The sequence below is a fragment of the Lacrimispora sp. BS-2 genome, assembly GCF_040207125.1.
Lineage (GTDB): Bacteria > Bacillota > Clostridia > Lachnospirales > Lachnospiraceae > Lacrimispora.
Genome location: NZ_CP157940.1, coordinates 3,398,802 through 3,456,472 on the forward strand (window position 1 = coordinate 3,398,802; position 57,671 = coordinate 3,456,472).

Genomic DNA, 57,671 nt, shown 5'->3' on the forward strand with positions numbered 1-57,671 from the left:
TGTCTTACCAGTCTGTCTGGCACCTTTTAATTCCAGGACCTTACCGCTGTCACGCTGCTTCCAACGAAGCAGATCATTGTAAATATTTCGCTTCAGCTCCACCAGAGTCATCCTCCCTTTTCCAATATTTCTACTGTAACACACCATAACCCTAATTCAAATTCTTTTCAGTAAAATATATTCCTGAAATCCTTATCTTTCATTATAGCTGCTCCCTTTATCATAACTTTAAAATTACTTTTAAAGCCCTGGCTCCATCTTTCATACCGGCAAGATACAGATAGCGGCTTTCTTCTGCCGACTGTATAACCCATTCATCCCAAAACTGCTCCATAGCAACTTTTGATTCCTCATCCAACCGTTCAAGAATATCTTTCATCTTGTGGTTTAGCTCCCTTTCCTCATGAAGGGTTTCATCAGAACGTGCATTTAACAGCATCTCAATACGGTCACAAATGATCTGTTCCAGTAAATCTTCCACATTCATATCATCACCTTTTCCTTCTTTTTTGCAACAAAAAAAGCCCCCGCAGTCCCACACCGCAAGGGCTAATCCTATTGTACTTGTTGAAACCAATCCGGCTCATTATGAGAAACGCGGACCGGAAGCCCATCTTTATAGATGGCAATTCTTCTAAATTCCTTAGTATTATCATACAGAGAAGCCAGATTACACATAGGAAGAACAATCGTCAAGTTCTGGAATGTTTCCAAATACCGTTTTTCCACATCCTTATCCGGTATTCCATGCCCACCTTTTGATACACGGTAGGCAATCCTCTGTTTTGCCAATTCTACAGAATCAATTCCTACATAATAAAGTTCAATGTAATATCCCTGATTCCTGGCCTTTTCTATTGTTCTAAAAATAGTCTTTCCACAGAGCGTTGTTTCCTGATAAAAGGAACTTCCGATAGATAGGCATTGATTCAATTCCTGAACAGCCCGTTTTCCACTTTCATAACATCACTGGTTATTTTCCAGTCCCCAAATGTTTTAAGAATTTCATCTATATTAATTCTAGGCATCTGATGATACTTGAGAAAAGTCTGATACAGCGTAGACTTCCCAGCCCCATTCACTCCTGCAAAAATAACATATCGTTTCATCAAAACCGATTCTCCTCAATGACCTTTCGCTGTCTCTGCTGAAGGACAAGGTCACTGATCATGGAATAAAATTCCTGCTCTTCTTCCGTCTCCGCCCCAAGGATTAACTGCGTAGTCTCATCAGGATCTAATTTCATGCACTCTTTGTACAACATTTTCAAGGTTTCATTCGTTGACATATCATCACTCCTTCCTTGTAAGTAAGTCCATTATATCATAGGAACATAATGAAATACAATGAGCACTCGAACATTTGTATCGACTTATGCCAGATACCCGATCATTTATGCCAGTACATTTTTTGCCACGTGCTCTGTAAATCAGCCTTCCATTTCATTCTGCTTCTGCTCCTTACTCAAGTCCACAAAGAGTTCCTCCTAATGTTCTTGTCCATAAATACTTAAAAATATTTCCTCCGCTATCTCTTTCTGTCCCAGGCTCAGTTTAAGAAAATCCTCTCCGGTATACCGCCGCCCGACAAGCTCTAGAATATAGCAAACTCCGAATAAAGAATGATAAAATGCCTCCCGGTTCTTATAAATCTCTCTCTTGGAAAAACATTTCTTTTGAAGTTGACTAAAGCTATTGCATCTTGAAAAATACGCCTATCACTCTGACTTACCTTTATCATGCCACCTCACCGCTTTCCAATGTTTCCGGCAAACACTCATTCCGTATCTCGCTCATATCAATGGAAAGCTGTGTTTTCACAGTTTCATCCAAGGTGATGGCTTTCTGAAAATCCGACTTAATCGGTGCATATTTTAACAGCTGCTTAATCACCGTCTTTTTGGCCATCCCCTCATAATTACTCTTCCACGGGCTAAAATCCGAAGTAAACGCTTTTGAATATTTGGTGGCATAAGCATCTACATAGCTTTTGCTCATAACTTCAAAGCGAAAGCCACCATTATCCAGCCGGAAGATTGCGTAAAAAGCCCTGATTTCTCCCGGCTCATCAAAAGATGGCCGATGAGTCAAAGATGGATGAAGGCCCAATTCATAAGAAAATTCATCATTTTCATACACCACCTGAGCCTCAATGCTCTGCATCCTGTCATTGCGATATGCTAAATCAATCAGTCCCCGATATCCCAGCTGAAACTGACACTCCAATATTCCTTTGTTTTTATAAGGGATTAAATATGCTTGTCCTAAGGGTGTATTCGGTTCCAGACCTAATTGTGCTGCGTTCATCAAAGCTGCAATAAAACTCATAGGCGTACACTCTGCCAACTTTGGTGTATTATTAATTGCAGACAGCGCCATTCTTGTAAATCGTTCCGGCGTAAGAATACTTGGAAGCGCCCGTTTGATTTCCGGTTCAAGGGCCTTAACCATATCAACGATTGTCATATTTTTTGTCAGCCTGACGGATTGACTTTGACCTCCGCCGCCTGCTGCCCTCTTCTCTAATTCCTGTTTTACATCTGACATTTTCTCATCCCTTTCATTTTAGTTCATTTAATTAATTTGGAAAGGACCATCCTGTATCCAGCAAGACGGTCCCTCTCCTCAATACTCAAAGTATCAAATTAACATAATTACGTCTGAAATTAACGACTGAATATATAATTTTGTATGATTCCTCTCTCTCATCTCATAAAAAACCAAATCATTTACCTGACTGTCCGCCTTTATATTATATTACATCACAGGTCGTGAGACCTCCCCACTAAAAGATTTTTGCGGATATCCGAAAATGTATCCTCTATAGAAGCAGTTCTTTCATTTTCCACATCATCCTGAGCTTCCGCCAACATTTTCCACAATTCCAATTCGGTTTTCATTTTTTCATACTGTACATGGCTCATCAAAACGGTATCCTCCCGACCATTTACAGTAATAAAAACTGGTTCTTGGGATTGCCGTGTTAAGGCTGATATCTCCAAATACTTATTTTGTAAATCAGATGAAGGTATGATTGCTTCCATTATGTGGCCTCCTCGTCATGATTTTATGGCATTATTATAACGTGATAACGATACATGTACAATCTGCATTTTTTCATTAAGCAAAACAAGCATCCTGTGAAGTGTTAAACTTGAGCCTTTACATCTTTAAACCTCAAACCATTACGCCGCCTTAACAGTAAATCGTCTTGACTGGCTGCATTTGGCAAAATCCCGGTAAAGATCTGGCCGTTCCTCCTTTAATCGCTTGCTGTCAATACGGACTGTATCCACATTGCTCCAGGAAACTCTATAGCGCTCATTAAATGCCATTTCATATTCGCCCATATAAAGCTTAAGCTGCTGTTCAATCTGATTCTGCTCCTGTGTCAACTTCTTTGCCAGAAGAATGATTTCTTCCCTCCTTTTTAACTGCTCATTTAAATGAGATGGAAGAGGAATCGTCTTTTTATAGGCCGTTGGAAAATACCGGTGAATCACTTCATTTGAAATATCACTGCCGTCCGGGTCCGGCATATTTCCTGACAAAACATGGCCCTCCCAGAATTCCTTTTCTATGACAATCAAATTTTGAATCAGCTCCTCATCACGTTCAATCTTCTTATACTTAAATTCCCTTCCCAAAATCACAACAGCCAGATACCAGGCCCTCGCCCCGGTCACCGCCATATAATGATGACATTGGATTTCATAATGGGCAGGGACAGACTCTCCGGTCCATTTATCTGCATTATAGGCACTGGCCGTTTTGCATTCAAGTCCCATGTTTTCCCCTGAAATAAGGCGGTCAACATTTGCTAGCATAAAGGGATATTCTTCGCTCTGATACATAACATTGGACCGTCGTACCTTTAAGCCTGTCTCTTCCATAAAGCGCCGGGCCACATATTCTTCTAGGTCTCGCCCCTGTCTCATGGATTCATTATCATGATCTTCTACTTCTAAGCTTGTTTTTTCATAGAAAATACTCATAGGGCTGACATAGGGATTAAGACCACAGATTGCACCTGCATCAGACCCACCGATTCCCTGCTTTCTGTATTTCAGCCAATCTTCATGAGATAAGCCGTTTGTTGAAATTAACTTTTTCATTCATGCCACACCTCCAATACCAAAAGGTTCAATCCTTTCTTCCCGGAAGCTTACATATCTGCCCTCCGAACCAATCACAATATGGTCAAGCAATTCGATTCCCAGCAATACTCCGGCTTCCTTAATCCGACCTGTAATGAGAGAATCCTCTCGACTTGGCATCGGCTCTCCAGAAGGATGATTGTGAAAGCAAATGATTTTTGAAGCATTTGAAAGAATCGCATGTTTAAATAAATCCCTTGGATCTATCCCACATGAGCTCAAGCCTCCCACTGCGACGATTTCCAAAGCGATCGGCGTCATTGCTGAATCCAATGACATTACCATCATCATCTCACGATCTGAATATTCAAAGAGATGCCTCACCATATCCGCTGCCTCTTTTGCTTCATGAAAACGTTCAGTTCCATAAACAGCAGTTCCTTCCCGAATCATTTTAAGCTTTATGATCCCTACTCTCTTCTTAGGAATAGGCCGCTTCATCATACCTATTACCTTTTCTTCCTGTGTTGCATTCTTCATAAATAATCGCGCCTCCTTGCAAAAACGGAGGCCTCCAGCATTTAAGAAAGAGACTCCCGTTTTCTATATAATTATTTTATTTTCAATTACATGCACAAAATACTCTCTTCTCATCAAGATTCCCATACTACCCTTTCACAACATAAGAGAGTATTATATTAACGAACTTTCCGGAACAGCATTCCTTAGAAAAGAGGGAATGCACTTCAATGCTAAAAACAAATTCATTTTTACAGCGCTTCCCACTCACCGATTTCCATCAACAGCATCTCAATATCAATGAGTCCCTCATACCAGCATACGCTTCTTGGAACTTCATTCAAATAACATTCTGTTAGCTCACCCATATTCAGATATTCCTTAATCTGCACTTCAAATAAATCAAGTATGTCCGGATTCGCATTCTGAACCAAGAATGGAAAATCTCTGCAATTACTTAAAGCTTCCCACCTCTCCTCACCCCCTCCTTCCGGCTCAACTGGGATACCTTTTTTCTGGCTCTGCTTTTTCACCTTGCCCTCACCAGCTCATAAGCTTTATCAATCATGGCGTTCCCTTCTACTGTGCGCGCAAAAAGACTTTCCTTATAATTTGCCCGTTCTCTTAAAGGTTTCGCATGAGTGGCAAAATCCGATACAGCATTCAGGAATCGCCAGCCATGCTTTCCAGCAAATTTTAAATCCGGCGCTTCAAAATACCTCATCTTCAAATCCTCTTTCAGTCTCATCAGATTCTTCTGCTGCTGTTCCGTAGGGTTATCAAGCAAAGGAAACAATGCATCAATATATTCATACACCTGATGGTCTGTCATCTTAATTCTGCTTAGTTCATCAATAGCCTTACCAAGCTCTCCCATGTACCTGTTGGCATAAAGGAGCGTATTTCTTGCATCTTCCATCTTTCCCTCTATATTTCCGGTATGGTTTGCAGACCAGGATCTCTTTGCTGTCGCCAGGGCCAGGTTTAAAGTATTCTGGCAAACCACCCGAATAGGTGTCACTGCAGCCTTTATACCGCCTGTTCCATCGTGAGAATTCATAAACACAAGGTAAGGTTCGATTTCATCTCCGCTTATAATATAATGCTGAGGAAGCTTTGCAAGTAGCCAGGTCTTTCGCCCTTCCTGAAGAGAACCCGCCGTTTCATAGGTAACACCTTCGCCAAGTAATTCATCTGTAAAAGCAAAAGCTTCCTCATTCTGAACCACTTTGTAGCGATCGGAAACAACTCCCAGAACCTTTTCATCCATGTCCCGAATATTTGCCTTGAAGCCGTTAATTGGTATACCATCCTCCGTTTCTATAGACTTCTGAATTACCTGCCAGTCCAACCCTGCTAAAGCCAGGGCTTCTGCAGATGCAGGTGCCTCCATCACCATTGTTCCCAGCCCGTGCCAGGGCTTTTCTCTTGTGTAAAACATTGACTCCACGTTCGCTGACATAATTAACCTCCTTTAATTGTTGATTTTTATTCTAAGAAATAATATATATTTGTTTTATATTTACATTGCAGAACACCTACATAACGCTTATAGCTCACCCCTTATAATCCGCTTTTAACCACTTATAGTTTATACATGTAGTTACTTTATTTTCATCACAGCTATAAACGCATTATCTGAAGCGTTAATATACTCGGATTTTAAAACACAAAAAAACCAGAACGAAAACGCTCTGGCTTATATCATATTAACCTGCAGGGGCTGCTTCAATAAGCTGTCCGGCAATGTATACAACTCCATTTTTATCAATATCAATGACGGTTCCATATACTGTTACATAGCTATCAGCGTATACGTTAGAATTGTATGCTGATAAAACTATATACTGTCCTTCGCCCCAAGCATCACTGATGTAATAGGCATCAAGATTTTTCATAGTAGCACTATCATACCATTGCTCCATACTAACAGAGTTTCCAGTACCAGCATAGGTAAACAAACCAGTTATATTTACTTTGCTGCCAATAAATCCATTATTTTTAATCATCTCAACGCCTGCTGTAAAGTAATCCTGATTGTATCTTATATCATCTGGATTTGTATTGTATCCAAAGTCATACTTTGCCTCTGTCGGACGACTGGAAGATTCATCAAAAGATTCCATATCATTTATTTCTGATGCCATAACATCATTGCCGCTATTGCCCCCGGGTGAAACCACTGCATCCGTTCCATCAACCACAGCTTCTTCATCCGTAAAAAATTCAGCCCAGATTATAACATCGCCTTTTGAATTTACACCAACCGGATAACCATATATCATCTTCCATTCATTCGTATAAGGCGATGAATCCTTAGAAATCACAATATAACCACCAGGAGAGTCACCACCACTGCTCATACAAGAATATGCATAATAAGTATCCAACAGGCCACTCCACTCATTTGCATCATAAGCCAGTTCTGTAACCCCTTCCATATAATCCTCTGGAATCGATTTTCCTATGATCAATCCCTTTACTTTAATTCCAATTCCACTGTAATCATAAATATTGTTACGAAGATCCTTAAACTCGGGAGTAACAGCATTCTGCATAAAACTATTTCTATCTACGGCTTTTGTTGTATAAGATTCAGGACCCCCAATACCATCACCATTTTGTGAAACTTCCGCAGATCCGGTATCCGTAGAAGGTGATTCCGCATTAATTTCTGATACAGCTATTGAATTTCTAACAAACATGCCTGCCAGTACAGTAATACTAAATATAATTCCTACTGCAATCAACAGCCCTTTACCAAAACATGAACGTTTCTTTGGTTTGCTTACATTCTGAGACTCTGATACCTTTTGAGCTGCTGTCTTAGGGTTGTTCCTCTGACCTAAATCTTCTTTATATAATGACTGCCCACATACAACACAAAACTTCTGTCCTGGTTCAAATTTTGTCCCGCATTTAGGGCAGGTATTAATAACCTCTACTTTTTCACCACACACACTGCAAAACTTCTGGTTCTCCTGAAGGTTGTTTCCACATTTCTTACAATTCACGATTTATTCCCCTCTTTCTTAAACCGATATCGCTTTATAAACGATATCAGCTTCTTCTTGTTCCATATAATAAGCTTTAATACTTGTTCCACTTTTCAATGAAATTATCATTGTCTTTTTTCTGCTTGTAAAGACGATCAAAGCAATCGCTGCTGGACCCACAATCAAAAGCGGTGGTATTACGAATCCTAAAAGAGTGGTAACAGAAAGTCCCGCTATTTGCACCTTTTCAAGCTTAGTGAGAAGCGAAGTCTTTTTATAAACAACGCTTCCTATCTCTTGCTTATTAAAAATCAAGGAACTAACTGGAGATGCCTTTGTGGTTTTCCTGTACGATGTTGCAGTCACCTCATTTCCAGTGACCTCAAAGACAGTTGTCAACTGTCTTTCTCCGTTTATAGCAAGCGCACCTGCTGTTAATTTATAAACCAAAGTATTTACCTGTTCACTCTGTGGTATAAAAACGCTATCTTCTTCAATCATTTTGCTTTGATCACCAGTCTGAGCTGGTGTCCCGCAATCAGGGCAAAAACTTCCATCATATTTTTTTCCACAATTACTGCAATACATATATTACCCTCCTGTTTTGGCAGCTACGCCATTTTTTATAAGTTTACGATTTCTATCCTCTGTTCCCATTTTTGAAACAACCCTGTACAACATTTACTATTTTACCTGTACCCCTGCTTTTTCCAGTTCCTCAAAAAATTTTTTTGTGCTGCTCACATTGGTCCTCCCGATATGTGTCATTTATTTAATTAATCTTTTTCTTTCTCTTGCTCCGCAGTCATATTCCGTCCGGCTTCAAGTCCCGCTATAAAAATTAATACTTTGGATACTTGCTCCGGTTCTAATTCCATAATCTTTTTTATTACAATATCTTTTTCTGTCAGTTCCATATTCCCCTCCATTTTGACCACATTAATCTAAATTGAATTTAGTTTATCATGATTGAATTTAGTTGTCAATATTACATTCTTGACTGAATTTAGTTACTATGATATTATTTTGGACAAAGGCGGTGAGCAATTTTGAATCTAAGCGAAAGAATTAGATTATTACTTGAGGAAAACAATTTAAAGCAAAAAGATTTAGCCAAAGAAATCGGGGTAACAGAGAGCTACATATCTGCCCTCTTAAACGGTAGAAACTCCAACATATCCCAGGCGCTTGCTACATTAATTGAGGAAAAATACGGGTACAGTAATTCCTGGATTCTGTACGGAACAGAACCCAAGCTAAAAATGGTAGGGAAAAACAAGACTTTATCAGACATCCATAAGAAAGCAATTTTACAAATAGAGAAATTGAACCCGGGACAAATAAAAGCCGTACTGGCCTTTGTAAAGGCATTGGAAGAAATAGAAAACGACTTCAGAGAACATCCTTAAGACCCGTAATATGTACCCACAGCTTGCCATGCATAGATGTACACCAATATGAAGCTAACATCCAGGACAGAGGATGCCTGAAAAATGAGTTACGGCTCATATGAGGCAGCCTCTCTTTACTTGCGTTTTTCCCTGCCTCAATTTTTTCATTTTATGGCAGTAAATCCTCGCTCCGATTTGAGGACACTAAGATTTTTTTGAAATATCGCTCCGTATATCCAAGCTCCTTTGCCAAAACCTTCCCATTTGTTCCGTCATAGCGTTCTTTTATCTGCTTCTCAATATATGACTTGCTGTATAGTTTTACTGGAAATGTAATCTGTAATCCATGCAGATGCTCATAGATACGGATTGTCGTCTCCACTCCCAATTGCTCTGCCAAATCTCGGTAAATACCGTAAAAATCCTTTGCATCCATGAATCTTCCTCCTTTGCCTTCCTATTATAAGGGTTTCATGAATACTATTTCTTCTGTCATTATCCTTATTTTTTCTCTTATAATTTTTCATATTACATTTCTACGAACCTCCCTATCCATAAATTTAACTTCTGGCATCAACTATCAGCATTACTTCAATAATATATAATTGGCCGTAGTCAACTTTACATAATAGTAGTAATGAAAAATCATTGCCAAATTTAATAATTAATAGCATAAAAGGTGCCATAGCTTCTGTACGCTATGGCTTTCTACGTTCCTATGTTCCCCTCATACAGCCATGCTGCAGATTAACATGGATATAATATATATCTGAAAATAAAAAAAAGACTTTTTTATCTTACTAAGTTATATATGAGAGCCCACTATTTATAACCATCATATCCAACACCACAGTTTTGCCTGCACTTACATTAAAAGCATATAGAACAACCTATACCCCGTTTTTCGCTCTCTAAATAATATGATCGGCCTTTTAAAATCAAGACCGGTCACCCCAAACTATATGCTGTATTTTACTATTCTTATTAAATTTAAATTAAAAAGAGCAAGGTACTATAATACGGTGCGTAAACACCTTATTTTCATATACCTCACTGCTCAATCTTTTTTATATATTCTTCCTGCACCAACTCAGCCTGTTCACATGGAAAATCTGAAAACAAGTAAACTGTACTAGGAAACCTTAGTAGTCTGGCACGTCCGATACTCTGCTCTAGTTCACTTTTTATAAAATAGAGCTGTATTTCTCGTAACATCGGGTTATTGTATGTGGTAAACCCAAATTTATATCCTCCATATTCTATTATTTGCCAATGCAATGCATCAGAAGCATGAACTCCTAAATGGAATGCAATTAACTTATAAACTGTTTCTGCATTATGTGGAGTGCCTACTACAGCAATATTCCTACCTGTAAAAGCATTTATTCCCTCAGTATTTCCAAAATGAAGTCCATATTCATTATAACCCTCTCCCATTCCTTTGAATGTTATTATTGGAATATCGCCACAAATATCCTTAATTGAATCGATTACCTTGCCACCTCTCTTAGAAATATCCTTCCGGCTCATGGAATAAGCTGAATATTGTATCAAACGCCCTAAATAGCAAGCCTCCTTCTTGGGATACTCCTTAACATACCAGCCAAGGAAATATTGTCTGTACAGTGCCGGTGATAATGAGGCTGATAAAATAATGTATTTTGATTTAGGCAACATCTTCGGGTAGAAGTACTGTACCCCACCATCTTTCTCTTTATAATAGACGGAGGCCTTTACTAAATCATTAACGTTTTCCGATATGCCATATTTATAGAGATCTTCTTCTGATATTACATCTTCTTCTGACATCGGCGTCACTTTTTTATATACATTATCCTTTGTATCTTTAATCTGTGACAATAATGTCTTTAACGCCAAAGGGCAATGATCCAAGCTCAGTACTTTTTCTACAGATTTTAAACTGACCTTCTTTATATTTTTAAATAAATATAATAAAATATCTTCATCAATAATAACGGTATAACCCTTTAATTCAGCCTCTGATAAGGTAAGTAACCTAGCATGAGTCGTAACAATATATTCAAATTTTGTTATATTCGAATAAAAACTTAAATACTCTTTGCATTTTTGAACTGCCAAGATTATTTCTGGGCTTCTTTCCTTCTCATGATCAATAATAAATTTTCTCAGAACCTTAGCTGCCATTCTGCTTATTCCAATATCATAATAATATTTAACCTCATCGACCAGTTCCCCGGGCACCTTCATTTCCTCAATAGAGGGGGTAACTACAGCATTGATTTCTCGTATATGTAATTCTTCTGCAACTTGTTGCTTTAATAAGTTTGTAGGAACTGCAATTATAATCTTCTCATTTTTTAGAGATTGTACCAGATTACAATATGCCTGGGTCTTACCGGAGGCAGTCTGGGCTGGAATTAGATATAGCCCATCCCTAATCTCACTTATAGCATCTTTTAGACAGCTTTCTATATGGGCATACACCTTTTCCACGCTAACATATTCCTTAGAATCATCTAACCTCTGAATCTTTTCTCTTTCTGCTATTGTCAGCACCATATTTGCTTTATGATTACAATAGTTGCAATACTTACAACCATTCTCACAAAACTGCGGTTTATATCCCATGGATTTAGCATATCCAAAATAAAAACTCCAATCTTCTAGATCCTCCCCCCGGTTTTTAATATATGAAAGGAATTTACTCCTTCCCCCTCTTATATTAACAAAATTGGTCAACAGAAAGAATTTTTCATTATGTTCAAGCTCCCCACCATTTAGAAACTCCCTATATAACGCACATTTTTTTTCGTTCTCTGACCATTTAACCCTAATTTGATTATTTAATACCTTATCATCGCGCTTATCAGTCTGGTAGGATGCCATTTTAATAAAAAATGAAGATTTTACGTCATTTCCTATTATAATATAAATAGGTTTTTCCGAATAATCTTCAATCCTACCAAGTTGTGATGCGCGATCAATTTCTAAATATGAACCTTTTAAGGCCACTTTGTTCTTTTTTGCAAATCCTTTTATCGTTCTGGAATAATTAGAATAGTTAGTAATGTATTCGTATTTCTGATATTGCAGGGCCAAGCTTGCTATATTAAACGTTTCTTCTTGAAAACATATCAGACCTTTACCGCCTAAGAACATTCTAGAGACATCTTTACATTGTCTATCAGCATCCGGAAAGATTTCAAGCAATAATGCTAGTATTACCTTTGCTGCAATAGCATTACTTACAGGACATTCATGAATAAATACAACTCTAAATCGTTCCGATAACTCCGTAGAGCTAAACGTATGATAGGCAAACGCAATTGGTAAGTCATATTTCTCTGCTCTGGTTCTTATCATTTCAAAAGTAACCTCTGAATCAAAATCAAGAGCAAATATTTGCATTTCATTAAATGCATCTGACTTTCTTTCTCCATTATTAAATACTGCCGGGCAAAATGAGCAACCATAATTACCCACATATGAAGCCAATTCCTCCAGCGATAAATTAACTGGTCTTTTTGCAATTCTTTTACTTATTTTAGCTATTTCTATTTTATCTGGCTTTACTTGATACTGTGTTCCATCTAAACTCACACTAATGTTCATAGTTGTCTGTACCTTTCTTATAAAATTATCATAGGGATTTTTATAGCTTTTATTGCTTCCAAATGATTTATTAAATTGTTAGAAGATTTGTAACTATTTAATAAAATAAATTTTAAAGGAGGTTACCGGCTATGTTAGAGCAATATGGTGATGTTATTTCTACAAATGAACTATGTGAGATATTAGGCATCGGTAGGAACCGTGCTTATGAATTATTACAAACAAACCAGATCAAAGGATTTCAAATGGGACGGCCTTGGAAAATACCTAAAGTTTCGGTCGAAGAATATCTGAAAAGAAAATCTTCTCTATAAACACCTATGCACAAACCCCCTATGAAACTTAATTCATAGGGGGTTTACCCATATTTTAAAAAAATTATTCTATTAATCTTTATTATAGGAGTACCTTTTATTACCTTTTTTATTTTATTTTTTCAGATCAGGGTAAATCTTCCTATTCTTGCTTCCTTTTATAAAATCTGTATATTGCTTTGTTTTAGGAAAATCGTTTGAGCGCTGAATTAAATCATACTCAAGCATGGCTTCTTCTATTTTCTGGTATATAAATTCATCAAAAGTTCTATTCACCTTGGGTCTACGCTCCATAATTTTGCTAAAATCCATATCAGCATAACGCCTACATTTTTCCACAAAATTATCACGCCTTATAAAATAAAAATAATACGCTATATTAAATTCTAATTGCTTCTGATAACTCCCACCTTTATTACCCTTTGTTTCTTTATCGTCTTTACTGTACGTACTCTCTATTTTTCCAACATCTTCACTTAAATGCTTCAAATATCTCCTATAATCCTTAACTCTTTCATTTTCTACCGAATTATCCACTAAATCATGATAGTATGAAAAGTCCTTATTATTAAGTATATATTTTTCTAACCTTATGGCAACCTTCTGCAAAGACGGTTCTAGGTTCTGTAGCGGAGCATTTTCATTCATAAGCAAATATTTTGAAAATATTGTCTGAATAACTGGCACTAAGCAGGAATTAATAAAAACGTACTTTGAAATATAAGGCTCTAATATCTTCCATCGACATTCACAATTATCACTTTGGAAAAATTGGTCAATAGCATTATTATATCCGTCCACTTCACTCTTACATAACTCATATGGTAATGGGAAAAGGAAGTTATAAAAATATAAAGCAGATTGAGCCTGTTCAGGTGAATAACTCTGTTTATAAGTAGACAAATTTGTAAAGCGCTCTAAATAATGAGTGCTCAAATAATCCAATGTAGAAAATGACAGGAAATTATCTATCATAAATGTATCCTTAATCTTTTCAATCGAATACCCTTGATTTTGATAAATGTTCTTTAAAAGGCTAAAACAATCATAAATTTCATCATAAATCTTATTAATATACATACCTCGCTGAGCAATATAGGTAAAAGGAAGTCTGTTTCTAGTCTTGAGAAGAGTATAAAACAATTCCGCATTCATATATTCAAATTTATATTCCTCTTTTTCCTCATCAGCCCTTAAGTGGTACCTTGAAAACTGCCTCACATAGATATACAATTCCTTAGTGGGAATTATATTATTTTCTGTATCTAAAAATAATAGTGCAGCTTTATTTATGGTATCCATTATCGCTTTTCTTCTTTGCGACCACTTATATCCCAAATCAGTTTTTAAAATAGGCGTCTTTATAAGTTGCTTTAATATCTCCTCATCTTTAAAGTCCGGGTCTCCCTTCAGAACGTCAATAACAAATTCTCCTATATTTTTTTGCGGAATTATTGCAAAATTGAAAGAAATGCAGGCAGAAAGTATAATATCATATTTTATTAGTTCCATTACTTTTTCAAGATTATATTGTTCATCCTCTTCAACAAACCAACTATTCAAGCAATTCTTCACCAAAAGATTCCATATATCTTCAATAGAAGAGCCATTACATAATCTTGATGCCTCTTCCCATGATTCCCTTATACGTCTTTGTAAGTCATTAGGAAACCATCTTTCATCTTCCAGAAATGTGTTAAGGTCTATTACTCTCATTTAATTTCCTCCTAGTTTTATCTATGTTGTAAGTAATATTAAACCAACTCCTCCTCAAAAACAATATAAAACATGTCCTTGGAGAAATTTATAGCTGTTATTCAATTCAAATTGAAAATCATAGCTGTGATGATAATCACAATATTGATTTTAATGAAATTCATAACCGTTATTCGATTCGAATGCTAAATTGAAACTATTGTGGTAACCTACATTTGGGGAAAATATGCCCTATTATTCAGACTAACTCATTTTGAGAAAGGAGAACTATCATGTCATATGAATCCATTCCGTATCAAAACTTCCTTTACCCTCCAAGCGCTGTTTATTACGAAAATACTCAGCTATCAATTTTAACTGATAATCAAAGAAAAGAAATCGAGTCTTTAAAAAGGCAATTAGCCAGTAGGGGTAATAACCTTGAATATCTCATCGAAAATACTCCCTTTAATAGTCTTCTCATATGTAAAACAAAGGGATTGAAAAATGAGACAGTTATGAATCAGCCTTTCGCTAATTTTATCATCACCCAAATAATTATCGTTGAGTTTCCTGAGTTCGCATCACTTGATACCATTTATTTAATGGTATTGAAAGTAGGGACAGAATGCGGAGAAAAAGTATGCGCAATGAAGCGTAAGGATTTTACCCCAGGCAGGGCGATAACCTTCTTGCGTAATATCTCCATTTCTTTTCTTATTGACAAGAGCGATTCACGCAAAGGAGAACTTGTAAGTGATTATATTAGCCAAAAGTTATCAAAAGCTACATCTATTTGTCTCCCATATTTCGCTGGCTGGTCCTTTAGTAATGCATCTCCAAGATTTCTTACTTCAGATTATGAAATCTTTTCATTGCTTCCTAAGGATTTACTTAAAATGCCAGTTAACAGCAGACAACTTGCACTTTCTAATATTACAGAACCAACTGAGATAATAGCATCATATTTCCACCGATTGTCCTTATTAAAAAAGGAAACGACTATTCCGATTAGTCTATTTTTTCATATGTCTATTTTGCGTGGAGTATTGGACAAAGCAGATATGTGGGCATTAGACAAATTTTTATATCTCCAAATGACCAATGGCCCCATAAGTATTGAAAAAGTTTCACAGTCATTACTCCAGGTCTTTAACAATGATAAAGGTACCAGTACAACCCTGGATTTGCCTTTCAAGACACTGCTGCGCAACGTTCTTACAAACCAGGATGAACCATTTATATTACGAGTGGATAATCCTACATGTAATAACTATAAGCAAAAGCTGAGGGTCAGCAATTGGGATATGATACATAACGTATGTCTAGAAGGAGTCAAATACAATTATGACGGTTTTGAAATTACATCACGAGCCTCCCTTGTTTGTATATCAAACCAAAATATCGTAGATATTCCTATGGAAAATGCGCTGTCGATTTATATTGAAAGCAGTGATATTAACATTGGTGTGTTACAAGAGGCATTATGCAACCCCTGTGCAATGGGAAATTACATTAATCTCTTGTGCCAATACATAAGTAGTAACTTTAACACTACAATTAAAATGCTTTCAGATGCATGGAATGAAAACCTTCAAACTGGTTTGGGAACCTTCGAAAAAAACGGAGTCGCATATTCTATTTTTATGACAGTATGTGATTTTATGGAAAAGTTTTTAAAACACTATAACTTTAGAATTGAAGACTTTTGGGGTACACGTAATGAAATAGAATCACTACTGGTAGACTTTCTATACCAAAATGAAATGTCCAGTGATATGGAAAGTATACCGGAACTCTTTATTGAAGGATTAAGGTCATTGATATCTGGCTGTACATTAATCAACCGGTTAAGGGACGATACTTTACTGGAAGGGGGCAATATTACCCTATACTGTGATGATAATTTCTTATACGTCTCTGAGCAAGATTTAAGAAATTATATCATACCCTCCATATTCCCTTTTCATATTACAGTGAACCAGTTACTTAAAAGTCTATCGGAGGCTGAAATAATCACCTCAGATCAGACACGGGTAAAAACATACTTAAAAACAGTATATTTTCCCAAGCATACCCCACCAACACAGAAAAAAATGGTAGCCTTCAATCGAACCAGAATCTGGGGCTTAGGAGATGATATTTATGATTAATACAAAACAAAAAGAAATGTTATTAGGACACACTAGATTAGGAGATCCCGTAACGATTTCTCTGAATATACAGGAAATGCCTAATTACCACATGACAATCCAGGGTGCATCAGGAAGTGGGAAAACTCATGCGCTAAAAAATTATGCGCTACAAGCTGCGGCTTTAGGTTTTCCTGTAATAATAATAGACTCTTCCGGAAGTTATAAACTTTCGGAAGAAGAAAAAGCATGGGGGTTCTCATCCGCAATCACTCCCGTAACTATAAATGTATACCAGCATGGTATTGATATAAATCCTTTTCAATCTTTGCAATTAGATACTGACTTAGAGGAAAGGAAGGTTGATACAGCTCTTAGAGTTACAGAACTTTTTTCCCATGTTCTCTGTCTTGGAAGCCGTCAAGAAAATACGTTGTATGAGGCAATGCTATCCATGATGACTATAATGCCTGGCAATATTGAACATAAGATTCAAACTTTACTTGAATTAATACATGACACCAAGGGAGCACATGCTAATAGCTTATATGGAAAACTCAAGCCGCTTTTTGATCAAAAAATTTTCACGGTGGATAAGAGTAGCTTCAACGCTTATAAACCTGGTTATGTTTATATCTATGACCTGCAATTTTTCACCGATGAAACAAAGCAGTTTTTATCTGATATTATATTGTGGCATATCTGGAACCAAGCCACGTTAAGGGGTAACATAAATCATAAGACGTTTATTATTTTAGACGAAGCTCAGCTCTTTAACCATTCCTCTCACTCTCCAATTGCCCGGATGCTAACTGAAGGGAGAAAAGTAGGCATTGGTTTATGGCTTGGAACACAGTTCATAAATAATAATTTTTCAAAGACTGCTATAAGCCGAATACAACAAGCCTCAACAAAGATATACTTTAAGCCAAATGATTGTGATCTTAAAGGAATCGCTAAAGAAATCGATCCAAATAATAACAATTGGACCCAGTTATTGAAAAACCTGAAGCTTGGAGAATGTATTGCGGCATACACAAAAAACACTTCGGCCGGAATGAGGTCCAAGCAGATATTATTAAAGGTTCCAGCAGACATTTAACAGTTATTGTAATAGTCAATTCTTTCATTCAGATATTATTATGATGATCTATTGAAACAACCAAACAAAGATTAGATGTATACAAAGGAAAGGAGGTAATGGCGGATGTGCCGTTCCGTAAGCCCATACAAAAAACAGAACGAAACAATTGTAAGTATACTGACAAGCAATCCGTCAGCACCTCTTACAGAATTAAATGACACTATCTCAGAACTGCAAAAGCAAATTTTCTATCCAGACGGAAAACTAACCACTGCAGCATGTCAGGCAATCTTGGAGTTCAATCAAAAAGAATCCCAAGTAAAAGAAGTCTGTGATCTCAAGAAAATAAAGCTCAGACCCGACGACAGCAGAATTTATCTTATTATAAAGCGAAAGCCCATAAGCAGTACCAACTACATAGGTCTGATAGAAAAGCTCTATGACCATTTTTTCGGTACTACTGCACTTACCATGGAAGTGTACTTTGAAACCTGGATGCAATGGCGGGCAACTGAAAGCAGTGTTACAGAAAAGACCATAAAAGAAAACCGTTTTCTGTGGAATGCTCTCCTTAAAGATCAGGAAATAACTAAAGTTCCTTTAAACAGCTTGTTAGTTAAGGATTACATCCGTTATTTCCGAATAATTACTAAAGACCGTCAGCTCACCCGAAAACGCTTCAATGATTTAAAGAGTATAATGAATGGCATACTCTACCTTGCCGTAGAAAACGAAGTCATTGACCATAATTGCCTAAGAGATATTAATTTTAAGCAATTTGCCTTTAAAGCAGAGGAAAATAACATAAAACCTTATACAGAGGAAGAGCGACTGCAGATTATAAATCACTTGGGAGATGATTTCTACGATCTGGCCATCAAGCTTGATTTTCATCTGGTGCTCCGCATCGGTGAGCTAAAAGGTTTAAAATGGGAAGACGTAAAGGGTGATACCATCTTTATACGCCGTTTTATCGATGACCAAAATAAAGTTATCGATGACATAAAAGGTCATAAAAGCCAAGGAAAGCGCCAAATGCCACTTACCGCCAATGCACAGAAGATACTGGAACAAATTCGTTGCCAGAATTCGGACAGCGAATATATCTTCATCCGCAACGGCCAGCCGCTGGCAACAGTAACCTTTAACCGCCACTTAAAAAAATGTTGCGAGGAATTAGGTATCGAGTACCGTTCCTCCCATAAGCTCCGTTTCTCCACCGCATCAATCATGTACAAAAACGGGATGGAGGATACTGAGCTCCAGAAACTTTTGGGTCATACCAGCCTAAACATGACCCATCACTACCTTCGAAGTCTAACTTCTCAAGAGGATACCGCTTCAAAAATGAGGGCAATCCTTGGCTGATTGTCCTCACTTTTTATAACTTTGTCTATTTTACCGAATAAACACAAGCTCCCCATTTTTCATATATATAAACTGAATGATAATAATTCCAATGTCATTGAGCGACTCAAGATTATTCATCAGACTTATTAATCAGTAAAAATTTGTTATAACTCTATTTTTCTTGACATATAAATATTAAAATTGTAATATACTATCATAGAGAGGTGTATGCTATGCGTAGAAAAATTGAAGAAAAACTCCTTACTTGGAGAAACAAAACCGAAAATCGGATGCCCCTGCTCCTCTATGGAGCCAGGCAGGTTGGCAAAACCTATATACTGACCAAATTCGGTGAAACACAGTTTGATAACACCGTTTACATTAACCTTGAAACCAATCTTTCCGTTGCTTCTTATTTTTCCGATGATATCTCCCCGGAACGGCTCATTCGCTTCTTGGAAGCAACCGTAAATGAAGTCATTACACCGGGCAGAACCCTCATTATTTTTGATGAGATCCAGTCTTGTGAACGGGCATTGACCTCATTAAAATACTTCTGTGAAATGGCACCGGAATACCACATTGCTGCGGCAGGAAGCCTGCTTGGAGTTGCAATCCATCGGGAACATTACTCCTTTCCCGTTGGCAAGGTAGAAAGCATGACACTTTATCCGCTGGACTTTGAAGAATTTCTTTGGGCAAACGGCGAAGAGCGGCTATCACAGGAAATTCACTCTGCCTTTGATCTGATGACTCCGCTGCCAGAGGCACTCCATCAAAAAGCTATCGAATTTTACAGGTACTACCTCATTGTCGGAGGAATGCCTGCCTGCGTTCAGACTTTTACAAACTCCGGAAAGTTGGTTCTTGTACCAACTGTACAAAATGAAATTGCAAACAACTACGTAGCGGACATGGCAAAATACGCTACTACAGCTGATACTGTTAAAATTCGCAGCTGTTTCAATTCCATTCCTGCCCAGCTTGCAAAAGAAAATAAAAAGTTCCAATACAAGGTTGTTCAGCGGGGCGGTAGTGCAGCACTGTTCGGTGAATCAATCGAATGGCTGGCACAGGCTGGCATCGTGTTAAAATGTCAGAAGATCGATCATGGCACAAGCCCTATCGCTGTTTACGCAGATTTGTCCTCTTTTAAGCTTTATATGAGTGATGTGGGACTTCTTGTCATGAAATCCGGTGTGCCTCAACAAACGATCCTGACTGGAGAATCAAATGTGTTTATGGGCTCTGTTACTGAAAACTACGTTGCTCAAGCGTTGGCCTCTAATGGACACGCCCTCTTCTATTGGGCAAGTGAACACAGTGCCGAACTTGACTTTGTATTACAAAAAGGTTCCGAGGTCATCGGTATAGAAGTCAAAAAGGGGACAAAGGTTCACTCTAAAAGTCTCAGTGTATTTATTCAAAAGTATAAACCCAGCTATTCCATTCGCTTCTCCGAAAAAAACTTGGGCAAAACTGAGAACATGCTTTCCGTTCCGCTTTATGCAGCATTTTGCATATAATTATACAAAAAAAGAACCCCTTACGGATTGGAATCAGTTTCCAATCCGAAGAGGTTTTACGAACTTCCCATAATGAAATCAAACAGATTAATAGCAAACCTGTATCCATACAATTTAGGATTACATTTTTAAATTGCAGTTCAGTCAGTTAAACAATTGGCATAAATATTACAATTTACCGAACTACATTGCTATTCTGAAAAACAGAAATGATACAAGCGAAGCATACATACTTTCGGGTCTTTTATAATTTATTATTTTATCATAGAAGACCCTATTTATAGAAAAATTTCAAATGTAGTGGTTCTTTATAAGATGCAAAATCTGCTCTTTGGAAACACCCACATTTTCAACTGCATCAAGCTTTAAGGCGCCCATTCTAAATGCAGGGAATGCCCATACACCAGACTTTTCAAAGGCAAGCTCGTTAGACTCGCCCAGCTTGCTGCGATAAGTTCCCAGCTGGAGTGACAACCGAAAGTCATCTGCATCAACCAAATCACTGACGCACTCAGTAAGGGCATCAATATTTTCAATATTAATACGCTCTATCAGAGCAGCCTGATACATTTGTTCATGATATTCTAAAATATCAACCCCATAGTCAACCGCATAAAAATATCCTTGTATGCACAGATCGCTATGGAGGCCATACGGATCCGGTCTCGGATGAGATTCACACGGATGCCAAACTATAGTAACATCCGGATAGTCTGGGATAAGCTCCCTTAAATGTTTATGTGCCTTCAGACAATAAGGACAGATATAGTCAAAAAAGACATGTAACTCACGTTTCAATCTTATTCACCTCTTATTCACATAATTTATTATGCTCTTTTCATCACTTCAAGACAGACAGCTTTGAGGATTACCGCTATTTCTCGTCAAAAAAAGAAACGAAGTCACTGTTTCTCTTTTAAACTGAAAGCATGCCATCACTTTCTTGCCTGAAAACCACGCAGATACTGCTCCGGCCACGGATATTCGACTTCAAGATCCCGCGCCGTATGCAACACCCAGTAAGGATCACGCAGAAGTTCCCGGCCTAAAGCAACCAGATCTGCCCGTTCTCCGCCCAGGATTTCCTCCACCTGATGCGGGTCCGTAATCAGACCAACGGCAACCGTAGGCAACCCAGTCTTCTGTTTCAGCCACTGGGCAATTTTTACCTGATAGCCTGGATAGATTTTCGTCGGCGGTGTTGACACAACTCCTCCTGTACTCACGTCCAGCACGTCAATATAGGGCTTCACAAGTTCAATAATTTCGGACATTTCTTCCATATGCATACCATCGGGTTCATAATCCTCAGCAGATACACGCAATAAAACCGGTTTTTCAGCCGGCCAGACCTCATGTACCGCCTTCAGTATTTCAACCAGTATACGGCATCGGTTTTCCGTTGATCCGCCATAACCATCGGTACGATGGTTGGCCAACGGCGACAGGAACTCGCTGATTAAATAGCCATGGGCACCATGAATTTCAATTGCATCAAAACCGATTTCAGCCGCCCGGGCAGCAGAGCTGCGGAATGCATTGACCGTATCTTGAATATCCTCTTCCGTCATCTCATGGGGCATGGGAAAAACCTGACTAAATGGAATGGCGCTGGGAGCGTAAATCACCTTTTCCTTGGCTCCACATTTGCGGCCCGCATGATTGAGCTGAATCGCCATTTTTGCTCCCTGTTTCTGGCAGGCGGTGACAATTGGCTTAAGTGCCTTCGCCTGATCATCATTCCAAAGTCCCAGACAATGGTCAGAAATACGGCCCCACGGCAGGACACCGGTGGCTTCCATAATGATCAACCCCGCTCCCCCAATCGCACGGGAGGTATAATGGGTAAACTGAAATTCATTTGGCATACCATCGGTTGCGGCACTGTACATACACATGGGCGGCATAACGATACGGTTGCGCAGAGTCATACTTTTTACGGTAAATGAGTTTAATAAGTACATAAGATATTCTCCCTTCTATAAATGTACAATTCGGTAAAACAACTTGCTTTATTTAATCATTAATCAAAATCACTATTGCCATAGCTGATCAACATTTCCTTTATCTCTGTCAACCACATAAAACAAATATGGAAAATCATGAGAAAAACCTACCTACGATGATTCCATCATTTATTCCGATTACTATTCTAACACCAATTGATACTTATGCATGTCCATTATAAAAATAATGGGAAGTTATTATCTCGCCCATTTTAAGAAAAATGCAAAAAATGGGTCAGTAATTGTAATAATATCATCATTCCTTTGCCAATCAATTACAGGCGTTGATGAAGCATCCGTATATGAAATTTCTGCGATCTTATCAAGAACACGTGAAACTTCATGTTTTTGTGGTGGGTCGCCTACAATTATATTTCTTATATTAGAGCGTAATAAATCATAGGCTACACTTTCAACTCCTGGTTGAAGTAATTTTAATCCGTTCATCACAACACCGTAAATATCCGTGGTTGAACCATCTACGAGTACTCTCTGCTTTCTATCAGTTCTAGCTCGCGGGCCTCTTTTAAGTTTTTCAAACATCGAGCGTCCACTATGCTCGGCAATTTCAGTAAAAATTTCAGATTCATCAATATTTTCTGAGATATAGTTTATAATATCACACTCTTCCTCAATGTCAGTTTTTATACACAGTGTCCTACAAAATTCTTGCATTAAGAATGGACTCCCGTACGCAGCACATGTTAATTTTCTAATAAGGCAATTTTTCACACTAACATTAAGTGCTGAAAAGCCTCTCATAGCTATTTCTTCCAATTCACATTCACTCCAAATCGGCATTTCAATATTTTCTATCCGACCAGTCATTTCACGTTCTACTTCTACTGCATCATATTTTCTATTTGGTATCGCAATAAAAATGATTGGTAAACCATGCATAATTAATGCTTTCAAGGCACGCACAAGATTCTTCTGAATAGGTTTAGATATATAGTGGAAATCGTCTACAACCAGTGGAATTAATTCAGAACGAAGTGCAGAAATTGCTGCAACTTTTGCACTTACATTTCTGCTACTTCTCTGATTAACTCCTGTGTTACATCCTAATTTGCTATTAACACTAGTTCCACCTTTGGCTACAAGTATATTTCCTTCTGCAGATATGTTTCCTCCAATCTCTGAGCTATTACCTTCACTTTCAGAATATTCTGACATAGTAAATAAGTTAAGTTTTTCAATTACAATATCCCAGAAACTCTGTTCATCAGTGATCATTCCACCATCGATCCATATAGCTGTTTCTTGAGGAAATATCTTGTCAACAAGAACTGTTTTACCGGATTTCGTCGGTCCAGTAACGACCATCAGCTTTGTAAGGTTGTCTTGAGCCAAACGAACATGATCTTCCAACTTGTGTTCTTCTCGTGAGATATAAGTGATTTTAGGAAAACCACCTGGTACAAAAACATGTGATGCCCTTAATTTTTTTTTCTTCATAACAATTCCTCCAAATGTATGTACTTATTGACCAAAGGTTATTAATTAATTCTTTAATTTTTCACTAAATTGATTTCGATGCATCTTTAATAGATTTAAATGATTTTAGGATTACATCCCATTATTGCTATAATACAAAACAATGTAACATACATAAATGTCAAATGAGCTTCTCTACATTTAGGATTATCTTTATTTTTTTGGTATCACTCCAATACCCAAAATCGGAAGCCCCCAATATTTTACACTGTGCTCAGAGACCTAGTCGGCTTAATATTATTGCCCATTTATCAATCATTATTTTGATAATATATAGTGTGTTAAAAATATTATTATTCTATTAAATATTGTATATATTATATATCCACATGACGAACGTCGCAATCAAATTCATATAAATTATAGAAGTATTTACAGTACTATGCTAAAATCCATTGAAAAGTATCGGACTTTACACCTCATAAAAAAATTTCATTTATATCTACCTCTTTGCTCTTAATATTAACTTTTATGTTCTACACAGCATCAAGCATATTTTGATTAATAATTGCGGCTACACCTACCATGAGATGAACAAACAATCTGTTTAAAATCGCAAGAAATTTACAATACAAACAGTTATTGAGTAACGAACTTTTACTGATTATCTGCGTTTTTTCCAACAAACTTTTATTCTTACTTATAAAAAGCAGATTGCACATTTTCAGGCATAATGCTATGATAATTCCATCGGCACGTTAATCATCATGAATATTAAATCAAAAGAAAAGCAGTTAAAAAGAGTTTGTGATTTATCAAAAATCAAAACCAGACCTGATGACGGACGAAAGTATTTTATTATCCAAAGAAAGCCAATAAGCAGCAGTACTTATGAGGGTTTAATCGATAAACTGTATGAACAGTTTTTCGGTGCTACCGCTGCTACCATGGAAACATATTTTGAAACCTGGATGGAATGGAGAGAAAAAGAGACAAGCGTAAGTAAAAAGACAATTAAAGAAAACCGCTTTATGTGGAATTGTTTATTAAAAAATAAGGATATTACTTTGATTCCCTTAAAGGAGCTAACAGCAAAAGATCTGATTATCTATTTCAGGAACATTACAAAAGGCCGCCAGATCACAAGAAAACGCTTCAATGACCTAAAAAGCATTATGAATGGAATTCTGTACCTTGCAGTGGAGAATGATATTATAGAACGAAATTGTCTTCGAGACATCAACTATAAACAGTTCAGCTATATGGCAGTAAATACTAAAATCACCCCATACACCGAAGAAGAACGTCTGCAAATTATAAATCACTTGGGAAATGACTTTTACTCACTGGCAATAAAGCTGGATTTCTACCTAATCCTGCGCATTGGAGAATTAAAGGGATTAAGATGGGATGATATTTCCGGATATTTTTTACATATCCAACGTTTTGTAAATGACAAGAATGAAATCATTGAAGATATCAAAGGTCATACAAGTGAAGGGAAGCGTTTCATGCCATTGACGCCGAAAGCCAAAGAAATTCTGGATCAAGTCCAGATTCTAAATCCAGACAGCGAATACATCTTTATCCGTAACGGCCAGCCTCTGGCAACAGTAACCTTTAACCGTCGCTTAAAGAAATGCTGTGAGGAACTCAGCATAGAATACCGCTCCTCCCACAAACTCCGCTTCTCCACCGCCTCCATCATGTACAAGAACGGAATTGAAGACACCGAGCTCCAAAAGCTCCTGGGCCACACCAGCCTCAATATGACCCACCACTATCTCCGAAACATCACTTCCCAGGAAGAAACAGCATCAAAAATGAGAGCAATCTTAGATTAACAGCCCTCAAAAACACAAAAAATGCCCACGCAAACAAGCGCAAACACCAAATACACAAAGTAAAAACCCCAGAAACCCTTATTTTATCAGGTTTCTGAGGCTTTCATCAGAGAGGCGACAACCAGATTTGAACTGGTGATCAGGGTGTTGCAGACCCACGCCTTACCACTTGGCTATGTCGCCATAAATTGTAAAACTAAATTCACTAAATCAGTGACCCCAACGAGATTCGAACTCGTGTTACCGCCGTGAAAGGGCGATGTCTTAACCGCTTGACCATGGGGCCGGACTTGCATTTCGTTCTCCTCATAGTCTTTGCTTGAGTATCACGAACTCCCCGAGTAGGACTTGAACCTACGACCCAACGGTTAACAGCCGTTTGCTCTACCGACTGAGCTATCGAGGATTATTGAGGCATATACCCTCAAAACCACACATTGCTACATATCTATCTTCATCCGTTCTTCCTCTTACCTAAACCAATCTGGTTAAGCCCTCGACCTATTAGTGACAGTCAGCTGCACATGTTGCCATGCTTCCACCTCTGCCCTATCTACCTCGTCGTCTTCAAGGGGTCTTACTCTTGCGATGGGATATCTCATCTTGAGGGGGGCTTCACGCTTAGATGCCTTCAGCGTTTATCCCTTCCCGACTTGGCTACTCTGCCATGGCTTTGATAGCCAACAGATACACCAGAGGTCAGTCCATCCCGGTCCTCTCGTACTAAGGACAGCTCCTCTCAAATATCCTACGCCCACGCCGGATAGGGACCGAACTGTCTCACGACGTTCTGAACCCAGCTCGCGTACCGCTTTAATGGGCGAACAGCCCAACCCTTGGGACCTACTACAGCCCCAGGATGCGATGAGCCGACATCGAGGTGCCAAACCACTCCGTCGATGTGAACTCTTGGGAGTGATAAGCCTGTTATCCCCAGGGTAGCTTTTATCCGTTGAGCGATGGCAATCCCACTTTATACCACCGGATCACTAAGTCCTAGTTTCCTACCTGCTCCACCCGTCGGTGTCGCAGTCAAGCTCCCTTATGCCTTTGCACTCTTCGAATGGTTTCCGTCCATTCTGAGGGAACCTTTGAGCGCCTCCGATACCCTTTCGGAGGCGACCGCCCCAGTCAAACTCCCCGCCTGACATTGTCCCCCAGCCAGGTCATGGCTGCAGGTTAGAAATCCAATACCGCAAGGGTGGTATCCCAACATCGGCTCCACAGAGACTGGCGTCCCTGTTTCATAGCCTCCCACCTATCCTGTACATGCAGTACCGAATCCCAGTATCAAGCTGGAGTAAAGCTCCATGGGGTCTTTCCGTCCTGGCGCAGGTAACCAGCATCTTCACTGGTATTTCAATTTCACCGGGTGCATTGTTGAGACAGCGCTCAAATCATTACGCCTTTCGTGCGGGTCGGAACTTACCCGACAAGGAATTTCGCTACCTTAGGACCGTTATAGTTACGGCCGCCGTTTACTGGGGCTTAAATTCAGAGCTTCGCGTTGCCGCTAACCCCTCCTCGTAACCTTCCAGCACCGGGCAGGCGTCAGCCCATATACCTCACCTTTCGGTTTTGCATAGACCTGTGTTTTTGCTAAACAGTTGCTTGAGCCTATTCTCTGCGGCCTGGTTTCCCAGGCACCCCTTATCCCGAAGTTACGGGGTCATTTTGCCGAGTTCCTTAACAATGCTTCTCCCGCCGGCCTTAGGATTCTCTCCTCATCCACCTGTGTCGGTTTACGGTACGGGCACATATCACACAATAGCGGCTTTTCTTGACAGCCCCTACAAAGACTTCCCTACTTATGTTCGGTACGCGTCACACCTTCCTGTTGCTGGGCGGATTTGCCTTCCCAGCCAGTCCAGTGCTTGCCCCGGTCTTTTCATTCCCGGGTTCTTCTTCGGTTCTGTGTCCCCACAGTTCTGATGATATGCGGTACAGGAATTTCAACCTGTTGTCCATCGACTACGTCTTTCGACCTCGCCTTAGGCCCCGACTTACCCAGAGCAGATCAGCTTTACTCTGGAAACCTTAGATATTCGGCCTGGAGGATTCTCACCTCCATCTCGCTACTCATTCCGGCATTCTCTCTTCTTAACACTCCACATCTCCTTACGGTAATGCTTCTGTGCGTTAAGAATGCTCCTCTACCAATGTGTATCAATACACATTCCACAGCTTCGGTGTCGTGTTTCAGCCCCGGACATTTTCGGCGCAGGACCTCTCGACTAGTGAGCTATTACGCACTCTTTGAATGTGTGGCTGCTTCTAAGCCAACATCCTAGTTGTCTGTGAAATCCCACATCCTTTTCCACTTAACACGCACTTTGGGACCTTAGCTGGTGGTCTGGGCTCTTTCCCTTTTGACTACCCAACTTATCTCGTGCAGTCTGACTCCCGTACATCATCTGGCCGGCATTCGGAGTTTGATATTCTTTGGTAAGCTTTGACGCCCCCTAGGAAATTCAGTGCTCTACCTCCGGCAGACTAATACGAGGCTAGCCCTAAAGCTATTTCGAGGAGAACCAGCTATCTCCGGGTTCGATTGGAATTTCTCCCCTACCCACACCTCATCGCCACCCTTTTCAACGGATGTGCGTTCGGTCCTCCATTTCCTTTTACGGAAACTTCAACCTGGACATGGGTAGATCACCCGGTTTCGGGTCTACCTTTACTGACTCATTCGCCCTATTAAGACTTGGTTTCCCTTCGGCTCCACACCTTAAGTGCTTAACCTTGCCAGTAACGGTAACTCGCCGGACCGTTCTACAAAAAGTACGCAGTTCCACCTTTAACGTGGTTCCACAGCTTGTAAACACAGGGTTTCAGGTTCTCTTTCACTCCCCTCCCGGGGTCCTTTTCACCTTTCCTTCACAGTACTATGCGCTATCGGTCACTAAGTAGTATTTAGCCTTGGGGGGTGGTCCCCCCGAATTCCCACAAGGTTTCTCGTGTCTCGTGGTACTTTGGATCCTGCTCGCTGACTATTGCTTTCCCATACAAGGCTTTCACTTTCTATGGCCGGTCTTTCCAGGACCGTTCTGGTAACAAATCGTCTCACTTATTGCAGTCCATAACCCCAGTATGCACGCATACTGGTTTAGGCTCCTTCCATTTCGCTCGCCGCTACTTTGGAAATCGAGTTTTCTTTCTTTTCCTCCGGGTACTTAGATGTTTCAGTTCCCCGGGTTCCCGACGTATGGCTATTTATTCACCATACGACAACTGAGGTTTGCTCAGCTGGGTTTCCCCATTCAGATATCTCCGGATCAAAGGATATTTGCTCCTCCCCGAAGCTTTTCGCAGCTTATCACGTCTTTCATCGGCTCTTAGTGCCAAGGCATCCACCCTGTGCTCTTTATAGCTTAACCAATTCGATGTTCACCTGCGGGTGCGGGCTACTAATCTAAGATACATAGCGTTGTATCTCTGGTCTTAGGTTGTTATTTCACCGTACGTTACGGTTACTTTAACGAGTTTTGTTTGGTTACATCTTGCGATGTAACACCTCGGATGTCTTGATATTGTCTTTATACTTTGACATATAAAAACTTTATCTAGATATATTTCAATATGTGGTTTTCAAGGTACATGCGTGATGCAATCAGAAGGATTATCAGTTAAAAATACACTTCGTAACTACACCAAATGGAGATGGAGAGATTCGAACTCTTGACCCCCTGCTTGCAAGGCAGGTGCTCTCCCAACTGAGCTACACCCCCAAAATACTTGGATGTGAGTCTACCCTGTAAAGGCAATCCCTATATTCTTTTATTATATTATCATCTGGTTTAATAAACCAATGGGCTTAAGTGGACTCGAACCACCGACCTCACGCTTATCAGGCGTGCGCTCTAACCAGCTGAGCTATAAGCCCATAAATAATCTGGCACCCACCTGCTCTCCCATGCCGTCTCCAGCATAGTACCATCGGCCGCTTAAGTCTTAACCATCGTGTTCGGGATGGGAACGGGTGTCTCCCCTAAGCGCATCGGCACCAGAAATCTTTTGTCTTTCTTGGTGTTTCTATTATTCTTTTTTACTTCTTTGAAAACCAAAGACTCAACAGTATATAAAACCCTTACTTCTTCTTCCTTAGAAAGGAGGTGATCCAGCCGCACCTTCCGATACGGCTACCTTGTTACGACTTCACCCCAGTTATCAGTCCCGCCTTCGGCAGCTCCCTCCTTACGGTTGGGTCACTGACTTCGGGCGTTACCAACTCCCATGGTGTGACGGGCGGTGTGTACAAGACCCGGGAACGTATTCACCGCGGCATTCTGATCCGCGATTACTAGCGATTCCAGCTTCATGTAGTCGAGTTGCAGACTACAATCCGAACTGAGACGTTATTTTTGGGGTTTGCTTAAGATCGCTCCTTTGCCTCCCTTTGTTTACGCCATTGTAGCACGTGTGTAGCCCAAATCATAAGGGGCATGATGATTTGACGTCATCCCCACCTTCCTCCAGGTTATCCCTGGCAGTCTCCCCAGAGTGCCCAGCTCTACCTGCTGGCTACTAAGGATAAGGGTTGCGCTCGTTGCGGGACTTAACCCAACATCTCACGACACGAGCTGACGACAACCATGCACCACCTGTCTGGAATGCCCCGTAGGGAAGGCCCCGTTACGGACCGGTCATTCCGATGTCAAGACTTGGTAAGGTTCTTCGCGTTGCTTCGAATTAAACCACATGCTCCACCGCTTGTGCGGGTCCCCGTCAATTCCTTTGAGTTTCATTCTTGCGAACGTACTCCCCAGGTGGAATACTTATTGCGTTAGCGGCGGCACCGAAGAGCTTTGCTCCCCAACACCTAGTATTCATCGTTTACGGCGTGGACTACCAGGGTATCTAATCCTGTTTGCTCCCCACGCTTTCGAGCCTCAACGTCAGTTACAGTCCAGTAAGCCGCCTTCGCCACTGGTGTTCCTCCTAATATCTACGCATTTCACCGCTACACTAGGAATTCCACTTACCTCTCCTGCACTCTAGCAACACAGTTTCCAAAGCAGTCCCGGGGTTGAGCCCCGGGCTTTCACTCCAGACTTGCATTGCCGTCTACGCTCCCTTTACACCCAGTAAATCCGGATAACGCTTGCCCCCTACGTATTACCGCGGCTGCTGGCACGTAGTTAGCCGGGGCTTCTTAGTCAGGTACCGTCATTTTCTTCCCTGCTGATAGAGCTTTACATACCGAAATACTTCTTCACTCACGCGGCGTCGCTGGATCAGGGTTTCCCCCATTGTCCAATATTCCCCACTGCTGCCTCCCGTAGGAGTTTGGGCCGTGTCTCAGTCCCAATGTGGCCGGTCACCCTCTCAGGTCGGCTACTGATCGTCGGCTTGGTGGGCCGTTACCTCACCAACTACCTAATCAGACGCGGGTCCATCTCATACCACCGGAGTTTTTCACACCGTACCATGCGGCACTGTGTGCTTATGCGGTATTAGCAGCCATTTCCAACTGTTATCCCCCTGTATGAGGCAGGTTACCCACGCGTTACTCACCCGTCCGCCGCTCAGTCAATTTTAATTCCGTCCGAAAACTTCCTTAAAATCGCTTCGCTCGACTTGCATGTGTTAAGCACGCCGCCAGCGTTCATCCTGAGCCAGGATCGAACTCTCAAATTTAAGCAGATAGTCTTTGAAAGCGGTCGGTGATTTGTAGAAAAGTCTGTTGAAAGCTCGCTTTCATAATGACTTTTTTGCGAATCTCCGAACATTTGCGAAGCAAATGGTAGCGAATGAAGCAAAGCTTCATGAGCGTACCGCTTGGACTTGCCATTCGGTTCAATCCGGGGTCAAAATCAACTAACTAGCTAATTTATTTCCCGTTTTACTTGTTGTTTGGTTCGTATACAATTACTTGTATTCGTTCTGAAATTTTCTCATTCAAAGCCATCAAACATGACTTGTTTTATTAGAATTTTCAGGGTTTTACATACTGTTCAATCTTCTGTTTTCAAAGTGCTTTTTTTGTGTTGCTGTCTGTTCATCGGCAACTCATTTACTATACCATGTGGCCGTTTCTTTGTCAACAACTTTTTTCATTTTTTTCAATCTGTTTTAATTGATTGCCGGTGTGGTCTGTCTCGCACCGGGTCTTTAATATAACATGTCCGTATGAGATTGTCAAGGGAATTTGTTCCATTTGTTCGAACAATTTTTCAACAGACTCTATACCTACTATATATAAGCATTCTTCCTTATTTTTACTATATTTAGTGGTTGAAAAACAAATCTGCAAGCAAAGGCGATCCCGCCTTTGCTTGCAGATTTGTTTTAATTGAATATATGATAGATACAATTCCTGTCTCACACAAAGCTGCGCAATACCCCCAGAACCATCAGATTCAGGAAATTATGGGTATAAATAAAGGACAGCCATTTACTCGCTTCGATCTGCCGGGTCAGCATTAAGCCCCACTCAGTTCCGGAGAAAGCAGTGACCAGCAGACAGGCAATCCACAGGAATACAAGTCCCTCCAGGCCTCCCAGCAGGGCGCCTGCTATTTTGTTGATTCCTGATATGATAGGCAGCCTGGAAATAATATCCAGCCACCTCATGACCAGCCTTGAGAACACATAAATGCCAGCAAACAGAAGAACAAATCCTGCGGAATTAAGAATTACATCTGCAAGATAGTTTCCAACATAGTCCGTAAATGCCTGAACTCCCAGCATCTGATACACCTCACTGTTGTTATTTTCAATGAGTGCATTCTTGATATTTTGGGGCAGCTTAAGATTTTCAATAATCATGCGCTGGGCTGAGGGAGCTTCCAGGGCTTCCCCGGACGGGTTTTCTTCCTGCTCCAAACCAATGGATTTTTTCATGTTTTCAGAAATAGTCTGCTGAAGACTTGTATTTTCCTTTAAATACCCTGTTACCGAGGGTAAAGCGACCCGGACAATGGTCAAGGATAAGACCACTGCCAGCATTGATACGACCAACCGGATAAATCCTCTGTGATGGCCATAAAGGACCATTCCCAAAAGATAAACCCCGGCCGCTACAGATAACCAGTTTTCCATATATAGCTTTGTCATAATTTGTCTCCTAATGAATCAACTGGATATGCTTACATATCCAGTTGATTCACAAACTCAAGGCTGAAGAACACTTTTCTTTCAACCTTTTGCTTCCAATACCAAATGATCAATAGCGGATGCCACTCCGTTTTCATCATTGGTATCCGTTATATAATCAGCAGCAGCATGAAGCTCTTTGCTTCCATTTTTCATAGCCACTCCGATTCCTGCCTTTTGGATCATGGAAAAATCGTTTTCTCCATCTCCAATTGCCATTGTCTGCTTTCCGTTAAGTCCTAAATGGGAAGCAAGCCTTAAGATTGCTTCTCCCTTTGTGGCACCGAGCGCATTGATCTCCAGATTGTTAGGTAGGGAGGAGGTGACCAGAATATCTGTCCTCTTTTCCAATTCAGCCCTTAGTCTGGCGCGTTCTTCCATATCCGGGAAAAACAGGTTGATCTTCTCTACAGGCTTATAGCTTTTCTCCACAAACTCTATGATATTGGGATAAACATCCCTGGTCATGCGGACCAGTTCCTGTAACTCGGCAGGTAGACAGTATTCTGATAGGTGTTCAATAAAGCGGGGTTCCGTTATCCCACGCCTGTCTATGTAGGGATCATACATGACATGGTAGGAATCTACCAGGTGCAAAAGCTCCAGCGCATGTTCCCTGGATAACATCTGAGTGTCAATAACTGCTTTTTCTTGCATATCCTCGATGACCGCGCCATTGGTGGTAATTGCATAACGGATTCCAGAAATGCCTTTTATTTCTTCCGGTATTCCATGTACTGTCCGGCCGGTGCACGGAACAACCCATATTCCTTTTTGGACACATTGAATAAGAGTCTTACGGTTGACATCAGACAGTCGTTTTTTACTGTCTAACAGGGTACCATCCAAATCAATTGCAATGAGTTTAATATCCACGTCTACTACTCCAATTTAATAAATAAAATGTTCCTCTTTTAAAACAAGAAGGCCGTCTTTGTCATATTTTGTGGAAAACAAACCTTTAATCCGTTTTCCAAGGGAAGGCTTTTCTGCACGGTCAGCCGCTTCTTCAATCAGACCTTCCGCATTGGCCCTGTTGAGAGGAATTCCGTCTTCTTCCATGATTTCAATTCTTTCATACAGTGCCAACATGCTCTTTCCGGTAATGCTGCAGTCGATCTCATTGGCATAACGACAGGCATATTGGGCGAATTCGTCAATATCCATCTCTTCTCCCTGAAAGCCAGGGCCTTCCTCATCCCGGACAGACGGGCGGAATTCTTCACCCTCTTCGTAGAAATCGCTGTCTTCACAGACACCGTTTTCATAAACACTGCCCTCGTAAGCCCCATCTTCACAGACACCGTCTTCATAGGCGCCGTTCCCCCTATAATCGTTCTTCTGCCAGGAATCATATTCATAATTATATTCCTGTTTCCCATAATCCTCGCAGGGTTCTTCTCTTAAATCTTCCTGTTTAAAGGAAGGGGTTAAGAGTTTATAAGCAGGTGCCTTGGCAGCTCTAACCGGTCGTTCCTCCCGCACTGTTTCTCTTATACCGAAAGCCGGAGCTTCTTCTCCGCTTCCGATGCATTCAAATTTACTTGCAAGTGCCGGATGTTCCCGGTGGAGGGTTTCCATTTGTTTTGGGTTATCAATAAGAACCACGATCATTCCGCTTGTATCCTGATCCATCAATTCATTTAACTCTTCAAGCGCTTCCCTGGTAAGATCCCCGGCTTGCTCAATAACCAGATCCTTTCCTGCCAGCCTGTCTGCAGACGCCAGCACTCCCCGCTTGGATAACTTGGAGCCAGTGATTTTTGCCACCGGATTCTTTACGTTATTTTCAATATGGATCTGTTTTAAGGCTTCAACAGCCATATGAAGTCCTTTTTCAGGAGTTCTTGCCTCTATCATGAGATGATTCTGAACAGGAGTTTCTTCTGGTTCGTCTTCATCTTCTTCATACAGATCCTCAAACTCCAGATTATCCTCATCGCCGTAGCTCTGGAAGTTTTGGTCCCAGGACGGGGTGTCTTCCTCGTCTGATGCTGGATTTAAAGATTCATAAGGCTGCTCTTCCTCTTCCGCTTCATAATAAGATTCATCTGGCTGATCATAATCATTTTCTTCATAGCCATAATCATCCTCCGGCTGATCACCGGATTCATGAAAATTATCGTCTGTAGCGGCGAACTGCTCTCTGGCCTCATCCAGTTCTTCATAGTCCCCTTCACCGTCATAATATCCGCCAATATAGGACTCTTCCATTCCAGGGCCTTCCGGTTCCTCTTCCTCTATAACAGGCCCAGAATGATACAAAAGAGATTCCTCTTCTGCAGTCTCATAGAGACTCCTGGGTTTTGGTATGGCAGTTACAGGGCGGCCTACTCTCCGGATATCCTCCAGCACTCTGGTGTGTTCCAGCCTGGGTTCTTCCTGTATAACGGGTTCTTCATAGGAGATTTTTGACATTTCTCTTGCCAGCGTTTCCTGAACTGCAGCCTCCTGAAGCCTCGCTTCCAGATTATCCTCCACAGGATTCTCTCTAAATAACATGGCAGGCTCCTCACGGGGCTCTTGCTCTTCTTCATAATATTCTTCTTGCGGCTCCGGCTCTGGACTACGTCTTCTTCCTGAACTGTATTCCTGTTCAACCGCCCGCAGTTTGGCTTCGTATTTGTCCCGGTTCTCCACAAGATCCATCTGGTAGTTGGTAAGCGGTGCATACTGTATTTTTAAATCCATGGCCTTGTCCACATATTTTCCAAGGCCAAACATCAGCATGATCCGGTCGCAGGTTTCCACACAGCGGTCAGGTATGCCTGCCAGGCTATACAGTTCAGCCAGTTCATACAGCCATTTCTCATCCAGCTCCACACTGGTATAGGATTCCAGGGAATGAATAAGCTGCTGGGCCGGCGCTCCTTTTGCTTTTAAAATCATATACCGAAGCAGCTGCTGCCTGGGATCATCAGATGCCAAGTCGCCAAATTCCTTGTAATAGGCCTCTGCCTCTTCGATATTTCCCTCCTTGATCGCCAGCTCTGCCAGCTTATAAAGAAGGCGTTTTCCAATTGGAGCACGTTCAAAAGCCTGGAGAAGAATCTCCTTGGCTTCCTGGTAATCTTCATTTTTCTCATAAACCATGGCTACCATGGAAAGCAGATTGGTATTGCGGACTCTCTTCCAGTCTATTGTGTCGGCTATTTTCATAGCCGTATCATAGTCGTTTTTGCCGACCAGTTTTTTAATCTGTTCAACCTTTATATTAAACTCGTACTTATCCATTATTTGTCTCCTAATGAATCAGGCGGATATGCTTGCCTGTCCCGTTGATTCATAAACTCAAGGCTGAAAGGTGTATTTTCAACCTTATATCTCCTAACAAGGCAAATGAGCTACAGTTCAACCCGGCCTTCCAGGGCCCGTAACAATGTCACCTCATCTATGTACTCCAAGTCTCCTCCAACGGGAACTCCGCTGGCTATACGGGTAACCCTGATTCCTGTCGGCTTGATCAGCTTGCTGATGTACATGGCTGTCGTCTCTCCCTCAAGACTGGAATTGGTTGCAATGATCACCTCATCCACATCCCCCTGCAGTCTCTGCATCAGTTCCTTCAGCTTTATGTCACCAGGTCCAATTCCCAGCATGGGAGAGATAGCCCCATGCAGGACATGGTAAACGCCATCAAATTTTCCTGTCTTTTCATAAGCAGCCAAGTCCCTGGTGTCTTCCACTACCATAATTACCTTGTGATTGCGTTTTTCACTCTGGCAGATGGGGCATTTCTCCTGATCCGTCAAGGTAAAGCATTCCTTGCAGTAACGTACATTGCGTTTTGCTTCTGTAATGGATGAAGCAAGACCTGCCACTTGTTCCTCCGGCATATTGATGATATGAAATGCCAGACGCTGTGCGGATTTACCGCCAATACCCGGTAGCCTGGACAGTTCTTCAATTAATCTGGTTATTTGACTGCTATAGTAATTCATAATTTGTCTCCTAATGAATCAAGCGGATATGCCTGCATATCCAGTTGATTCACAAATTCATGGTTGAAAAATGATTTTCTTTCAACCTTTAGAACGGAAAGCCTCCGCCTAAACCGCCAAGGCCGCCGGTCAGCTTCGCCATGGCGGAGCTGCTTTCTTCTTCCATCTGGCGGAACGCTTCATTCGTAGCAGCCATGATCAGGTCCTCAAGCATCTCGATATCATCCGGATCCACAACTTCCTGGGATAATTTAACCGCAGTCACTTCCTTTTTTCCTGAAACAGTGACTGACACAGCTCCGCCGCCTGCTGCGGCCGTATATTCCTTGTCCTCCAGCGCCTTTGTTGTCTCTTCCATCTGACGCTGCATCTTCTGAGCCTGCTTCATTAAATTATTCATATTGCCAGGCATTGCGCCTGGAAAACCGCCACGTTTTGCCATGGTGTGTATCCTCCTGCTATTTTTATGATTTTTTAATCTTCAATTGTTATATCCATTAAAATATTTGTTTTTAATTCTTCATCGCTGACATAAATGGTATCAAACCGTTCCTCTCCGCCCCGAAGCCTGGTCTTAAAGGTTATGGACTTCTGGTAATGGTCTTCCACATACCGCCCAATCTCTGAAACAGTTGCTTCCCTGCTTCCGATCATGTAGTTGCTTTGATCGGAAAAGACTACGCAAAGACAGCTCTCGCCTGCAGGCTCTACAACCGTATCCCGGAAACTGGCCCGGATCGGTCCTCCAAGTTCCCGAATGATCTTCCCCCATTCACTGCGGATCAGATTCAAATCCTCTAACTGGCCTTTTGGTAAAGCCACCCGCTCTGCCGGGGTCAATTCGTGGACAGGGGCATTGCTGCCGTCTTTTCCTTCCGCCGATTTTGAGCCATCGGGGGAAGCATTTACCACGATACCGCTTTCCAACTGCTTTTCTATATTGCTGATCCGCTGAAGTATGGAATCCAGATTCTGTTCCATCTGGGGACGGGTCAGCTTTATTAGGGCAACCTCAATTAAGACCCGTTTCTGGAAAGCATAGCGAAGCTGATTGGACAGATCTGAGAACACCCGGATATACCGCAAAAGCGTATCATTGTCCGTACGTTCGCTGTCCTCTTTTAACAGGTTCTGATTCTCCGTTGACATATCAAGCAGATTTTCTCCATGATCGACGGATTTTAGTATTAAAAGGTTTCTTAAATACCAAATAAAATCAATGACGAACTGGCCCAGCTCTCTGCCCTGGATCACCATCTCCTCAAGGCAGGCAATACAGTCTTTTGTCCGGTTTTCCACGATTGCGCGAAACATCGTTCCAAACACGGTGATGTCTACGGCTCCCAGAACATCCAGGACATTGTCGTAGGTGAGAAGCTCTCCGTAATGAAATGCAATGCACTGGTCCAGAAGGCTTAAGGCATCACGCAATGCGCCGTCAGCCGCCTTGGCGATATAAGTAAGGGCGTGGTCTTCCACCTGGATATGTTCTGCGGCTGTCAGCCCTTTTAAATGCTCTACAATGGTTTCCACCGTAATGCGCTTAAAATCATATCGCTGGCACCGTGACAGGACCGTCACCGGAATCTTCTGGACTTCCGTAGTTGCCAGAATAAATATGACATAGGATGGAGGTTCTTCCAACGTTTTTAACAGTGCATTAAATGCTCCTGTTGAAAGCATATGAACCTCGTCAATGATATAAACCCGATATTTGCCTTCTGTGGGAGGATACTGGACTTCTTCCCTTATCTCCCTGATATTCTCCACGCCATTATTTGATGCAGCGTCAATTTCAACCACATTCAGGGATGCGCCGGCTGCGATGTTCTTACAGGTCTGGCATTCCCCGCAGGGACTTCCGTCTGCCGGGTGCTCGCAATTAACCGCTTTTGCAAAGATCTTGGCAATACTGGTCTTACCGGTTCCTCTTGTTCCGCAGAATAGATATGCATGCCCAATACGTTCGGATACTATCTGATTTTTTAATGTTTGTACGATATGGTCCTGACCCTTTACATCCGAAAAGGAAGGAGGACGCCATTTCCGATACAATGCCGTATATGACATGCCTGTTAACTCCTTATTCGTCGCCGAAGCTGATGCCTATCATCTTGGCCTCCTTAACGATAGAGCTTTCCGGATCGACGGTTTTTAATTTTCCGGCTACATCGGCTAACGGAATCTTAACAATCTCATTGTTATTCACCGCTACCATATATCCGTATTCTTTGTTATTTATGAGCTTTGCTGCCTCAGCCCCAAGGCGGGTGGAAAGCACTCTGTCAAAGGGGCATGGATCGCCGCCTCTCTGCATATGGCCTGGTACGGTAACCCGCACTTCTTGTCCGGTGCGCTCCGTGATCTGAGCCCCGATCTCATATGCCACAGAAGGGTAAACCACTCCATTTTTCTTTTTTTCTTTTAATTCTTTTTTCGTCAGGCAGGCATTTTCCTTGGAAATTGCCCCTTCCGCCACGGCCAGAATGGAAAACTTCTTGCCGTTTTGGGTCCTGCTCTTTAATGCTTTGACCACGATATCCAGATCATAGGGAATCTCCGGCAGCAGGATGATGTCAGCTCCGCCGGCGAGTCCTGCATGGAGGGTAAGCCAGCCGACCTTGTGTCCCATGACTTCCACAATGAATACTCGTCCATGGGAAGCTGCTGTCGTATGGATGCAATCAATGGCATTGGTAGCCACATTGACCGCACTCTGGAATCCAAAGGTAATATCGGTTCCCCACAAATCATTATCAATGGTCTTGGGAAGGGATACTACATTCAGCCCCTCTTCCCGAAGGAGATTGGCCGTTTTCTGGCTTCCATTGCCGCCTAATACCACCAGGCATTCCAATTTCAGCTTTCTATAGGTGTGTTTCATGGCTTCTACTTTATTAAGACCGTTCTCGTCAGGTGTCCTCATAAGTTTAAACGGCTGTCTGGAGGTACCGAGGATTGTCCCGCCATTTGTCAGGATCCCGGAAAAATCTTCCGGCTTCATGATACGGTACTCTTCATAAATCAGCCCTTTGTAACCGTCTTCAAATCCAACAATCTCAATATCGCCGGGCATTCGGTACAGTGCCTTTGCTACGCCGCGCATGGTGGCATTCAGGCTCTGGCAGTCGCCTCCGCTTGTAAGCATTCCAATTCTTATCATGAAAGCACACCTCTTTTTTGATTAGATTTATCATTTGGAAATAGGTAGTATTATACCCATTTTATAATTATAATACAAAGGGGAATGTGGGGCAAGGGAAAACTTTATTTCATAAGAAATGTAAGAAAATATTAAAAATGGTAATTACTAATTGCAAAAGACACCGCAAAACAGTTTCCTGCTCTCCGGCGTCTGATAATTCTTTATATTTTAATCCGTGCGTCTCACTTTGAACCGCTATCACAGACGTTACCCTGGCAGTTAACTCGGTCCAGGCACCCTCACGGCACACAGAAGGTTTCACTTAGTGCTGCTGCATTCCTGCCCTGACACGGTTCATGAAGATCTGTTGCGTAAGACCCAAACGTCATCGCCACTTACCAGGGGCAGCCCTACAATAGACAGCCCTGGGTGAGACATCACCCCTGCTAGAGCGGATTGCAGGTACAGGGCACCGCTATCTCCCCGGCTGCACGGAAGCTTTATGACATGATTTGGTTTAATCGCACTTTAGTATACATGGAAAAGGGCAGGTTGTCAAGGAGTTGAAGGGGATTTGTCTTCCAGTTTCTTCTTGTTCCTTTCCCTCAGTTCTTTAAAAAAATCTTTCATCATTTGAGAACACGCTTCTCCTAAAACCCCTGTCTCTGTTTCAACCTGATGGTTAAAGCCTTCCTCATGAAGCATATCAAGCACTGATCCTGCACAGCCGGCCTTTGCATTCATGCAGCCGATGACCACTCTGGGGATCCTGGCCTGGACAATGGCTCCGGCACACATGGGACAGGGTTCCAATGTAACATACATGGTGCAGTTCTCAAGTCTCCAGTCCCCTATTTTTCTGCAGGCTTTACGGATGGCGTTGATTTCTGCGTGGGATAGGACATTTTTATCAATGGTGCGGCGGTTATATCCGCGGGCAATGATTTTATCTTCATAAACAATGACGCAGCCTATGGGGACCTCGCCTATGGCGCCTGCCTTTTCAGCCTGTCTTATTGCTGTGCGCATATATTTCTCATCTGTTGTCATATTCATTCCTCTTTGCTCGACAATTTTATTGCCCACATTTTCCAGACATATAAAAATGCATGCGGTGCGTTTCTATCTTGGTTCCCATGCTTTTTAGGCATAAAGATATATCCCCGGGATAGTTAAATGTGGTATACTGTTATAGTATATCACGAAACAAAGGAATGGTGAAGATATGAAACTATGCGGTCTTCAAAAAACAACGCTTCTGGACTTTCCCGGCCACGTAGCAGCCACGATCTTTCTTGGCGGCTGCAATTTTCGCTGTCCCTTCTGCCATAACAGCGAACTGATCGGAAGCGAGGCAAAGTCCATATTCAGCGAAGAAGAAATTTTAGGTTTTTTAAATAAACGAAAAGGGATTTTAGAAGGCGTCTGCATTACAGGGGGAGAACCCACCCTGGCTGAGGATTTAGAACCCTTTATCCGGAAAATACGGGATCTGGGCTATCTCATTAAACTGGATACCAACGGTTATCGGCCGGAGGTCTTAAAAAGCCTTGTTTTAAAGGGACTTTTGGACTATGTAGCAATGGATATTAAAGCCGGCAGGGAAAATTATCACAAGGCGGCGGGAGTAAAGGGTCTTAAGATAAAGGACATTGAGGAAAGCGCTGCTTTTCTCCTTGATGGAACCCTTCCTTTTGAATTCCGCACAACGGCCGTAAAAGGGATTCACAGCCTCAGGGATTTTGCAGATATCGGGAAATGGCTGGCAGGTTGTCCCCATTATTATCTGCAAAACTATGTGGACTCGGACCAGGTCCTGTGTCCTGGCTATCAGTCATTTTCCAAGGAAGAGCTGGATAAATTCTTAAACATCTTAAAACCCCTGATTCCCAATGCCATGCTTAGGGGTGTTGAAGGTTAATCAGGACATGCCGATAGGGGGCTTAAATTAGCCCCCTAATTTTACATCGGTATACCAGAATCCAAACCGGCCATCTTCCATTGGCTGCTCCTTGGACAGCACGAAATTCGGAAAACCGAACATGGAAGCCATATATCTCTCATTGCTGTAATAATGCCCTGGAATCCCCAGAAGGTAACGGGGCATCCCGTTTGGGTTCAATAGTTTTGCAAGGATTAAGTAACGGTAATTGTAGTATCCATGCAGAAGGAAGCTGTTATTGCCATAAACCCAGGCATCTCTCGGAAGGACACCGATATCCTGGGGCTTGATGGTCAGAATTTCGCAGCCATCCTCATAATCAAATGCAAGAATCCTTGTATGTTCGCGTTTCAGCTTCTCCCAGATCAGATTATGGGTATTATCTTCCTGGATCTCATTTTGGCGCAGGCGCTCTAATTCTTCAGGATTTCCCAGCTGTGGCCGCGCCTCCTGATTGCCCATGCTTTCTTTTATCACAGCATCGGTCCGGTAACAAATGGTTTCACCAATCTCATCCTGGCCGCTGCAGGGATAAGGCTCACTAAATACTGCTTCCCTTTCCTGGACATCCACGGAAGCCCCAGCCTCTTGCTGGGTTTCTTTCTCCTGCATTTCACTGGGTATGTCTTCCTGTCCGTCATTTTGCCAATCTCCGTATGCTGGCTCCGCCGCAGACTGCATGGCACTCTGTTGGACTTCCGGCTCCCCGGCTCCCACCAACTCTCCAATTGATTCCTCGGCTTCTGCCTGCTCCAGGCCCGGCTCTTCCATGTACTGTACGTCTTCTTCCGATTCCTCAGCATACTGCAGGCCGTCTTCGTCCGCTATTGCCTCATTCGACATGGCTTCCTGTTCACCATCTTTTGATTCCACATTTAAAAGTTCCCCGCCGTCAGGTACGGCAAAATCCATATCCCCATCAACTGGATCCTGATCTTCCTCCTCCAGGTTCTCTGCCTGCAGGTTCTCTGCCTGCAGGTTCTCTGCCTGCAGGTCCTCCTCTTCCAGAAGTTCCTGTTCTTCGGCCTCTGGAATCTCCTCTTCAACCGTCCGGTCATTGGAGGAAGCTTCCATCTTTTTATCCTCCGGTGAAATCTCTGACTGGGAAGCCTCCCGGAGTTCATCAGACTCCAGTGGGAATTCTTCCGCGATTTCACGTACCGCCCGTTTTATCTGTTCTTCTGAAATAACAGCCTGTTCCTTCTGCGAAACAACCTTGGCCGAACTCTCCAGATCGACTTCTGCCGCATGGGCAACGGCATCTTCCCAAATGGTCGTATAGGAACGCCATGTATTTTTCACATCATGGATGGTCAGTCCATAGCACTGATCCATGTTAATTCCGGAGTGCTCTATATCATTTGCCGATACCACAGTCCTGAATTCACCGGAACCGCCGCGTATAAAAATATTGCCCAGGAGTATTTCCTGGTCTGCGGCTAATAAGTATACTCCAATATCATTGCCGCCCACATATATCCTTTTGACACTGACCGTAATTTTGCATTGGACCCCTCTCGTTTCTATCTTGGCAAATCCAATGTTTTTTCCTTTGACTGCGCCTTCATAGGCATAAATATATGAGATTAGTCTTCGATAATTAGGCATGCCATCACTCCTTTATAATTATTTTATGCAAAATGCCATTGCATCTATGACACAAAAATGTTATCCTTTATGAAAAGAATGTATAAAAATTTTTTTCTACGTATGGAGGGATAGAGAAATGAAGCTTTATCGCGCGAAGGACTACAATGATATGAGCCGTAAGGCCGCTAATATTATATCTGCTCAGATTATTATGAAACCGAACTGCGTTCTGGGACTGGCTACCGGTTCCTCTCCTGTCGGCACCTATAAACAGTTAATCGAGTGGTACAACAAAGGGGATCTGGATTTTTCCCAGGTAAAGACTGCCAATCTTGATGAATACAAGGGGCTTACCAGGGATAATGACCAGAGCTATTATTATTTTATGCGTGAGAATCTGTTCCGCCATGTAAACATTGACGAAGCAAATACTAATATACCAGATGGTATGGAACCTGATGCCAATAAAGAGGCTGCCCGTTATGAGGAAGTAATTAAAGGTCTTGGCGGTGTTGACTTACAGCTCTTAGGACTTGGTCACAACGGTCACATTGGCTTTAACGAACCTTCTGACATTTTCCCAAAGGATACCCACATTGTGGACCTTCAGGAAAGCACCATCGAAGCCAACAAGCGCTTCTTCGCATCAATTGACGAAGTTCCTCGCCAGGCTTATACCATGGGAATCGGCACCATTATGAGAGCCAGAAAGATCCTTCTGATTATCAGCGGAGCTGATAAAGCGGACATCCTTTATGATGTAATCTGCGGACCAGTTACTTCCCGTGTTCCTGCATCTATTTTGCAGCTTCATCCGGATGTTACCATTGTTGCAGACGAAGCAGCTCTTTCCAAGATGGAAAACATTTAAACCCAGACTTATATTTTTCCAATTACAGATTATATGACAATAACTGCCCGGCTGCTTTTGCGCCGGGCTTTTTTATGCCCACTTTCAGATTAGACATTCTCAATGAGCAAAACCGGAGCTTCACGTTTCCGGAGTTTTCTGAGAGCAGATTTTTCCTTAGTATGGCTGGGAAATTAACAGTTGGAATTTTCCTGGAAATGGTGTAGAATGAGTGTAAAACGCAAGATAAGGAGACTATAAATATGGCATATACATTTACAAAAGATTTAGAAACCGGCAACCCTTTAATCGATTCCGAGCATCACCAGTTGATTGATGCAATCAATAACCTGCTTGCCGCCTGCTCTACAGGAAAAGGCCGTGCAGAACTGGCTAATACTGCAAAATTTCTGCAGGACTATACTGCAAAACATTTCGGCAATGAGGAAAAACTCCAGCTGCAGAATCAGTACCCAGATTATGTAAACCACAAGCGTTACCATGAAGAGTTCAAAAAGGTGGTGGCAGGAATCTGCGCTAAGCTGGACAAGGACGGTCCGACCATCGCCCTTGTTGGTGAGGTCAACAGCGCCATTGGGGGCTGGCTGATCAACCACATCAAGAAAGAAGATGTCAAGGTGGCCGCCCATATTAAAAGCAGGTCTTAGATTTCCAGAGTAAAAACGCATCTCATTGAACCGATATTTTGACAGAACAGGCTGGGAAACAAAAACAACGTTCCGGCAGAAGGAAGGAACATGATTATGAAAGATCCAAATTGCGCATACTGTATGAAGGGAGAGCTTGTTGCAAAATTCGGCTATCCCATTTGCGAAATGGAGACAGGATTTTTATATTTATTTAAAGAGCAGAGTAAAAAAGGCAGAGTTATTCTGGCTTATAAAGACCATGTCAGCGAACTGGTGGATATTAAAGATGAAGAAAGAAATGCCTTTTTTGCTGATACAGCCAGGGTTTCCAGGGCCATCCATAAAGTATTTAATCCGGATAAGGTCAATTACGGCGCTTACGGCGATACCGGCTGCCACCTTCATATGCACATCGTTCCGAAATATAACGGCGGGGATGAATGGGGCAGTACCTTTACCATGAATCCGGACAAAGTATATTTAACGGATAAAGAATATGAGGAAATGGCGGCTGCCATCCGCGCTGCATTATAAAAAAACTCTCATGAGGAGGATGTCGGATCATGTTAGATGAAATCAGAACACAAGCCACAATGGCTGCAAAAGAGTTACTGGAAGCGGCACATTTAAATGAGAAGGACTTAGTCGTGATCGGTTGCTCCTCCAGTGAAATATCCGACCACAGGATCGGTTCCCATTCCAGCGCGGAAATCGGACAGACTGTATTTTCTGCCATTTATGAAGTTTTTAACCAACAGGGGATTTACGTTGCAGCCCAGTGCTGCGAGCATTTAAACCGGGCCTTGATCCTGGAAAAGGAGGCCGCTATGCGATATGGCTACGAGCCGGTCAATGTAGTACCCCAGTTAAAAGCCGGCAGCTCCTTTGCCACTGCGGCTTACCAGACCCTGCATTCTCCGGTGGCGGTAGAATCAATAAAGGCCCATGCCGGAATTGATATCGGCGATACCTTAATCGGCATGCACTTAAAGGCCGTGGCCGTTCCGCTCCGAATAAAGACCAGGTACATCGGCTCGGCCCATGTGGTCACCGCCCGTACCAGGCTCAAGTATATTGGCGGAGCCCGTGCCTGCTATGACGATTCCCTGGGATAAGCAGGGGGCGCAATACCAGGCGTATGGGACGAAAGTCTGCAATAACCTTGGCACAGCGCAAAAAAGCGCGCCTTGAAGCTGTTTTTACAGTTCATCAAGACGCGCCTTTTTTATGCTATTTTATAAAGCTGTTTTATGACGGTTCCTTTGGTTCCAGCCATTATTCCATGGTAGCATGTGTAAAGAACCAGAAACCGTAGGGAGAGTGCCATGTGCCCTTTAATTCAGGCTTCTGTAAATAGAAATCGCTGGAGTATACAAGCGGAGCAACCGCTGCATCTTCCATGATCATCTTTTCTGCTGCATGAAGCTTCTCATAATGCTCTGCCTTATCAGCCGTATCACGGGCCTGTTTTAATAAGTTGTCCACCTCAGGATTAGAATACTTTCCGTCGTTGTTTCCGCTTTCCGTGGTGAATAAGTTAAGCATATTGGAAGGGTCGTCATAGTCGTATACCCAGCCGCCACGGGCAATCTCGAAGTCACCGGCCCGGCGGGTTGGTGCAAAGGTAGACCATTCAACAATCTTAATATCCATTCTAATGCCCAGCTCGCTCCATGCACTCTGTAAATATTCTGCAATCGGCTTATTGTAACCGGCTTCGTTGGTCATATATTCGATCACCGGGAAGCCTTCTCCGTTTGGATAGCCTGCTTCTGCCAGAAGTTCTTTTGCCTTATTAAGATCTTCTTCATAATTGCTTACGTTAAAGTAATCACCGCCGTTATTCTTTCTGGTGACTTCTTCAAAGGAAGAACCGCTTTCCGCATCAGAAATACCAGGGCCTACAAAGTTGGCAGCCGGTATAACCGTTCCTGCCATTACGGTACTGGCAATGTACTCACGGTCAACTGCAAGGTTTAATGCACGGCGTACCAGCACATTGTCAAAGGGAGCCTTTTTTACGTTGAAAATCGTATAGGAAGTAGCCATACGGGGTTCCAGGTGATAATCCGGCCGTCCCTGAAGGCTTGGGATCTCATCAGTAGGAATTTCCTTGATCATGGAAACTTCACCAGTCTGATAAGCGCTGTAAGCTGCATTGGCATCTTCCATAAGAACAAATTTTAAGGTATTTAAGGTTACAGTATCTGCATCCCAGTAATTTTCATTCTTAGCAAAGGTAATATGGGAACCTGGTACCCATTCGATCATTTTTAACGGTCCGTTGGATATATAGGTATCAGGAGTTAAAGACCACTGGTCTCCCTTTGCCTCAACTACATCCTTTTTTACAGGGGCCATGCTGGCATGGGTAACAATTTTATCAAAATAAACGCAGGGAGATGCCAGTTCCACTACAATAGTTTTGGCATCAGGCGCGGATACTGCCAGTGCATCAACGTTTCCTGCTGCTGCATCCTGATATCCTTTTACCATGGAAAGCATGTCTGCTCCATAAGGAGCTGCTGTCTCAGGATCTGCCAGACGCTTCCATGAATATATGAAGTCTTCTGCTGTGAGATCAGAGCCGTCGCTCCATTTCAAACCATCACGTAAATGAAATGTATATGTAAGCCCGTCATCACTCACATCATAGGTCTCTGCCTGTCCGGGAATAATATTATTATCCTTATCAAAGGTTAAAAGTGTCTCAAATGCGTGCAGGATCATATTAGCTGCGTCAATTGACGAATTTAAGGCCGGATCAATGGTTTCCGGATCAGGACCGATCTGTACTGTCAGATCAAGACCTCCTGCAGTATTTCCTGCTGCTTCTGTTTTTTGTGTTTCGTTGCCGGCTGTACCGGATTTACCGGAACCGCCGCATGCTGTCAGGACCATCCCTGAAGCAAGGACTGCCGCTAATACAAGCGCCATTTTCTTCATAACTGTTCCTCCATATCTGCTTTTTCTTGCGTCCGTCCTTCACAGACAACGCAAGTTTTAGCATACCACAGAAAAAGGGTTCTTGCAACGAGAAAATTTATGGCGTCCGCGTATTAGCGTAGTAAATCGATAAAGGGCCAGATATTTCCGGGTAGGGAAATGTCTGGCCCAAGAAGACATTTTTGTATTTTATCAGCGGTATGAGGTCTGCACTGCCTTCATTAAAACCTTTGGCTCCTTCACATAAGGGGTGACCGGACAAATCTTTTTATTTGCCCCCATCAGCGTGTAAACAGCGATTCTGGCTGCCCGGACTGAATATTCCTCGGTAAATACCATGTCGTCCGGAATCTCCACAAACTGGCTTACCATGGCGAAATTGGTAGAGCCGGCTGGAACCACCTTCGGGCGGTCAGTCATTTTGCGGGGCTGGAACTGGGCATCAACATAAGGCATCATGCAGGGAATGACGTTGACTACATCTGCCAGGATCTCATCCTTACGGTTTTCCATATGAAGATGATGGAGAAGCTCGATAAGCATTTCTTCACCGGTACAATCCTTCATGGGTTTCTTTACGAAATCCCCTTCACGGTCTGTATAAAGTCCATATCCCCAGAAGATCGTCTGGTCCATAGGCTGATTGATAAAGTGAGGCTGGGCAGCCACAACAATGCTCATCAGCCAGTTAGAATCCTTAAAGGTCAGAAGGGCTCCGCTTCCAGGCACATTACCTGAGTAATCCTCAATCATTTTAAGAAGTTTATTTCCGCGGCTTGTTACGGTAAAGCTTTCCCAATTGGTCTCATGAACATCGCCGAAGAATGGATAAGGATTTCCAAGGCCAGGCTTCTTTGCAGATACCTTGGTCCATAATTCCCCGGATATTGGCCTTAAAACAGGCTCCGGAGCCGGGGTATGCAGATCTCCAAGGGTCGCGCTGTCGGTCATACAGGCATTGGTCATGATGCAGATATCGCCCTCCTGAAGCTCGATCTGCCTGTCTATGCCATTATCCTTTAAATAAAGCACCTTAGCCGTAATCCCTTCTCCATCTGCAAAGTCTATATCAGTAACCGTACAGTTTTCCGCAAAAACAACTCCCTGCTTTCTTAAATAGTTTTCCAGAGGGCGGATGACGCTGTCATACTGGTTTAACGGTGTTCTTGTTACCCCTTCCAAAGTTTCAATCCTGGAAAACTCCAGAATCATCCGGCGCATGTAGCGGCGGAATTCAAAAAGGCTGCTCCATTTCTGGAATGCAAAGGTGGTCTGCCACATATACCAGAAATTCGTTGTAAAGAAATGAGGCATGTCAGCAAACCATTCCTCAATGGTCATATCGTCAAGCTTTTCTTCCGGAGTATTCATAAGCTTTAAAAGCGCCATGCGTTCCTTCTGGGTAAATCCCATGCTCTTTACATCAAGGATGGTTCCATCCTTGTCCACCAGTCTGGCCTTTGCATGGGTGGGATGGGCATGATCAAAGCTTAGGATCTCTTCGGTAACGCTCCGGGATGGGTTATTTAAAGAAGGGATGGAACGGAACAGCTCCCAGAAGTTTTCGTATGTCTCTTCATTAAGCATACGTCCGCCCCGGCATACAAAGCCTTTTTCCGGAGTTCCGATGCCATCGTTGCTTCCTCCCAGAATATGCATTCCTTCAAAAATCGTGATCTGGTCTCCCGGCATATTGCAGTCTCGTATGAGGTAAGCCGCTCCTGCCATGCTTCCCAGACCGCCGCCTACAAAATACGCTTTTCCCGGGGTCTGGCCGTTTTCCTTATGTCTCATGACTTCTTCATTTTTTAAATCCATCTGTTTTTTTGAATAATCATAGGCTTTTTTTGCGGCTACTCCTGCCGCAGTTGCCGCAGCTCCCCATGCAAGTACTTTTCCGAAATTATTTTTTCCTTTCATATACAACGCTCCATTCTATGAATTGTGATAACTAACTGATACGCTTATATTATCATACTTCATTTCATTCGTCACCATACATGGTTTTTTAGTTGTATAAAAAAACGACATCAGGAAAATGATGTCGTAAAACCATACAATTTTGGGATTTTGTCTATAGAAGATTTTTTTACCTTCATTTAAAATAAATATAATGAAAAAGGAGGACTTTTTATGTCGACCACTATACACAAACATATCCGGGAGTCCGTCCTGAAAACGGCGCTTTTCCACCAGTTAAAAAACGGGCAGAAATCGCCGGAGCGAACTGCCCGGAATTTAGAAGAGCTTTTGGATAAATTCAGCCCAATATCCGCAGAGCTTTTTTCTTATTCTGATCTGGTTGCGCTCATCAAAAACTGTTCCAGAGAAGAATGTCTGGATATCATCATGCATAAGCTTTCTTAAAGCTTCGCCTGGCCTCGGAGATAACCGGCCCGCGCCGTAGCCCTGGCCAGGCTTTTTAAACGATCCGCCACAAGCCGGGGATCCGTCTTCATTCCTTTCTCCACCCAGTCAACAATAATCCCACAGATACCATATGCATAAAATTCTGCGTCAAAGTCCCTCTCCTCCATGGTGAGCTTCTTTTTTTCATCCAGCTTTAAAATCGCTTCGGAAAACAGGGCTTTTGCCATCTCAAACAGATAACTCTCAAAAGTATGCTCCTGTTCTTTGATGGTATTGATATAAAAGGCTTTTTCCTCTTTCATATTTTGAAGCAGTTCATAAACCTTCTGGTTCCAGTTCTCAAGAGTAATGTCTTCTGCTATTTTGGCAAAATTCTCATTATAATAGATCCAGCTTAAAAGTTCATATTTATCCTGAAAATGATAATAGAAGGTCTGCCGGTTTAACCCCCATACGGATGTGATATTTGTTATGGATATCTTATCAAAGGGCTTTTCCCTGCATACCTGTTTTAAGGCTTCCGCTATTGCGCGTTTTGTAATCAGCGAATCTGCCATAATCCCTCCTGGTTTATTATCTTTTCATTCCTGTAAAATAGTTGCTAAGGGATGCAAACTGCTCTAAAGTCAATGCTTCTCCCCGCACGGAGGGCCCAAGTCCCAGGCTTTTAACTGCCTCCGAGATTTCTTCCTTTGTGAAGGGAATCTCCGGCGAATTGTTCAGTCCGTTTTGAAGGGTCTTTCTTCTCTGGTTAAAGGAAGCACGGATCAGACGGAACATAAGCCCTGTATCCTCTGCCTTTACCGGCGGCTCCTTGTGGCGGGTCAGGCGGATTACCGCGGAACCCACATTCGGACGGGGCATAAAGCAGTTAGGCGGGACGTTTGCAACAATATAGGGCTTTGCATAATACTGGACAGCCAATGAAAGAGCGCCGTAATCCTTAGAACCAGGCCCTACCTGCATACGGTCTGCCACTTCCTTCTGAACCATGACCGTAACATTGTCTATTGGCACCATGTTTTCAAAAAGGCCCATAATAATAGGAGTTGTGATGTAATACGGCAGATTTGCAACCACCTTGATCGGACGCCCGCCGTTATACTCCTTTGTTATCTGGTTGATGTCAACCTTAAGAATATCATCATGGATAACGGTCACATTCTCATAGTCTGCCAGGGTCTCTTTGAGAATGGGAATCAGGTTTGAATCGATCTCCACAGCTACCACATGTCTGGCGTTTTCTGCCAGATACTGCGTCATCGTGCCGATCCCCGGCCCGATTTCCAGAACACAGTCCTCCTTTGTTACGCCTGCCGCGGCTATGATCTTATCTAATACGTGGGTGTCTATTAAAAAATTCTGTCCGAATTTCTTTTGGAATGCGAATTCGTATTTCTGAATGACCTCGATTGTTTTTTGGGGATTTCCCAGTGTCGCCATGAATGTCCTCCCTTTTCTTTTATAGCTGTTCCGAAAGCCTGTATAGCCTTTTGGCATTCTGATTGGTGATTTCAATGACCTTTTCTTCCGGTATTCCCTTAATGGCACTGATTTCCTGCACCACATAGGGAAGATTTAAGGAAGAATTACGCTTTCCCCTGTTGGGTGCGGGAGCCAGATAAGGGCAGTCTGTTTCCAGTACCAGCTGTTCCATCGGCATATACTCCACCACTTCTTTAAGCTTTTTAGCATTCTTAAAGGTAAGGACGCCTCCGATTCCCAGATAGTACCCCATATTTAAGTATTCCCTGGCGATCTCCTTTCCATAAGAAAAGCAGTGAATCACTCCTCCAATGTCCTTTGCCCCCTCTGCCTTCATGATATCTAAGGTGTCCTTTGCCGCATCCCGGCTGTGGATTACCACAGGAAGCTTCACTTCCTTTGCCAGGTTCAGCTGGCGGATAAACCACCTTTTCTGGGTGTCATGATCCGGCTCATCCCAGTAATAGTCAAGGCCGATCTCGCCGATTGCCACGATCTTTTTATGGGCAGACCCTTCTTTCAGCCAGGTTATATCTTCTTCGTCCAGCTCACCGGTTTCATTGGGATGAACACCGATCGCTCCATATACATATGGATATTTCTCCGCCAGTTCCAGGGTGTTCCTGGAAGTTTCCATGCTGGCACCTATATTGGTAACAGTCTCAATTCCATGGTCAAAAAGGCTTGTCAGCAGTTCCTCTCTGTCTTCATCAAATGCCTCATCATCGTAATGGGCGTGTGTATCAAAAATCATAGGAATCTCCTTTAAAAAGCAGGTCCCTTCAGCCATGAAGGTGCCTTTCTTACTTTATAATAATCAAACGCAGGATATAAAGCAAAACTAAGTGAGCAGGATAAAACCAGTAAAAAAGGTATTTTAAATTCCTTTTTCCTCTGGCTCCGCTATACATGCGGATGGGGATGAAGGCCAGGATAGCCGCCCCAAAACAGCTAAGGCTCTGGACGGCTGTCAGGATACCTGCGAAAATGGTCTGCTTTTTCTTATCTTTATAAAAAACATAAAATAGCAGGATCATAACTATCCCTATGATATCATAATCACATTTCAAAAAAACAGCCGCACCGCATCCGGCCAAAAATACCAGGGTCTGCCTGATTGGGTCTCCCATAGCCTTATCATACCAGTAAAGAACACATAGGCCGATGAACAGGGTAAAATATACATTCTGATAATCTGGATAAAACCATTGATCAAAAATTGCCAGATCAAAGGGAATCTCGGATATAAGGGCGAATAAAAAAAGCCTGGCTCCATATTTTTTAATATTCCTGGTATGGAAAAAACCTTCTACAAGCAGAAAGCAAAAAATAGGGAATGCAACTCTTCCAATGGTACGAAGCACCAGGTCAGCCATGTCCCACAGGTTTTCTCCCTGCAAGCCAAAAAGCTCCCAGGCAGTAAGATTGTCCTGATTTTTTAAAATACCGTTTTCAACAACAGCCACGCCGATATGGTCTATGAGCATGGTAACAATGGCAATCATCTTTAAAGTATTTCCTGTTATTCCTTTTGCACGGGCACTGATTGACTCTTTCATGGAATCTTCCTCCTTAAAACAACAAGGCCGGATCAAGTTACCCGGCCTTTCGCTGTTTTCTATCAAGTGTCCCCAGACATTCCCTTTTAATTAGCAGATTTCTGCTCCTGCCGGCATTGCTTTCTCCGGAACCATAAGAGATAAATTGCCTTCTGCATCCTCCGCGCAGAGAAGCATGCCTTCAGACAGGACTCCAGCCAGTTTTGCTGGTTTTAAGTTTACCACAACCATCACCTTTTTGCCAACCATTTCTTCCGGTGAATAGTGGGCTTTGATTCCGCTGACAATCTGTTTTACCTGGCTTCCGATCTTCACCTGGGAACACAAAAGCTTCTTTGACTTTGGAACAGCCTCACAGGCAATGATCTGGCCTACCTGGAACTGCAGCTTGGCAAAATCGTCGTATTCGATCTCTGCTTTGGCTTCTATATCAATCACGGCGGAAGCATCTTCTTTGGCAGTTTCCTTGGATTCTTCTTCCTTTGGTCCATACATGGCTTCCACCTTCTCCATAACTTCCTTAATATCCATACGTGCAAACAGGATCTCCGGCTTATCAGTCACCTTATTTCCAGAGGGATATACACCGAATTCATTCATCTGGGACAGCTCTCTCTTTGAAGTATTAAGCTGATTAAGAATCTTTTTAGAGGTATCCGGCATAAAGGAATCAAGGAGGGAGGCTCCGATGGCAATGGCTTCCGTCAGATTATAAAGAACGGTTTCCAGCCTGCCCTTTGATGCTTCATCCTTGGCAAGGGTCCATGGAGCAGTTTCATCAATGTATTTGTTGCTCCTTCTGAAAATATTAAAGATTGCTGTCATCGCATCAGCGACACGGAGTTTCTCCATCTTCTCCTGAACCTTTTTCACCTCTTCTAACACCACTGCCTTAAGGTCTTCATCAACAGCCTCCGCTGCATTTCCGTCAGACACGATGCCGCCAAAGTATTTATTGGACATGGAAATGGTACGGTTTACAAGATTGCCCAGGATGTTAGCCAGGTCAGAGTTCATGCGTTCCACCATAAGCTCCCAGGAAATAACCCCGTCATTATCAAATGGCATTTCATGAAGGACAAAATAACGGACTGCATCCACGCCGAAGAAATCCACCAGGGTATCCGCATAGAGGACATTTCCCTTGGATTTACTCATCTTGCCGTCCCCCTGAAGCAGCCATGGATGGCCAAATACCTGCTTTGGCAGGGGAATATCAAGGGCCATAAGGAAAATGGGCCAGTAAATTGTATGGAACCGGATGATATCCTTACCGATCAGGTGAAGGTCTGCCGGCCATAATCTGGCATACTGGTCACTGCTTTTGCCGTCACAGTCATAGCCGATTCCGGTAATATAGTTGGTCAGCGCATCAAGCCAGACATAGGTGACATGCTTCGGATCAAAGGACACCGGAATCCCCCACTTAAACGTGGTCCTGGATACGCAAAGATCCTGAAGTCCCGGAAGGAGGAAATTGTTCATCATCTCATTTTTTCTGGATACTGGCTGGATAAAATCCGGGTTCTCATTGATGTGCTTTATCAAACGGTCCGCATATTTGCTCATGCGGAAGAAATATGCCTCTTCTTTTGCCGGCTTCACTTCACGTCCGCAGTCCGGACATTTGCCGTCTACAAGCTGGGATTCTGTAAAAAAGGATTCACAGGGCGTGCAGTATAAGCCTTCGTAATGTCCCTTATAGATATCTCCCTGGTCATAGAGCTTCTTAAAGATCTTCTGAACCTGCTCCTCATGTTCCTTGTCTGTGGTGCGGATGAATTTATCGTAAGAGGTGTTCATCAGATCCCAGATATTCTTAATTTCACCGGCAGCCCTGTCTACGAACTCCTTAGGCGTGATCCCTGCTGCCTCTGCCTTTTCCTCAATCTTCTGGCCATGCTCATCGGTTCCTGTCTGGAAAAACACGTCATAGCCCTCTGCCCTCTTATAACGGGCGATGGAATCCGCTAATATTGCCTCATAGGTATTGCCGATATGGGGCTTTCCTGATGCATAGGCAATAGCCGTGGTGATATAGTATGGTTTTTTCTTAGAGTCTTTACACATTCTGATTTCCTCCTGTTTATAAAATGGGATGAGCAAAAAGGGGGCTTCCCTTCCTGCAAAGAAAAACCCGTCTTAAAATATCCTTTCGGAAATTTAAAGACGGGGAACTGTCCCGTGTTACCACTTTAATTTATCCGTACCTTACAGTACGGACCTTACCGGCTGCGTTGGTTCCATAAAGTCCGCTTAAGACCTTATGGTTACTTAATAACAGTCTGACACGATAACGGGTGTAACCGTCGAAATTTAAAGGCGTGCTTCGCCAATTCAACTTCGCTGCTCCAAGGCCATGTTGGGAAATACGCTCAAGCTTCCTTTTCAGCTTCCGGAAGTCTCTGCACATGAGGTTGATTTCTTACTCTTCTTTTCTCAGCATTCTCATATAAATAGATTGTCGGTAACCATAGTTTAATGGTTTCAGTAAAGTTTGTCAAGCGGGTAAGCTGGTACATCAGTGCTTTTGTCATGACTTTTTTAATATCATCATATAAATAATAATAGTGAATCACGGAGGAATCATATATGAAGAACATCGTTTTGAAACAGGGCCGCCGTTTTCTTTCCATCATACTGGCTGTTTCCCTGCTTTGTGCCTGTGCACCCACCAATAAATCGCCTGCATCGTCTTCATGGAGCGGGTACGAACAATACCATGCCAGGGATTTATCCGCTCAAAACAAGTTTGATCAATTTACAAATGACCTGTTTCGTGACGAGATCAGTGAATCCGGAATCAGCTTCCATTTCAGCATTGCAGATCCGGCTTCCCGGGGATTTGACACAGTTCCTTTGACCCTGGGGGATTTTTCTCTGGAAAAAATGAAACAGGGAACAAAAGACCTTTTGGAATTAAAAAAGAATCTGGATGGTTTTAATCCCCGCCAGTTGACCGACGAACAGCGGCTTACCTGGCAGATTCTCCGCTCCTACATAGAAACAGAACTAAGCTCTGATGGCCTGGAGCTTTATGCCCAGCCTTTAACAACCACCATCGGAATCCAGGCACAGCTTCCCATCCTGTTCTCAGAATATGCCTTTTACACCCGGGATGATGTGGACCACTATCTTGCGCTGCTTTCTACCATTGATAATTATTATGGGCAGATCCTGGAGTTTGAAAAGCAAAAATCAGAAGCCGGCCTTTTTATGTCTGACGCTTCCGCAGACCATTTATTAAAGTCCTGTGAGGCATATTTGATCCAGCCTGACCACAGCTTCCTTGCAGACACCTTCAACACCCGGGTGGATGCCCTTACGGATTTAACCGCGGAAGAAAAAGCTTCCTATAAAGAAAAGAATCTAAAAGTACTGGAAGAGCATTTTATACCTGCCTATAAAAATCTTATCAACGGCATCACCGCCCTTATGGGAACCGGGACCAATGACAAGGGCCTATCCTGGTATCCCAAAGGAAAGGAATATTTTGAATACCTGGTGAAATCCAACACCGGAACCTCCTATGATTCCATCCGAAGCCTGACAAAGGCAATTGAAAAACAGTTAAACTCCGATATCCAGGCCATAGGACAGATTACAAAGGAGCATCCGGAAGTGCTGGATCACCTTGAGAACTATTCCTTTAGTTATACCAAGCCGGAAGAGATCCTGGAATCTTTAAAATCTCAGATTTCAAAGGATTTTCCTGAGCTTCCGCCCTGCAACCATACGGTAAAATACGTTCCCAGTTCCCTGGAGGCATCTTTAAGCCCCGCCTTTTACCTGGTTCCTCCTCTGGACCGTTATGAGGATAACGTCATTTACATCAACGGTAACCCGCGTTTTCAAAATGATGACCTATACACTACCCTGGCTCATGAAGGCTATCCGGGACATTTATATCAAAATGTTTATTTTTTAAGCAAGAAACCTAACGACTTAAGAAGCATCCTCTCCTTTTCCAGTTATTCGGAAGGCTGGGCCACCTATGTGGAGTTTTACTCCTACACCTTAGATAACGGACTTCCTCCGGAGCTTGGTGAGCTTCTGGCACATAATACTGCCGTTACCCTGGGCATCTATGCATATCTGGATATTTGCATCAATT

50 protein-coding genes, 5 tRNA genes, 3 rRNA genes, 1 other RNA gene and 1 other annotated feature (2 of these 60 cut by a window edge) are annotated in these 57,671 nt (G+C 42.3%); of the genes, 14 read left to right on the forward strand and 45 right to left on the reverse strand.

Annotated elements, in window-relative coordinates:
* From ABFV83_RS15985 to ABFV83_RS16050, 14 genes are all read right to left on the reverse strand, one after another.
* Positions 1 to 111, reverse strand: the beginning of a protein-coding gene (locus ABFV83_RS15985) for an AAA family ATPase (protein WP_349945205.1). Its footprint begins 1,272 nt before the window's first position; 111 of the gene's 1,383 nt are visible here — the first part of the coding sequence; the start codon lies at positions 109 to 111; the stop codon falls past the left edge of the window.
* 109 nt (positions 112 to 220) lie between these two features.
* A complete protein-coding gene (locus ABFV83_RS15990) occupies positions 221 to 487 on the reverse strand; it encodes a hypothetical protein (protein WP_349945207.1) in 267 nt (88 codons plus the stop codon).
* 68 nt (positions 488 to 555) lie between these two features.
* The gene (locus ABFV83_RS15995) at positions 556 to 933 is read right to left on the reverse strand and encodes a hypothetical protein (RefSeq protein WP_349945208.1); all 378 of its coding nucleotides are present in this window, start codon (positions 931 to 933) and stop codon (positions 556 to 558) included.
* Positions 930 to 1,109, reverse strand: a complete 180-nt coding sequence (locus ABFV83_RS16000; RefSeq protein WP_313185069.1) for a hypothetical protein — start codon at positions 1,107 to 1,109, stop codon at positions 930 to 932. Before ABFV83_RS16000 ends, ABFV83_RS15995 begins: the two co-directional genes overlap by 4 nt.
* The gene (locus ABFV83_RS16005; RefSeq protein WP_100306416.1) at positions 1,109 to 1,288 is read right to left on the reverse strand and encodes a hypothetical protein; all 180 of its coding nucleotides are present in this window, start codon (positions 1,286 to 1,288) and stop codon (positions 1,109 to 1,111) included. Before ABFV83_RS16005 ends, ABFV83_RS16000 begins: the two co-directional genes overlap by 1 nt.
* 448 nt (positions 1,289 to 1,736) lie before the next feature.
* On the reverse strand, positions 1,737 to 2,546 hold the full coding sequence (locus ABFV83_RS16010) for a recombinase RecT (protein ID WP_349945210.1): 810 nt from the start codon (positions 2,544 to 2,546) through the stop codon (positions 1,737 to 1,739).
* 215 nt (positions 2,547 to 2,761) lie between these two features.
* Entirely contained in the window at positions 2,762 to 3,043 is a 282-nt protein-coding gene (locus ABFV83_RS16015) for a type II toxin-antitoxin system prevent-host-death family antitoxin (protein ID WP_349945211.1), read from the reverse strand.
* Between the two features lie 141 nt (positions 3,044 to 3,184).
* Positions 3,185 to 4,114 carry a lambda-exonuclease family protein gene (locus ABFV83_RS16020; RefSeq protein ID WP_349945213.1) on the reverse strand — a complete coding sequence of 310 codons (930 nt, stop codon included), beginning with the start codon at positions 4,112 to 4,114 and terminating at the stop codon, positions 3,185 to 3,187.
* On the reverse strand, positions 4,115 to 4,636 hold the full coding sequence (locus ABFV83_RS16025; protein ID WP_349945214.1) for a JAB domain-containing protein: 522 nt from the start codon (positions 4,634 to 4,636) through the stop codon (positions 4,115 to 4,117).
* A gap of 230 nt (positions 4,637 to 4,866) precedes the next feature.
* Positions 4,867 to 5,148: a hypothetical protein gene (locus tag ABFV83_RS16030; RefSeq protein ID WP_349945216.1), complete on the reverse strand. Its 282-nt coding sequence runs from the start codon at positions 5,146 to 5,148 to the stop codon at positions 4,867 to 4,869.
* Complete coding sequence (locus ABFV83_RS16035; protein WP_349945217.1) at positions 5,145 to 6,077, reverse strand: DUF932 domain-containing protein; 933 nt, start codon at positions 6,075 to 6,077, stop codon at positions 5,145 to 5,147. Before ABFV83_RS16035 ends, ABFV83_RS16030 begins: the two co-directional genes overlap by 4 nt.
* 247 nt (positions 6,078 to 6,324) lie before the next feature.
* A complete protein-coding gene (locus ABFV83_RS16040; RefSeq protein ID WP_349945219.1) occupies positions 6,325 to 7,629 on the reverse strand; it encodes a zinc ribbon domain-containing protein in 1,305 nt (434 codons plus the stop codon).
* A gap of 18 nt (positions 7,630 to 7,647) precedes the next feature.
* On the reverse strand, positions 7,648 to 8,199 hold the full coding sequence (locus tag ABFV83_RS16045; protein ID WP_349945220.1) for a zinc ribbon domain-containing protein: 552 nt from the start codon (positions 8,197 to 8,199) through the stop codon (positions 7,648 to 7,650).
* A gap of 188 nt (positions 8,200 to 8,387) precedes the next feature.
* The gene (locus ABFV83_RS16050; RefSeq protein ID WP_313151695.1) at positions 8,388 to 8,528 is read right to left on the reverse strand and encodes a hypothetical protein; all 141 of its coding nucleotides are present in this window, start codon (positions 8,526 to 8,528) and stop codon (positions 8,388 to 8,390) included.
* 132 nt (positions 8,529 to 8,660) lie between these two features.
* Between ABFV83_RS16050 and ABFV83_RS16055 the strand changes: the two genes are divergently transcribed.
* A complete protein-coding gene (locus tag ABFV83_RS16055; protein ID WP_158417101.1) occupies positions 8,661 to 9,020 on the forward strand; it encodes a helix-turn-helix domain-containing protein in 360 nt (119 codons plus the stop codon).
* A 151-nt stretch (positions 9,021 to 9,171) separates the two neighbouring features.
* On the opposite strand, the gene ABFV83_RS16060 is transcribed toward ABFV83_RS16055, so the two are convergent.
* Positions 9,172 to 9,438, reverse strand: a complete 267-nt coding sequence (locus tag ABFV83_RS16060; RefSeq protein ID WP_313186464.1) for a Mor transcription activator family protein — start codon at positions 9,436 to 9,438, stop codon at positions 9,172 to 9,174.
* A gap of 614 nt (positions 9,439 to 10,052) precedes the next feature.
* Positions 10,053 to 12,596 carry a hypothetical protein gene (locus ABFV83_RS16065; RefSeq protein WP_349945223.1) on the reverse strand — a complete coding sequence of 848 codons (2,544 nt, stop codon included), beginning with the start codon at positions 12,594 to 12,596 and terminating at the stop codon, positions 10,053 to 10,055.
* Between the two features lie 131 nt (positions 12,597 to 12,727).
* Here ABFV83_RS16065 and ABFV83_RS16070 point away from each other — a divergent pair, with 131 nt between their 5' ends.
* Entirely contained in the window at positions 12,728 to 12,910 is a 183-nt protein-coding gene (locus ABFV83_RS16070) for a helix-turn-helix domain-containing protein (RefSeq protein ID WP_349945225.1), read from the forward strand.
* A gap of 114 nt (positions 12,911 to 13,024) precedes the next feature.
* Here the strand turns inward: ABFV83_RS16070 and ABFV83_RS16075 are convergent, their stop codons facing one another.
* Positions 13,025 to 14,626, reverse strand: a complete 1,602-nt coding sequence (locus ABFV83_RS16075; RefSeq protein WP_349945227.1) for a hypothetical protein — start codon at positions 14,624 to 14,626, stop codon at positions 13,025 to 13,027.
* Between the two features lie 272 nt (positions 14,627 to 14,898).
* Between ABFV83_RS16075 and ABFV83_RS16080 the strand changes: the two genes are divergently transcribed.
* From ABFV83_RS16080 to ABFV83_RS16095, 4 genes are all read left to right on the forward strand, one after another.
* Positions 14,899 to 16,758: a hypothetical protein gene (locus ABFV83_RS16080; protein WP_349945228.1), complete on the forward strand. Its 1,860-nt coding sequence runs from the start codon at positions 14,899 to 14,901 to the stop codon at positions 16,756 to 16,758.
* On the forward strand, positions 16,751 to 17,839 hold the full coding sequence (locus tag ABFV83_RS16085) for a DUF87 domain-containing protein (protein ID WP_313583023.1): 1,089 nt from the start codon (positions 16,751 to 16,753) through the stop codon (positions 17,837 to 17,839). The genes ABFV83_RS16080 and ABFV83_RS16085 overlap by 8 nt, the downstream gene beginning before the upstream one ends.
* Positions 17,840 to 17,944: 105 nt before the next feature.
* Positions 17,945 to 19,189 carry a tyrosine-type recombinase/integrase gene (locus tag ABFV83_RS16090; protein WP_313583022.1) on the forward strand — a complete coding sequence of 415 codons (1,245 nt, stop codon included), beginning with the start codon at positions 17,945 to 17,947 and terminating at the stop codon, positions 19,187 to 19,189.
* A gap of 215 nt (positions 19,190 to 19,404) precedes the next feature.
* Positions 19,405 to 20,697, forward strand: coding sequence for an ATP-binding protein (locus tag ABFV83_RS16095; RefSeq protein ID WP_349945230.1), 1,293 nt, complete (start codon positions 19,405 to 19,407; stop codon positions 20,695 to 20,697).
* A 291-nt stretch (positions 20,698 to 20,988) separates the two neighbouring features.
* Here the strand turns inward: ABFV83_RS16095 and ABFV83_RS16100 are convergent, their stop codons facing one another.
* The 3 genes from ABFV83_RS16100 to ABFV83_RS16110 all read right to left on the reverse strand — a co-directional run bounded on the left by ABFV83_RS16100 (position 20,989) and on the right by ABFV83_RS16110 (position 24,161).
* A complete protein-coding gene (locus ABFV83_RS16100) occupies positions 20,989 to 21,495 on the reverse strand; it encodes a DsbA family protein (protein WP_349945232.1) in 507 nt (168 codons plus the stop codon).
* A 137-nt stretch (positions 21,496 to 21,632) separates the two neighbouring features.
* A complete protein-coding gene (gene namA, locus ABFV83_RS16105) occupies positions 21,633 to 22,661 on the reverse strand; it encodes an NADPH dehydrogenase NamA (RefSeq protein ID WP_349945233.1) in 1,029 nt (342 codons plus the stop codon).
* 240 nt (positions 22,662 to 22,901) lie between these two features.
* Complete coding sequence (locus tag ABFV83_RS16110; protein WP_349945235.1) at positions 22,902 to 24,161, reverse strand: hypothetical protein; 1,260 nt, start codon at positions 24,159 to 24,161, stop codon at positions 22,902 to 22,904.
* A 746-nt stretch (positions 24,162 to 24,907) separates the two neighbouring features.
* Between ABFV83_RS16110 and ABFV83_RS16115 the strand changes: the two genes are divergently transcribed.
* Positions 24,908 to 25,984: a tyrosine-type recombinase/integrase gene (locus ABFV83_RS16115; RefSeq protein ID WP_349945237.1), complete on the forward strand. Its 1,077-nt coding sequence runs from the start codon at positions 24,908 to 24,910 to the stop codon at positions 25,982 to 25,984.
* 112 nt (positions 25,985 to 26,096) lie between these two features.
* Here the strand turns inward: ABFV83_RS16115 and ABFV83_RS16120 are convergent.
* The 17 genes from ABFV83_RS16120 to tadA all read right to left on the reverse strand — a co-directional run bounded on the left by ABFV83_RS16120 (position 26,097) and on the right by tadA (position 41,215).
* Positions 26,097 to 26,167 (reverse strand) — tRNA-Cys (locus ABFV83_RS16120).
* Positions 26,168 to 26,198: 31 nt separating this feature from the next.
* Positions 26,199 to 26,270, reverse strand: a tRNA-Glu gene (locus ABFV83_RS16125).
* 47 nt (positions 26,271 to 26,317) lie between these two features.
* Positions 26,318 to 26,390, reverse strand: a tRNA-Asn gene (locus ABFV83_RS16130).
* Positions 26,391 to 26,468: 78 nt separating this feature from the next.
* Positions 26,469 to 29,361: ribosomal RNA gene (locus ABFV83_RS16135) — 23S ribosomal RNA — on the reverse strand.
* A 278-nt stretch (positions 29,362 to 29,639) separates the two neighbouring features.
* A tRNA-Ala gene (locus ABFV83_RS16140) sits at positions 29,640 to 29,712 on the reverse strand.
* 81 nt (positions 29,713 to 29,793) lie between these two features.
* A tRNA-Ile gene (locus ABFV83_RS16145) sits at positions 29,794 to 29,867 on the reverse strand.
* Between the two features lie 7 nt (positions 29,868 to 29,874).
* Positions 29,875 to 29,992: ribosomal RNA gene (gene rrf, locus ABFV83_RS16150) — 5S ribosomal RNA — on the reverse strand.
* A gap of 97 nt (positions 29,993 to 30,089) precedes the next feature.
* Positions 30,090 to 31,621: ribosomal RNA gene (locus ABFV83_RS16155) — 16S ribosomal RNA — on the reverse strand.
* The 16S, 23S and 5S rRNA genes sit together here with 5 tRNA genes alongside, the layout of an rRNA operon.
* Positions 31,622 to 32,305: 684 nt before the next feature.
* Positions 32,306 to 33,040 (reverse strand): CvpA family protein, encoded by a 735-nt coding sequence (locus tag ABFV83_RS16160; RefSeq protein WP_349945238.1) that lies wholly within the window; start codon positions 33,038 to 33,040, stop codon positions 32,306 to 32,308.
* 81 nt (positions 33,041 to 33,121) lie between these two features.
* The gene (locus ABFV83_RS16165) at positions 33,122 to 33,955 is read right to left on the reverse strand and encodes a Cof-type HAD-IIB family hydrolase (protein ID WP_349945240.1); all 834 of its coding nucleotides are present in this window, start codon (positions 33,953 to 33,955) and stop codon (positions 33,122 to 33,124) included.
* A 15-nt stretch (positions 33,956 to 33,970) separates the two neighbouring features.
* On the reverse strand, positions 33,971 to 36,313 hold the full coding sequence (locus ABFV83_RS16170; RefSeq protein WP_349945241.1) for a tetratricopeptide repeat protein: 2,343 nt from the start codon (positions 36,311 to 36,313) through the stop codon (positions 33,971 to 33,973).
* Positions 36,314 to 36,423: 110 nt separating this feature from the next.
* A complete protein-coding gene (gene recR / locus ABFV83_RS16175) occupies positions 36,424 to 37,020 on the reverse strand; it encodes a recombination mediator RecR (protein ID WP_349945243.1) in 597 nt (198 codons plus the stop codon).
* A gap of 88 nt (positions 37,021 to 37,108) precedes the next feature.
* Positions 37,109 to 37,462 (reverse strand): YbaB/EbfC family nucleoid-associated protein, encoded by a 354-nt coding sequence (locus ABFV83_RS16180; protein WP_349945245.1) that lies wholly within the window; start codon positions 37,460 to 37,462, stop codon positions 37,109 to 37,111.
* 32 nt (positions 37,463 to 37,494) lie between these two features.
* Positions 37,495 to 39,090 (reverse strand): DNA polymerase III subunit gamma/tau, encoded by a 1,596-nt coding sequence (dnaX, locus tag ABFV83_RS16185; RefSeq protein WP_349945247.1) that lies wholly within the window; start codon positions 39,088 to 39,090, stop codon positions 37,495 to 37,497.
* Between the two features lie 13 nt (positions 39,091 to 39,103).
* On the reverse strand, positions 39,104 to 40,183 hold the full coding sequence (locus ABFV83_RS16190) for an ATP-dependent 6-phosphofructokinase (protein WP_349945248.1): 1,080 nt from the start codon (positions 40,181 to 40,183) through the stop codon (positions 39,104 to 39,106).
* Between the two features lie 215 nt (positions 40,184 to 40,398).
* An RNA gene (gene ffs / locus ABFV83_RS16195) (signal recognition particle sRNA large type) lies at positions 40,399 to 40,660 on the reverse strand.
* 60 nt (positions 40,661 to 40,720) lie between these two features.
* On the reverse strand, positions 40,721 to 41,215 hold the full coding sequence (tadA, locus tag ABFV83_RS16200; RefSeq protein ID WP_349945250.1) for a tRNA adenosine(34) deaminase TadA: 495 nt from the start codon (positions 41,213 to 41,215) through the stop codon (positions 40,721 to 40,723).
* Positions 41,216 to 41,390: 175 nt separating this feature from the next.
* Here tadA and ABFV83_RS16205 point away from each other — a divergent pair, with 175 nt between their 5' ends.
* Positions 41,391 to 42,086 carry an anaerobic ribonucleoside-triphosphate reductase activating protein gene (locus ABFV83_RS16205; RefSeq protein WP_349945251.1) on the forward strand — a complete coding sequence of 232 codons (696 nt, stop codon included), beginning with the start codon at positions 41,391 to 41,393 and terminating at the stop codon, positions 42,084 to 42,086.
* Between the two features lie 27 nt (positions 42,087 to 42,113).
* On the opposite strand, the gene ABFV83_RS16210 is transcribed toward ABFV83_RS16205, so the two are convergent.
* The gene (locus ABFV83_RS16210) at positions 42,114 to 43,715 is read right to left on the reverse strand and encodes a hypothetical protein (protein ID WP_349945253.1); all 1,602 of its coding nucleotides are present in this window, start codon (positions 43,713 to 43,715) and stop codon (positions 42,114 to 42,116) included.
* A gap of 118 nt (positions 43,716 to 43,833) precedes the next feature.
* On the opposite strand from ABFV83_RS16210, the gene nagB reads away from it, so the two are divergent.
* The 4 genes from nagB to ABFV83_RS16230 all read left to right on the forward strand — a co-directional run bounded on the left by nagB (position 43,834) and on the right by ABFV83_RS16230 (position 46,312).
* Positions 43,834 to 44,568 carry a glucosamine-6-phosphate deaminase gene (nagB, locus tag ABFV83_RS16215; protein ID WP_349945255.1) on the forward strand — a complete coding sequence of 245 codons (735 nt, stop codon included), beginning with the start codon at positions 43,834 to 43,836 and terminating at the stop codon, positions 44,566 to 44,568.
* 242 nt (positions 44,569 to 44,810) lie between these two features.
* Entirely contained in the window at positions 44,811 to 45,215 is a 405-nt protein-coding gene (locus ABFV83_RS16220; RefSeq protein ID WP_349945257.1) for a hemerythrin family protein, read from the forward strand.
* Between the two features lie 96 nt (positions 45,216 to 45,311).
* Positions 45,312 to 45,731 (forward strand): HIT family protein, encoded by a 420-nt coding sequence (locus ABFV83_RS16225; protein ID WP_349945259.1) that lies wholly within the window; start codon positions 45,312 to 45,314, stop codon positions 45,729 to 45,731.
* A 29-nt stretch (positions 45,732 to 45,760) separates the two neighbouring features.
* On the forward strand, positions 45,761 to 46,312 hold the full coding sequence (locus tag ABFV83_RS16230; protein ID WP_349945261.1) for a TIGR01440 family protein: 552 nt from the start codon (positions 45,761 to 45,763) through the stop codon (positions 46,310 to 46,312).
* Positions 46,313 to 46,472: 160 nt separating this feature from the next.
* Here ABFV83_RS16230 and ABFV83_RS16235 read toward each other — a convergent pair whose 3' ends face one another.
* Both ABFV83_RS16235 and ABFV83_RS16240 read right to left on the reverse strand, forming a co-directional pair.
* A complete protein-coding gene (locus ABFV83_RS16235) occupies positions 46,473 to 48,143 on the reverse strand; it encodes a peptide ABC transporter substrate-binding protein (RefSeq protein ID WP_349945262.1) in 1,671 nt (556 codons plus the stop codon).
* Positions 48,144 to 48,335: 192 nt separating this feature from the next.
* Positions 48,336 to 50,063 (reverse strand): oleate hydratase, encoded by a 1,728-nt coding sequence (locus ABFV83_RS16240; RefSeq protein WP_349945264.1) that lies wholly within the window; start codon positions 50,061 to 50,063, stop codon positions 48,336 to 48,338.
* A gap of 213 nt (positions 50,064 to 50,276) precedes the next feature.
* On the opposite strand from ABFV83_RS16240, the gene ABFV83_RS16245 reads away from it, so the two are divergent.
* Positions 50,277 to 50,510, forward strand: coding sequence for a hypothetical protein (locus ABFV83_RS16245; protein ID WP_349945266.1), 234 nt, complete (start codon positions 50,277 to 50,279; stop codon positions 50,508 to 50,510).
* Here ABFV83_RS16245 and dhaS read toward each other — a convergent pair.
* The 5 genes from dhaS to metG all read right to left on the reverse strand — a co-directional run bounded on the left by dhaS (position 50,507) and on the right by metG (position 55,627).
* Positions 50,507 to 51,070: a dihydroxyacetone kinase transcriptional activator DhaS gene (dhaS, locus tag ABFV83_RS16250; RefSeq protein WP_349945268.1), complete on the reverse strand. Its 564-nt coding sequence runs from the start codon at positions 51,068 to 51,070 to the stop codon at positions 50,507 to 50,509. The genes ABFV83_RS16245 and dhaS overlap by 4 nt on opposite strands.
* A gap of 16 nt (positions 51,071 to 51,086) precedes the next feature.
* Positions 51,087 to 51,956, reverse strand: a complete 870-nt coding sequence (rsmA, locus tag ABFV83_RS16255; RefSeq protein ID WP_349945269.1) for a 16S rRNA (adenine(1518)-N(6)/adenine(1519)-N(6))-dimethyltransferase RsmA — start codon at positions 51,954 to 51,956, stop codon at positions 51,087 to 51,089.
* 19 nt (positions 51,957 to 51,975) lie between these two features.
* Positions 51,976 to 52,752, reverse strand: coding sequence for a TatD family hydrolase (locus tag ABFV83_RS16260; RefSeq protein WP_349945270.1), 777 nt, complete (start codon positions 52,750 to 52,752; stop codon positions 51,976 to 51,978).
* A gap of 49 nt (positions 52,753 to 52,801) precedes the next feature.
* On the reverse strand, positions 52,802 to 53,557 hold the full coding sequence (locus tag ABFV83_RS16265) for a TraX family protein (protein WP_349945272.1): 756 nt from the start codon (positions 53,555 to 53,557) through the stop codon (positions 52,802 to 52,804).
* Positions 53,558 to 53,647: 90 nt separating this feature from the next.
* Positions 53,648 to 55,627 carry a methionine--tRNA ligase gene (gene metG / locus ABFV83_RS16270; RefSeq protein ID WP_349945273.1) on the reverse strand — a complete coding sequence of 660 codons (1,980 nt, stop codon included), beginning with the start codon at positions 55,625 to 55,627 and terminating at the stop codon, positions 53,648 to 53,650.
* A 92-nt stretch (positions 55,628 to 55,719) separates the two neighbouring features.
* Positions 55,720 to 56,007 (reverse strand) — a binding site (T-box leader).
* Positions 56,008 to 56,149: 142 nt separating this feature from the next.
* Here metG and ABFV83_RS16275 point away from each other — a divergent pair.
* On the forward strand, positions 56,150 to 57,671 hold the 5' portion of the coding sequence (locus ABFV83_RS16275; RefSeq protein WP_349945274.1) for a DUF885 domain-containing protein. The gene runs 299 nt beyond the window's last position; the window shows 1,522 of its 1,821 coding nt (coding positions 1–1,522); the start codon lies at positions 56,150 to 56,152; its stop codon lies beyond the right edge, outside the window.

What these genes read in the sequence shown, in the direction of transcription:
- ABFV83_RS15990 (WP_349945207.1), bottom strand. Translation starts at nt 487, where the DNA reads ATGAATGTGGAAGATTTACTGGAACAGATCATTTGTGACCGTATTGAG.
- ABFV83_RS16000 (WP_313185069.1), bottom strand. Translation starts at nt 1,109, where the DNA reads ATGAAACGATATGTTATTTTTGCAGGAGTGAATGGGGCTGGGAAGTCT.
- ABFV83_RS16005 (WP_100306416.1), bottom strand. Translation starts at nt 1,288, where the DNA reads ATGTCAACGAATGAAACCTTGAAAATGTTGTACAAAGAGTGCATGAAA.
- ABFV83_RS16010 (WP_349945210.1), bottom strand. Translation starts at nt 2,546, where the DNA reads ATGTCAGATGTAAAACAGGAATTAGAGAAGAGGGCAGCAGGCGGCGGA.
- ABFV83_RS16015 (WP_349945211.1), bottom strand. Translation starts at nt 3,043, where the DNA reads ATGGAAGCAATCATACCTTCATCTGATTTACAAAATAAGTATTTGGAG.
- ABFV83_RS16020 (WP_349945213.1), bottom strand. Translation starts at nt 4,114, where the DNA reads ATGAAAAAGTTAATTTCAACAAACGGCTTATCTCATGAAGATTGGCTG.
- ABFV83_RS16025 (WP_349945214.1), bottom strand. Translation starts at nt 4,636, where the DNA reads ATGAAGAATGCAACACAGGAAGAAAAGGTAATAGGTATGATGAAGCGG.
- ABFV83_RS16035 (WP_349945217.1), bottom strand. Translation starts at nt 6,077, where the DNA reads ATGTCAGCGAACGTGGAGTCAATGTTTTACACAAGAGAAAAGCCCTGG.
- ABFV83_RS16045 (WP_349945220.1), bottom strand. Translation starts at nt 8,199, where the DNA reads ATGTATTGCAGTAATTGTGGAAAAAAATATGATGGAAGTTTTTGCCCT.
- ABFV83_RS16050 (WP_313151695.1), bottom strand. Translation starts at nt 8,528, where the DNA reads ATGGAACTGACAGAAAAAGATATTGTAATAAAAAAGATTATGGAATTA.
- ABFV83_RS16060 (WP_313186464.1), bottom strand. Translation starts at nt 9,438, where the DNA reads ATGGATGCAAAGGATTTTTACGGTATTTACCGAGATTTGGCAGAGCAA.
- ABFV83_RS16065 (WP_349945223.1), bottom strand. Translation starts at nt 12,596, where the DNA reads ATGAACATTAGTGTGAGTTTAGATGGAACACAGTATCAAGTAAAGCCA.
- ABFV83_RS16070 (WP_349945225.1), top strand. Translation starts at nt 12,728, where the DNA reads ATGTTAGAGCAATATGGTGATGTTATTTCTACAAATGAACTATGTGAG.
- ABFV83_RS16075 (WP_349945227.1), bottom strand. Translation starts at nt 14,626, where the DNA reads ATGAGAGTAATAGACCTTAACACATTTCTGGAAGATGAAAGATGGTTT.
- ABFV83_RS16080 (WP_349945228.1), top strand. Translation starts at nt 14,899, where the DNA reads ATGTCATATGAATCCATTCCGTATCAAAACTTCCTTTACCCTCCAAGC.
- ABFV83_RS16085 (WP_313583023.1), top strand. Translation starts at nt 16,751, where the DNA reads ATGATTAATACAAAACAAAAAGAAATGTTATTAGGACACACTAGATTA.
- ABFV83_RS16090 (WP_313583022.1), top strand. Translation starts at nt 17,945, where the DNA reads ATGTGCCGTTCCGTAAGCCCATACAAAAAACAGAACGAAACAATTGTA.
- ABFV83_RS16095 (WP_349945230.1), top strand. Translation starts at nt 19,405, where the DNA reads ATGCGTAGAAAAATTGAAGAAAAACTCCTTACTTGGAGAAACAAAACC.
- namA (WP_349945233.1), bottom strand. Translation starts at nt 22,661, where the DNA reads ATGTACTTATTAAACTCATTTACCGTAAAAAGTATGACTCTGCGCAAC.
- ABFV83_RS16110 (WP_349945235.1), bottom strand. Translation starts at nt 24,161, where the DNA reads ATGAAGAAAAAAAAATTAAGGGCATCACATGTTTTTGTACCAGGTGGT.
- ABFV83_RS16115 (WP_349945237.1), top strand. Translation starts at nt 24,908, where the DNA reads ATGAATATTAAATCAAAAGAAAAGCAGTTAAAAAGAGTTTGTGATTTA.
- ABFV83_RS16160 (WP_349945238.1), bottom strand. Translation starts at nt 33,040, where the DNA reads ATGACAAAGCTATATATGGAAAACTGGTTATCTGTAGCGGCCGGGGTT.
- ABFV83_RS16170 (WP_349945241.1), bottom strand. Translation starts at nt 36,313, where the DNA reads ATGGATAAGTACGAGTTTAATATAAAGGTTGAACAGATTAAAAAACTG.
- recR (WP_349945243.1), bottom strand. Translation starts at nt 37,020, where the DNA reads ATGAATTACTATAGCAGTCAAATAACCAGATTAATTGAAGAACTGTCC.
- ABFV83_RS16180 (WP_349945245.1), bottom strand. Translation starts at nt 37,462, where the DNA reads ATGGCAAAACGTGGCGGTTTTCCAGGCGCAATGCCTGGCAATATGAAT.
- dnaX (WP_349945247.1), bottom strand. Translation starts at nt 39,090, where the DNA reads ATGTCATATACGGCATTGTATCGGAAATGGCGTCCTCCTTCCTTTTCG.
- ABFV83_RS16190 (WP_349945248.1), bottom strand. Translation starts at nt 40,183, where the DNA reads ATGATAAGAATTGGAATGCTTACAAGCGGAGGCGACTGCCAGAGCCTG.
- tadA (WP_349945250.1), bottom strand. Translation starts at nt 41,215, where the DNA reads ATGACAACAGATGAGAAATATATGCGCACAGCAATAAGACAGGCTGAA.
- ABFV83_RS16205 (WP_349945251.1), top strand. Translation starts at nt 41,391, where the DNA reads ATGAAACTATGCGGTCTTCAAAAAACAACGCTTCTGGACTTTCCCGGC.
- ABFV83_RS16210 (WP_349945253.1), bottom strand. Translation starts at nt 43,715, where the DNA reads ATGCCTAATTATCGAAGACTAATCTCATATATTTATGCCTATGAAGGC.
- nagB (WP_349945255.1), top strand. Translation starts at nt 43,834, where the DNA reads ATGAAGCTTTATCGCGCGAAGGACTACAATGATATGAGCCGTAAGGCC.
- ABFV83_RS16220 (WP_349945257.1), top strand. Translation starts at nt 44,811, where the DNA reads ATGGCATATACATTTACAAAAGATTTAGAAACCGGCAACCCTTTAATC.
- ABFV83_RS16225 (WP_349945259.1), top strand. Translation starts at nt 45,312, where the DNA reads ATGAAAGATCCAAATTGCGCATACTGTATGAAGGGAGAGCTTGTTGCA.
- ABFV83_RS16230 (WP_349945261.1), top strand. Translation starts at nt 45,761, where the DNA reads ATGTTAGATGAAATCAGAACACAAGCCACAATGGCTGCAAAAGAGTTA.
- ABFV83_RS16235 (WP_349945262.1), bottom strand. Translation starts at nt 48,143, where the DNA reads ATGAAGAAAATGGCGCTTGTATTAGCGGCAGTCCTTGCTTCAGGGATG.
- ABFV83_RS16240 (WP_349945264.1), bottom strand. Translation starts at nt 50,063, where the DNA reads ATGAAAGGAAAAAATAATTTCGGAAAAGTACTTGCATGGGGAGCTGCG.
- ABFV83_RS16245 (WP_349945266.1), top strand. Translation starts at nt 50,277, where the DNA reads ATGTCGACCACTATACACAAACATATCCGGGAGTCCGTCCTGAAAACG.
- dhaS (WP_349945268.1), bottom strand. Translation starts at nt 51,070, where the DNA reads ATGGCAGATTCGCTGATTACAAAACGCGCAATAGCGGAAGCCTTAAAA.
- rsmA (WP_349945269.1), bottom strand. Translation starts at nt 51,956, where the DNA reads ATGGCGACACTGGGAAATCCCCAAAAAACAATCGAGGTCATTCAGAAA.
- ABFV83_RS16260 (WP_349945270.1), bottom strand. Translation starts at nt 52,752, where the DNA reads ATGATTTTTGATACACACGCCCATTACGATGATGAGGCATTTGATGAA.
- ABFV83_RS16265 (WP_349945272.1), bottom strand. Translation starts at nt 53,557, where the DNA reads ATGAAAGAGTCAATCAGTGCCCGTGCAAAAGGAATAACAGGAAATACT.
- metG (WP_349945273.1), bottom strand. Translation starts at nt 55,627, where the DNA reads ATGTGTAAAGACTCTAAGAAAAAACCATACTATATCACCACGGCTATT.